General features: G+C 45.8%; 17 protein-coding genes (1 of these 17 only partly in view). All 17 read left to right on the top strand.

The features are described 5' to 3' along the window. The first annotated feature begins 210 nt into the window (after nucleotides 1-210). Complete coding sequence (locus tag BBG47_RS05040) at nucleotides 211-1,464, top strand: CapA family protein (RefSeq protein ID WP_065290809.1); 1,254 nt, start codon at nucleotides 211-213, stop codon at nucleotides 1,462-1,464. Nucleotides 1,465-1,531: 67 nt separating this feature from the next. Beyond that, nucleotides 1,532-2,215: a fumarylacetoacetate hydrolase family protein gene (locus tag BBG47_RS05035; RefSeq protein ID WP_065290808.1), complete on the top strand. Its 684-nt coding sequence runs from the start codon at nucleotides 1,532-1,534 to the stop codon at nucleotides 2,213-2,215. A 443-nt stretch (nucleotides 2,216-2,658) separates the two neighbouring features. Further along, nucleotides 2,659-3,198, top strand: a complete 540-nt coding sequence (gene loaP / locus BBG47_RS05030) for an antiterminator LoaP (protein WP_065290807.1) — start codon at nucleotides 2,659-2,661, stop codon at nucleotides 3,196-3,198. A 350-nt stretch (nucleotides 3,199-3,548) separates the two neighbouring features. Beyond that, nucleotides 3,549-4,331 (top strand): 4'-phosphopantetheinyl transferase family protein, encoded by a 783-nt coding sequence (locus BBG47_RS05025; protein WP_065290806.1) that lies wholly within the window; start codon nucleotides 3,549-3,551, stop codon nucleotides 4,329-4,331. After that, nucleotides 4,331-5,008, top strand: a complete 678-nt coding sequence (locus BBG47_RS05020) for an MBL fold metallo-hydrolase (RefSeq protein WP_065290805.1) — start codon at nucleotides 4,331-4,333, stop codon at nucleotides 5,006-5,008. Before BBG47_RS05025 ends, BBG47_RS05020 begins: the two co-directional genes overlap by 1 nt. A 79-nt stretch (nucleotides 5,009-5,087) precedes the next feature. Next, entirely contained in the window at nucleotides 5,088-6,032 is a 945-nt protein-coding gene (locus BBG47_RS30600; RefSeq protein WP_065290810.1) for an acyltransferase domain-containing protein, read from the top strand. Between the two features lie 21 nt (nucleotides 6,033-6,053). Continuing rightward, nucleotides 6,054-8,366 (top strand): ACP S-malonyltransferase, encoded by a 2,313-nt coding sequence (fabD, locus tag BBG47_RS05010; RefSeq protein WP_065290804.1) that lies wholly within the window; start codon nucleotides 6,054-6,056, stop codon nucleotides 8,364-8,366. A gap of 24 nt (nucleotides 8,367-8,390) precedes the next feature. Continuing rightward, entirely contained in the window at nucleotides 8,391-8,630 is a 240-nt protein-coding gene (locus BBG47_RS05005; RefSeq protein WP_065290803.1) for an acyl carrier protein, read from the top strand. A 5-nt stretch (nucleotides 8,631-8,635) separates the two neighbouring features. Next, entirely contained in the window at nucleotides 8,636-9,904 is a 1,269-nt protein-coding gene (locus BBG47_RS05000) for a beta-ketoacyl synthase N-terminal-like domain-containing protein (RefSeq protein WP_065290802.1), read from the top strand. Further along, the gene (locus tag BBG47_RS04995) at nucleotides 9,901-11,133 is read left to right on the top strand and encodes a hydroxymethylglutaryl-CoA synthase family protein (RefSeq protein WP_065290801.1); all 1,233 of its coding nucleotides are present in this window, start codon (nucleotides 9,901-9,903) and stop codon (nucleotides 11,131-11,133) included. Before BBG47_RS05000 ends, BBG47_RS04995 begins: the two co-directional genes overlap by 4 nt. Before the next feature lie 2 nt (nucleotides 11,134-11,135). Further along, nucleotides 11,136-11,930 carry an enoyl-CoA hydratase-related protein gene (locus BBG47_RS04990; protein ID WP_175400485.1) on the top strand — a complete coding sequence of 265 codons (795 nt, stop codon included), beginning with the start codon at nucleotides 11,136-11,138 and terminating at the stop codon, nucleotides 11,928-11,930. A 16-nt stretch (nucleotides 11,931-11,946) separates the two neighbouring features. Next, a complete protein-coding gene (locus BBG47_RS04985; protein ID WP_175400484.1) occupies nucleotides 11,947-16,575 on the top strand; it encodes a beta-ketoacyl synthase N-terminal-like domain-containing protein in 4,629 nt (1,542 codons plus the stop codon). Between the two features lie 2 nt (nucleotides 16,576-16,577). After that, nucleotides 16,578-18,020, top strand: a complete 1,443-nt coding sequence (locus tag BBG47_RS04980) for a type I polyketide synthase (RefSeq protein WP_065290798.1) — start codon at nucleotides 16,578-16,580, stop codon at nucleotides 18,018-18,020. A gap of 46 nt (nucleotides 18,021-18,066) precedes the next feature. Further along, the gene (locus tag BBG47_RS04975; RefSeq protein WP_065290797.1) at nucleotides 18,067-23,352 is read left to right on the top strand and encodes an SDR family NAD(P)-dependent oxidoreductase; all 5,286 of its coding nucleotides are present in this window, start codon (nucleotides 18,067-18,069) and stop codon (nucleotides 23,350-23,352) included. A gap of 89 nt (nucleotides 23,353-23,441) precedes the next feature. Then, a complete protein-coding gene (locus BBG47_RS04970; protein WP_175400483.1) occupies nucleotides 23,442-31,046 on the top strand; it encodes a type I polyketide synthase in 7,605 nt (2,534 codons plus the stop codon). A gap of 26 nt (nucleotides 31,047-31,072) precedes the next feature. After that, nucleotides 31,073-36,649, top strand: coding sequence for an SDR family NAD(P)-dependent oxidoreductase (locus BBG47_RS04965; RefSeq protein ID WP_065290795.1), 5,577 nt, complete (start codon nucleotides 31,073-31,075; stop codon nucleotides 36,647-36,649). Continuing rightward, nucleotides 36,633-41,111, top strand: partial view of an SDR family NAD(P)-dependent oxidoreductase gene (locus tag BBG47_RS04960; RefSeq protein WP_065290794.1) — the 5' portion only. The gene runs 3,714 nt beyond the window's last position; the window shows 4,479 of its 8,193 coding nt (coding positions 1-4,479); its start codon is at nucleotides 36,633-36,635; its stop codon lies beyond the right edge, outside the window. The genes BBG47_RS04965 and BBG47_RS04960 overlap by 17 nt, the downstream gene beginning before the upstream one ends.

Below are 41,111 nucleotides of genomic sequence, written 5' to 3'. Positions count from 1 at the left end.
AGAACTAGAACTAGAACTAGAACTAGAACTGGAACTGGAACTGGAACTGGTTGGACTTAGAATGTAGTTCATTCGTTCCTCGTTTGGGTATAGGCAGAGTAGAGGGAGTTGAAAATGCTTCTTTGCCGAGGCTATCGTACCCTTGTTATAATAGAATTAGCATGTATTGGATCTAACCATACAAAAAAATGAACATACGAAGGAGGGCTTATGGAGCTATCAAGAACGGAACGACACAAGCAGCAGCGAGAGCAGCGTCAGAACAGGAAACGGAAAGCTGTATGGGGATACAGTGTTCTAGGTATTATCATCATTGCAGCGGCGCTGTTTGCATGGCAGGGGAAGTTGTTCGATTTGGGTGGAACGGAAGCGCAGGATGGAATAACAGCTTCTGTCGGAGATAAGTCAGGGACAGGCGGACAAGATCAGACCGCAGAAGGTGCGGATGACTCGAAGGATTCTAAGGACGCCAATGCGGATGATGCAACAGCAGTACCGGATGATAAGAAGGAGCCGACAGTTCGTCTAGCCTTCGTAGGTGACATGATGATGTCAGGTCGCGTTGAGGATGTTGTGAAGGATAAAGGGTATGACTTCCCTTATTATTATGCGAAGTCACTGCTGCAGGATGCGGATCTTGCGATTGGAAATTTGGAGACGCCGCTCACGACTGGTGGTTCTCCAGCAGACAACAAACTGTTCGTATACAAATCGTCTCCGAAGATGGCACAGGCAATGGCTGAGGCGGGAATCGATATTGTCAATTTGGCCAATAATCATTCGATGGATCAAGGTGAAGAAGGGCTGCTTGATACATTTAAAACATTAAAATCTGCTAACATTGCTTACATAGGTGCTGGAAGCAATTCCAAAGAAGCCTATACGCCGCATATTGTAGAGCGCAATGGCATTAAATTGGCATTCTTGGGACTTAGTCGAGTCATTCCGGACGACACCTGGTATGCGTGGAAGAACAAGCCTGGAGTAGCGACAACCTATGAAGGGACGAAGGAGCGGGCGGCAGAAGCAATCAAGTCCGCCAAGAAGGAAGCGGATATTGTTGTCGTGATTGCGCATTGGGGAGAAGAACGGACGGACAAGCCGAATGCGAAGCAGAAGGAGCTGGCGAAGCTGTTCGTGGATTCCGGAGCAGACCTCATCGTTGGCGGCCATCCCCATGTCGTGCAGGGCTTCGAGCAGCAAAAAAACAGCTGGATTGCATACTCAATGGGCAACTTTATTTTTACGCAAGCAGAAAACCCAAAAACCTGGGAAACGATGGCGCTTCAAGCGGAATGCAAGAAGGATGGGAAGTGCGAGCTTAAGATGACCCCGTTCTTTACAAACGTAGGGCAAGCTATTCCACTCGAAGGTGAACGAGGGCAGAAGCTAATGAAGCGGGTGCAGGAAATATCCCCGGGCGTCCAGATCGATCAGGGCGGGAACATACGAAAAAAGCAATAATTCATAATTATTCAAATTTAAATTAATACTGACAGGAAAACGCCGAACATTTATGGGGGAGAAAAGCATGAATCCGAATTTAAGTACGCAAAGCTTGGACAAAAGTAATCATTCCTACATTCGAAATGTATATTGCATAGGCCGCAATTACCGCCTTCACGCTGCCGAGCTTGGCAATGAGGTTCCTCAGGAGCCTATGGTATTTATGAAGCCCTCTCACGCGGTTACGGATATTTCAGAGATGACCGATCTGCCGCTGCCCCTACATCTTGGAGCCGTTCATCATGAAATAGAGCTTGTACTTCGAATCGGGAAGCCTGTAGAGAAGGGAATGACTGCCGACGAGGTTGTTGATGCCTACGCACTTGGAATCGATTTTACGCTGCGCGATGTTCAGGATGCGCTCAAGCGCAAGGGGCATCCATGGATGGCGGCAAAAGGAGTCTTGAACTCCGCGCCGATTACGTCTTTCCGTCCTTTTCCGGGAACAGAGGCATTGTTGCATTCCCCATTTAGCCTGCTTAACAATGGTACGGAAGTGCAATCAGGTTCGGTGGGTGATATGATCTTCTCGTTTGATGCCCTTATTACCTATATTGCCGATCATTATGGCCTTGGGGTAGGAGATCTGGTGTTTACTGGAACGCCTGCAGGTGTGGGATCAGTACAGGCTAATGACGAGCTGTCGCTCATAATGGATGGTGAAATGCTTGGCAGATGCCGCATATGCGCTATGGATCAGGCCATTTAAACGATTTGGATGATAACTCGATTTATTGAAAATAGCATGGATAAAAACCATAAATAGTTTCACTTTTTTAAAGCCCGTTTTCGGGCTTTTTATTATGTTTAGGAGAACAGAATGATATTTTTATACAATCAGAAGCAGGAATTGACAATATCTTGGATAATATGTATTTGAACTTAAGAAAAATAGGGAAAGGAGGAGATTGCATGAATGTTTTTAAGATTGAAGAGCATTGACTACATAAAGATGTAGTTACATTTACTACGTCTCGAGTAATTTTCAGCACCGACTCCGCAGAATGATATCAACAAACTTCAAATGAGCTCTCCTACAAACTAGACATCATGCGTGTTGAGTTACCGATTTCGCAGTAGAACGTTTTATTCTGTGTCCTTCATTTTGATACAAATACTGTCATGATTCATATTGTTGTGAGGGGACTAAAAATGAAATGGTATGCATTAAGTGTTGAAACGGGTTGTGAAGAGCTTGTTCGAGCAATTATATGTCGTGATTTTGATCCGTCCATATTACATGCGATTGTTCCTAAGAGAAGATTATGTGAAAAAAAACAAGGCCATATTCATTATGTTGTCAAAACGATGTTTCCCGGTTATCTTCTCATACGAACTACGATGAATACAAAAACCTACTATAAGCTTCAAGAGATACCGAAGGTCTACAGTATTCTAAATAACTTTCAAACACAACATAAGATATATAATAGTGATGATATTGTTTCCATTTCCAACATTCCTGAAGAAGAGGTCTCTATTTTATTTCAATTGCTTGATCGAAATCATATTATCAATTTATCGGGCGCAATCGTCATAAATTCACGAGTTCAAGTAAAATGTGGTCCGCTAAAGGGAATGGAAGGAATTATTCGGAAATTGGACAAACGGAAAAATCGAGCTAAAATCTCATTAAGCTTTCTTGGAAGTGAAAGGCTTATCGATGTAGGACTAGAAATACTTCATCAATAGGCAGAGTTTTAAGCTAAGGGCATGTCGCTTCTGTTCTTCTAGAAAAAAATGATATGGTTAATATCGTAAATTTATAGACATCGTCGAAATTTGCAAAATGTCATTCCTCTTTTAATTGGGGAATGACATTTTATAGTGTTGAAGAACAGTAAGGCAATGGTAGATTTTACATAAGAAAAATGTTCCATTTTCAAAAAAGCTGTGATATACTGTTGTATAAGATGGTATTTTGTATATATTTGTCAATGAGTGTAAAAAATTTGCTGAAAATCAACCGTTGTTTCGGCACGTTGATAGGTAGGCAAATAATATAAGGAACCTCAAAATCTTGTTTAATGGTGGCTGATGCTATGAGCTATGCATCATTTGGACAACGGATTGATTTACGTAGAGACATGGTTAAGTTAAATGCTGCGTTAAGTGTTGTCCACATTGGAAACAGTGAGGGTGAGATTGAACTTGCAGAACGTGTTCTTCATCCAAATGAAAGCGCTTACTTATGGGGGATGCGCTTTGAACGCCGTAAGAAAAGCTACATTTTGGGGAGATATAGCGCAAAGCGGGCCGTAACAGAACTGATGCCTACCTTAAAATATCAAAGTATTTTTGTCGAATCGGGTGTATTTGGGCAGCCTTTTCTAGTGTTGGAGCAAGCATCTAATTTGCAAGTAAGCATCACGCATAGCGGATGCGTTGGAGCGGCAATTGCTTTTCCAGAGTCTCACCCAATGGGGATCGATCTAGAGATTATCAATGACGACGACAAGCTCGGAATCATGGAAAGGCATATGACGGCACTAGAGAGAGGATTCGTTGACAGGGTAAACTGCTCATATCCATTACTGGTTACTCTGCTTTGGACGTCGAAGGAAGCATTGTCCAAAGTGTTGAGGACTGGCCTGACTGTGTCTATGGAACTGTTAGAGATACAAGAGGTCATGGAATGTAACGGCATTATTCGCTGTACATATTCCCAATTTCCACAATATGCTTCAAATTCCTATGTGTTAGGGCATTATGTGTGTACGATTGTGTCGCCGAGAAATACAAAATTTGATGTAAATCTGGCTTCGTTGCAGGGAATTGACTCTATTTTATCCTGCTCCTGCCATACAAAGGGAATGAATACTTAGTGGGGAATCGATATCAGGTTTATCAGTTTAAGGTTCGCAGGTATCCGTTCATCAATTATTGCTATTTGGTGGTTGATGTGGCAACGAAGCAATGCTTGCTAATTGATCCTGCTTGGGAGCCTGCAACGATAGAACGGGCTATTGCAAATTTGGGTGTCGATTTGGTCTATGTTCTACTCACTCATTCCCATAAGGATCATGTTGATTTGGCTGAGTGGTTTGCGGTTGGCCATCAAGCGGAAGTGTGCATGCTTCATGAAGAGATTTGCTATTATCGGTTTTCTTGCACGAACTTAAAATCATTGCTAGACGAAGAGCGATTGTGGTTGGGCGAGACGGAAATTAGAACACTCCATACCCCTGGTCACACAATAGGAAGTGCATGCTATCTGCTAGAAGATTGCCTATTTACTGGTGATACGATTTTTATTGAAGGCTGCGGTACTTGTGATACGGATGGAGGAGATGCATCCGCTATGTACGACAGCATACAACGCATCAAACGCGAAGTCCCGCCACGGGCGCGCATTTATCCAGGGCATTCCTATGGGAAGGAACCCGGTTATCCTATCAGTTATTTATTGCAGAACAATATCTATTTTCAAATTTCAAACAAAGAGCAGCTCGTGAAATTCAGGATGAGAAGAAATCAAGATCATTTGTTACATTTCAAATAAGCTCTATATATCTAAAAGTCTGAAATGTCGAAAACCGATTTGAGGGTGATATCCGGTGGCTTCAAAAAAAGTAGTGTTTATGTTTTCAGGGCAGGGGTCCCAATATTACCAGATGGGGAAGCAACTGTATCATGAATACGGGGTGTTCCGAAGATGGCTCGACCATTTTAATGAATTTGCAATCAAATTTAGCGGAATTTCAATTTTGGCTGAGTGGTTTGCAAATGACAAAAAGATAAGCGATTCATTTGACCGGACGATTTATACGCATCCGGCCATTTTTATGTTTCAGCTTGCTTTATCAAAATTGCTGCAATCTTTCACAATCCATCCAGATGAAGTTATTGGAAGCAGCCTGGGAGAGTTCGTAGCTGCAGCCGCCACGGGGACGTGCGACGAGGATATGGCATTCGAAATGGTGCTTAGACAAGCTCATTGCCTGGAATCCAAATGTGCACAAGGTGGAATGATGGCGGTGATCTCAAATGAACAGGATGCTTTTGATCCTGTTATTCGGTACAATTCCGAGCTTGTTTCCTTGAATGGAAATCATTTTGTTATCTCCGGCGATAGAAGGGGGCTAGCGGAAATTGAACGGAAGTTGAAACAGCGAAATATTTCATGTCAGATGCTTCCGGTTAGCTATGGCTTTCACTCGAAGCATATAGATGAAGCGGCATCCGATTATCTAGCCTATCTGAGGACATTGGACTTTACCTTCCCAAGAGTTGATTTTATTTCTGGTTGTGAAGGAGTAAGAAAAAAGCGATACGAACGTGATTACTTTTGGAGGGTAGTCCGTGATCCTATTTTATTTCCAGATGCCATTCGTAACTTGGAACAAGAAGGAGAGCATCTTTATTTAGATCTAAGTCCCTCGGGAACGCTCGTTAATGTCGTGAAGCAGTGCCTATCAAGTTTATCCCGTTCGGAATGTATAGCAGTGTGGACGCCTTATCATCGAATCGAATCGTTTCCAGAACAATTGGATTCGCTCTCTTTCAAGCTGTCTCAATTTAAATGATTATTGAAAAGGTGGGGTATAATGGCGGTTTATTTATTTCCAGGTCAAGGTTCTCAACATATAGGGATGGGTAAAGATCTTTTTGACCAGTTTCCTGACATTACTTCCTGCACAGACGATATATTGGGTTATTCCATTCGAACGTTATGTTTAGAGGATCCTGACCGGCAATTAGGACAAACACAATTTACGCAGCCAGCTTTATATACAGTAAACGCATTAAGCTATCTCTGTCGGTTGCAAGAGTCGGAACAAGAACCTCGTTATTTGGCAGGACATAGTTTAGGGGAATACAACGCACTCTTTGCTTCTGGGGCCATTGATTTTGCTACAGGTCTTCGTCTAGTTAAGAAAAGAGGCGAGCTTATGAGCCAGGTTTCCGGTGGAGGCATGCTTGCCGTAATCGGGCTCAATGCTGATCAAGTCGAAGCGGTAATCAAGGAGAACCGTCTGTATTCCATTGAAATATCGAATTATAATGCTGATTCCCAAATCGTCGTAGGAGGACCGCAGGACGAGATAGAGCGTGCGCTCCCGCTATTTGAAGCGCGTGCCAAAATGTGCATTCGGTTAAAGGTTAGTGGAGCATTCCACACCAGCTATATGAATGGAGCAAAAGAGCAATTCAAGCGCTATATGGAATCTTTCGAGTTTGGTCAGATACGAATTCCCGTCATATCCAATCTGACTGCAAAACCGTATGGACAGGGTGAAATCAAAACGAATCTAGCCGAGCAAATTACGGCTTCGGTAAGATGGAATGACAGTATTCGATATCTTATGAGGCTTGGAGAAACTGAATTTACGGAAGTTGGACCGGGAAATGTGCTCACGAAGTTAATCGGAAAAATTCGTGAGGAAGAAAAGACTGCATATACAGCGGAGGAGATCGGGAAATCATTCTCAGCAGAAACTGTTACCGTTCAACCGAGCGAATGGGAGCGGGGATCCAAGCCTTCTTATGCTGCGTTGCCACAAACTCACCGAATAACGGCAGAAATGTTAGGGAGCAGCGAATTCAAGCAAGACTATAAATTGAAATATGCGTATTTGTCCGGAGCCATGTATAAAGGGATCGCTTCTCCTGAAATGGTCATAAAAATGGGCAAGTCCGGAATGATGGGTTTTCTCGGTACAGGCGGGATGACGCTAACGGAAATCGAGGCCGCAATCCGGCAAATCCAAAGCGAATTAACAGAAGGGCAATCATATGGGGTAAATTTGCTGCATAATCCGGCGAACCCGGATGCAGAAGAAGAGGTATGCAGACTATACATGAATTGCGGCGTAAAGACAATTGATGCATCAGCTTTTATGAGCATCACGCCGGCTTTGGTATTATTCAAAGCACGCGGATTTTATTATGCCCCCACGGGAGAACTGGTCAGCAGCAGCAAAATAATAGCCAAAATATCTAGGCCGGAGGTTGCCGAAGCGTTTCTTAGTCCGGCTCCTGAGCGAATCGTCAGAAAGCTGCTTCAGGAAGGTAAGATCAGTCCGGAGCAAGCAGAGAAAGTAAGCATGCTGCCGATGGCGGATGATATATGCGTGGAAGCGGATTCCGGTGGACATACCGATCAAGGAGTCGCCTATGCGCTGATGCCTGCAATTATCAAACTTAGAGATCGGATGATGGATAAGTTTCAATACCGAAAAAAAGTCAGGGTTGGTGCAGCAGGAGGAATCGGTACACCGGAAGCCGCAGCCGCAGCTTTTATCTTAGGAGCGGACTTTATCTTGACGGGTTCCATTAATCAATGCACGGTAGAAGCGAAGACTAGTTCCTCTGTTAAGGAACTGCTGAGCAGTATTAACGTTCAGGATACGGATTATGCTCCAGCCGGGGACATGTTCGAGATAGGCGCGAAGGTGCAAGTGCTGAAGCGGGGTGTGCTTTTTCCAGCCCGAGCGAATAAGTTGTACGACTTGTATCAAAAGTATTCATCTTTGGATGATATTGACGATAAAACAAGGAATCAAATTCAAGAAAAGTATTTCAAAAGGTCTTTCGATCAAGCTTATAACGATTGCAAGCAGTATTATCCTCCACAAGAGATTGAAAGGGCAGAGCGAAATCCTAAGTATAAAATGGCCATGGTTTTTAAGTGGTACTTTGCATATTCCACACGATTGGCACTGCAAGGGATAGAGGAGATGAAGGTTGATTACCAGGTACATTGCGGTCCTGCGCTAGGTTCCTTCAACCAATGGGTCAAGGGAACTTCGTTAGAGAATTGGCGGAATCGCCATGTCGATGAGATCGGCCATATGATGATGAAGGAGACAGCACAGTTGCTGCAGTCCCGATTCAATCAATTAACAAATGTTCTGTAACGATGGAATGAGGAGGGGTTATGGTTGACACGAGAGTCGATATTTCAAATTATTGTGGAGCATATCCGCGAAGTGTTACCTGAATTAGCCGGGGAACAAATTACTCTGGAAGACTCGCTGCGGGAACTAGGAGCGAATTCCGTGGACCGAATGGAAATCCTGGTGTCTGTCATGCAATCCTTGGGTGTTAAAATCCCTATGGTCAATTTCGGCAAAGCATCGAATATTGGAGATTTGGTGCGTATCTTCCAGGAAGGCAATTAAACTGAATGAAGCAGATCGTAATCACCGGGATGGGGGTTGTAAGCTCTATCGGTCATCAAGCGGACGACTTTAGAGCCGGGTTATTTGAAGGTAAATGCGGTATTGATTTTATGGATGAGATTATGGATTTTTCCAGTATCGGAGCAATGATTCGAAATTTCGATTTTCATGCTCATTTCGATAAATATGAATCTTGTTTGCCGCAAGATATGATTCAACGGGTCAAACTTGCCGTAAGAAGAACCCCGCTTGCCATGCAGACGGTCGTTCTCAGCTCTATAGAAGCATGGTATGGTGCGCAGCTTCATGCATCACAGAATGATCCTCTCCGTAGAGGACTGATTGTAGCGGGCAGTAATCTTACTCAGCAGATTCCTTATTCGTTGTATGACTTGTATCAAAGAGAACCCGATTATATATCACCGACGTATGCATTACGGTTCATGGATACGAATTATGTTGGTGTATTGAGTGAAATATTCCAAATCTACGGTGAGGGATTTTCATTAGGAGCGGCTTCCGCGAGCGGTAATGCTGCGATTATTAAAGGCTGCCAGCTCGTTAAATCGGGAGAAGTGGATGCATGCCTAATCGCGGCTCCGTTCGCGGATCTATCTCCTATGGAGATGAGAGCCTTTTTCAATATTGGAGCGTTAGGTGGAAGGACATTTCGAAGTACGCCGAATCTTGCTTGCCGGCCATTCGACTCCGAGCATGAGGGATTTATTTACGGCCAAGCTTCGGCGGCACTTATCGTGGAGAGCTTGGAGTCTGCTATATCACGCAATGCCCCTATCTATGGCTATATTCTAGGAGGGGCTTTTCATTTGGATGGCAATCGTCTGTCAAACCCTAGCGTCGAGGGGGAAGCACAGGTCATGGAACAGGCAATAAAGCGAGCAGGTGTTTCGCTGTACGACATTGATTACATTAATACGCACGGAACATCGTCTCCGCTTGGAGATGCAACGGAACTGTCGGCGATACGAACTACCTTTGGGGATCGTGTATCTGACATATGGCTTAATGCTACCAAGTCGCTAACAGGTCATTGTTTATTCAGTTCTGGTGTTGTGGAGGCAATCGCGACAGTAATTCAAATGAACGAAAACTTTGTTCATCCGACTTTGAACTTGAGCAGCCCAATCGAGTCCGGTTTTCGATTCTGCGTCGAAGCTTCTGCAACAGCGAAGCTGGATACCGTTATGAGTAATTCGTTTGGGTTTGGTGGAATTAACACGAGTATTATTTTTGGAAAGAGGCGGGAGCAATGAAAGTCGGAATCGAGGCAATCAACTTTTTTGGAGGGTCAGCCTGCATAGATGTCCGCTCTATTTTCGAAAAGAGGGGACTGGATTCGGGGCGTTACGACAATCTGATGTTAGATGTGAAGTCTGTTGCAATCCCCTGCGAAGATCCCGTTACAAATGCAGTGAATGCCGCCAAACCATTAGTGGATCGGCTGTCAGATAAAGAAAAGGAAAGCATCGATTTACTAATTACGACTACCGAATCCGGAATCGATTTTGGCAAATCCATAAGTACATATGTACACGACTATTTGTCGTTAAGCCGTAATTGTCGGGTATTCGAACTCAAGCAAGCCTGTTATGGCGGAACAGCCGCGCTGCAAATGGCGGCTAGCTATATTGTGGCTAGCTGTTTGCCAGGAAGAAAAGCGTTAGTCATTGCGACGGATATGGCGAAGATGTCGGAAGATATGGATTATTTTGAAGCATCGCAAGGTGTCGGAGCAGTAGCGATGCTCATTAGCGATCGGCCGGACATCATGGAGCTGGATTTAGGAGCTTCAGGATATTATAGCTTCGAAGTCATGGATACGTGCAGACCGCTGCCGGATATGGAAACCGGAGATTCGGATCTTTCGCTCCTGTCTTACTTGGACTGCTTTGAACAATGTTTTCGAGATTATGAAGCTAAAGTGGAGGAAGTTGATTTTCTGACTACCTTCGATAGCTTGGCGTTTCATTCGCCATTCGGAGGGATGGTTAAAGGAGCCCATCGGAAATTAATGAGAGAACTGTACCGCGCGACTTCTGAGGAAATCGAGTGTGATTTCCAAACGCGCGTTATGCCTTCCCTAACTTATTGCTCAAAGGTTGGCAATGTCTATTCAGCAAGCTTGTATTTGTCATTATGCAGCTTAATCGAATACACGGCAATCCATGAAGAGAAGCGGATAGGGTTGTTCTCTTACGGTTCGGGCTGCTCGTCCGAATTTTTCAGCGGGCTTGTAGGATCAGGTTCCAAGCAAAAGTTGATGGAGATGAATATCGAGCAGCTTTTATCGAAAAGGCATAAATTATCAATAGACGAGTATGAGCCTTTATTGCTTCTAAACAAGGAGATTCCATTTGGAACGAGAAACCATCGCGTTGCTTTTGATGATTTTAATACAATTTACAGTCATTTTTATAAGGGAAGCGGACTTTTGGTTCTTCACGAAATTAATGAGTACCACAGAGAGTATAGATGGAGCTGAGCATGGAAAAAGGAAAATCCTACACAACCATTTCTTTACGTTCATTAGCAGGTTGGCTTAAGGTAACTTTGGATCGACCCTTGCAAAACAATAGTCTGAATGCAACAGTACTCCATGAATTGCATTCAATGATGGATGATGCGGAGCAAGATCCAAGTTGTCGGATTATCCTCATCGAAGGACATGAAGGGGTTTTTTGTACCGGAATGGATTTGAAATCGATCGTGGACGAGTCGGGAGCGGGCACGGATGCGGGAAAAGAGTTCTGCGAGTTGTTCATGCATTTACTAAAACGGATTTCTGCCAGTCCCAAAATTGTGGTAGCGTTTATTGATGGTGTGGTTATGGCGGGCGGCGTCGGCGTTGCTGCGGCATGCGACTTCGTGCTGGCTACTTCTCGCGCCAAGTTTAATTTGTCGGAATTATTATGGGGACTTTTGCCATCCATGGTTATCCCTTATTTGATAAGGAGAATCGGCTACCAGCGCGCATACACAATGACTTTGTCAACGCTGCCAGTCAGTGCCGAACAAGCATACGGCTGGGGCTTGGTGGATGAAGTAACGGAACGGCCGGAGGAATACATCCATAAATTGTCCCAAAGAGTTGTAAAAATGGATGAAGGATCGATTAAGAACGCAAAAGAATACTTTAGGAAGATGTGGTTGATATCGGATTCAATGGAACGAACAGCCATTGCTGCTACTAGTGGCCTATTGCAGCAGGACAACGTTATGCAGGCACTTTACAATTATGTGCGGCATGATCGATTTCCGTGGGAAAAGCACGATCATTAATAAAAAGGGTGATGAGATGAAAACAGTATCCTCCGTTAAGCATGCGCAGCAAGCAAAACGGCAAATTGCTGTAATCGGAATGTCATGCAGGTTCCCTTCCGCTCGCAATAAGGATGAATATTGGAGCAATTTGGTTCGCGGTGTGAACAGTATACAAGAGGTTCCATCTGATCGCTGGAATATCAGCGATGTTTATTCAACTGATATCGATGTTCCCAACAAGACCGTGAGCAAATGGTGCGGTGTTGTCGACGATATATTTGACTTCGATAATTCGTTTTTTAACATCTCACCCCGTGAAGCCCGCAACATGGATCCACAGCAAAGGCTTCTGCTTGAAGAAGCATGGCGATGCATAGAAGACTCAGGGATTCCTCTTCATGAGCTTCAACAGAAGAAGACTGGCGTATATGTCGGGATAATGACGACCGATTATCGCCACGAAACCTTTCAACGATCTGAAGGGATTGAGCCATACGCTTGCTTAGGCAATTATGAAGCTATCGCGGCGAATCGATTATCGTACGCGTTTGACTTGAACGGCCCAAGCCACACGATAAATGTGGCATGTGCGTCTTCACTTGTCGCTATTCATGAAGCGAAGCGATCCTTGCTGTCGGGGGATTGCGATTATGCGATTGTCGGCGGCGTAAACGCAAATCTCCATCCAGCAAAATATATTGCTTTCTCTCAATCCAGAATGCTGAGTCCTAACGGGCAATGCAAGACATTCGACCTTGATGCCAACGGTTATGTTCCCGGGGACGGAGTGGGAGTCATCCTGCTTCAACGTTTTGATCGGGCCATACAATGCGGCAGTCATATATATGGTGTTATCAAGGGATCGAGCGTCAATCACGGAGGTACAGCTTTATCGATAACAGCGCCGCAAGTTCGGGCACAAAGAGAAGTTATAGAATCAGCTTTACGTGAAGCTAACGTAGATCCGTCAACTGTTACATACATGGAAGCGCATGGTACGGGTACGTCACTCGGCGATCCGATCGAAATGGAGGCATTGACACAGGCTTTCCGATCATGGACAGATAAGAAAGAATTTTGTGGGATAGCTTCGGTTAAAACCAATATAGGACACCTTGAAGCAGCTGCAGGAATTGCCGGTATTATCAAAATTTTAATGATGATGCAGCACCGACAAATTCCGCCCCATATCAATTTGAAAACAATAAATCCTTTAATTCGCATGAGCGGATCTCCCTTTTTCATTCCGGAGCGAACTATAGATTGGACAGCAGGCGGGGCGTCTCTACCGTTAAGAGCTGGAATTAGTTCATTTGGCTTTGGTGGAGTGAACTCTCATATTATTGTCGAAGCGTATGAAGAAAGAAAGAGAAAGTCAAATAGCAAGGAATGGTCAGGTCTGTTTACTCTTTCTGCAAAATCGAAACAAAGCTTAGAGGGCTTGATCGCAAAATGGAAGGCTTTTGTTCAGACAGATTCATTCAACCTTCTGCATGTGCGCGACATTTGCTTAACACTTCTTGGCGGGCGATCATCGCTCCCGTTCCGATGCGGAGTCCAGGTTAGATCATGCAGTGACATAGAGGCCTACTTATCTTCACCTGTCATCGTCGAAGCATCAAGCCAGCATAATCCGATTGGACTATACGCGGGTACAGTAACTATTCAGGGATACAGTGAATTTGATCTTTTTGCGGAGTTGTGTCCGTCGGCAAAAGAAAAGGTAATGACGGTATTGGCGGAGGCGGAGGAGGTATTGGGACAGTCCAGAATAAAAACGGGATTTCTCCAAAAAAAGTGGCCGGTGAAGCACCTGAAATTATACCAATTTGCCGTAGGATATGTATTGGCATCGACTCTTGACGAATTAGGCTGCACAATTAGTGTGTCTGCCGGCGAAAGAGAAGGGGTATGGGTAGCACTTGCGCTGTCGGGGATTGTGTCGTTAACCGATGTTGTAAGCATGTTGTACGGCATAAAAGCGGTCGGTGGCATTCAACTGAAACGTCCCAAACTCCCATTCTATGACCATGAAGCGAAAAAATTAAGGAAACCGTTTACGATAGATGAAGAATACATGAAGTTGCTGATGAATCTGGAATATCCTGATTCTGCAACATTGCAATATTATGCGCAGCAGGCAGCAATGCTGCTTGATAAACAGTTTACTTTTAAAAAAGTGTGGCGCGAGTGGGGCCAGGTAATCGAGGATGCTGTCGGATTAGACATTACGGCGATTCTTCATGACTATATTAGAACCGGCGCAGAGGAACGTGACACGACAAACGACAGCCTTTTATTTGTAGTTTTGCTGGATTGCTTCCGCCATCTTAACCGTAAATGGGATTTGACGGAACGGGAATCGATTCGTCAATCTTCGTATAGTGAGATTACGGAGCTGCTTGCGGATGGCATTTTTGACAAGCAACAGGTCGTTTATCTAATCTGTGCCCCGGAATCCAAAGAGAAAGAATTGCTTAACGCATTGCTGCGGGCAAAGGTTGAAACCCTAACAACAGGAAACTTCAATCTACTGAAGAACTGTGGAAATCCATTCTTGGACATTGCCAACTCTCATGAGTGGTTAACCAAGCTGACAGGGGTGCAGCAATCGTTTGATTTAGAAGGACACGATATGATCTTGCTGGGGAGCTCGGAATTTTTGCCTTCTGGCTCATTCCGTCATACATTGCAGACTGTGGACTTGCAGCAGGATTTCACTGATCTGCTGCTTACTTTATGGCTGGAGGGCAAGTCCATTGATTGGCGAATGATTGCCGAGGAAGGGCAGTACGATAAACTGCCGCTGCCAACCACTGTTTATGAGCGTACCAGATTCAGGATTGATGAAAGTGCTGCGGGAAGTCGGAGTCAAATATCCAACGGGTCGGAGTCTATGAACGCATTGAATACAGACAAGAGCTTTCGTCAGGTTCGAAATTCGAATGATGAGGAGTATAACATGGGAATGTCTGACAAGACTGTTTCGTTGCAGAAAGTTGATACCCATATTGCGCTGATTGTGATGCAGGACAAACTACATAGAAATATGTTCTCCGAAGAGCTTTTAACGGGTTTAGCCGAAGCTTTTGACGCCGTTCGGGAAGATAAAGGAATCAAGGTTGTGATTTTGACCGGTTATGAAAATGTATTTTCGATGGGGGGCACACAGGGGCAACTGACTGATATTGCTAATCGTGTGAATGAATTCACAAAATTATCAGTCGTATACAAAAGCGCGTTGTCTTGTCCAGTGCCTGTTATTTCAGCTATTCAGGGACACGCGATCGGTGGTGGACTAACGCTTGGCCTCTACGGAGATTTGATTATTATGGCTAATGAAGGAGTCTACACGGCGAACTATGTGAACTATGGTTTTACACCAGGTCTTGGTTCTACCTATATTCTTCGGGAGAAGCTTGGTACAGTGTTGGCGACCGAGATGATGCTAACTGCCGGTGAGTATCGCGGCGAAGAGTTGAAGCAGCGCGGCTGCCCCATAATTTTCAAGGATCAACGAGAAGTGCTCCCGGAAGCTGTTAGGCTGGCACGAACGATAGCTTCAAAACCTATGCAAGCAGTTCGGACCCTGAAAGAAGAATTGGCGGGACGCTCATTAACCGAGTTGTTGCCGATTATCGATCGCGAAGTGAAGATGCATGGAGTTGTATTTAGTCATCCAGAAGTCCAAGATGTTAAAGATCGCATTCAATATTATTTCAGCAAATCGGATAATCATCGTGCAGAATCTCTGCCGAATCATTCTGCTTCGTCAGACTCGAGTAAACCGATAGGCATTCCTCAAGAGTTACTGCGGGAGGAACGGGAACATGTTGCGCGCACCGTTATCAGCACGATATGCAGAACACTTCATTTACCTGCAGATGAGGTTACTCCAGAGGATACGCTTAAAGAATTGGGCGTGGATTCTATTGCAAGCGTCGAAATCATCAGGGATATCAATAAAGCGTTCAACATTCGATTAGAGGCAGTCACCATTTATGATCATCCACTGGTCGGATCGTTAATCAATTACGTAGAGCGCGAATGCCACAAGGAACTGGCATCCATCCAGCCACATAATAGGCTTGAATCCGAGAGAAGAGGGAATGCAGGGAAGGAAGAGTTGCTCGAAGAAGGAGTTCGTCCAAAGATTCAATTGCGCAGTCCGTCAAAAAACAATGCGGCTAGCTGCTCGCCGATTCTCAATTCTACTCAGAAAGGGTGCATCGGCACGGATGAAAATTCCGACGGGCTTAATGAGATAAAGAATAACCTAGTACATTTATTGAGCCGCATTTTGATGATGCCTTCTTCCAATATTCGGATGGATCAGGATTTACGTTCAATGGGGGTCGATTCGATCGGTGGCGTTGAATTTATTCGGGACATTAATATACATTATGAATTGAATCTTGAAACAGTTTCCATATATGATTTTACGACAATTAACGAATTGGCGGCATTGATAGTGTCGCAGCTTCGAATCGGCGTTAATAACGGCAAAAAGCAATTTTTACGGGAACAAGAACCTGCCCGTGTCGCTTCACCGACACAGTTCGAATCTTCGCCAGTGAAACCTGAAGAGGCTATGTATTTGCTGCGGCAATTAAGTAAAGGACATATAGATGTGGATGAAATATTGAAGCTGACGGGGGATTGAATATGGACGCTCGGCACAATAAAAAGGTTATTCTGGAGAAGATCCGGATGGGACAAATCACACCTGAGGAAGGATACCAGCTTCTGTACTCCTCTTTCGAAGCTGCTGCTGTCGAAAATGCAAAAGGAAAAAAACGTCAGCTTTCAGAAATCCGTTCGACCGATATAGCGGTAATCGGTATAAGTGGGCGATTTGCCGGGGCAGAGAATATCGTTCAATTATGGGATAACCTTGCAGCAGGCACAGACAGCATAACGGAAATTCCAAATTACCGATGGAATATGGAAAAGTATTATCATCCGTCTTCCGCTCCGAATAAGTCATATTCTAAATGGGCCGGATTATTATCAGATATCGAGCACTTTGATCCTTTATTTTTCAAGATCGCTCCGAAGGAAGCTGAATGGATGGATCCACAGCATAAATTGTTTCTCGAAGAGTCCTGGAGGGCTCTGGAAGATGCGGGTTATCCTCCTTCTACGCTATCAAGTAAGCGATTTGGCGTATTTGTGGGAGTATTGCCGAACGGATATGAACTCAATTTAAAGGCTAGCGGTAAGGAACTTGATTCTAATATGCTGACAGGCATGGGATGTGCCTATTTGCCGGGAAGAGTTTCTTATTGCTTCAATTTGACCGGTCCGTGCATGGCTATTGATACGGCCTGCTCCTCCTCGCTAGTTGCCGTGCATCAAGCTTGCCAAAGCCTTCGCAGTGGGGAGAGCGAAATGGCTTTGGCAGGAGGAGTTAACATTCTCGCATCTCCTGAAATTCATATTATGACTAGTCAAGGTGGTATGCTGGCCAAAGACGGGAAGTGCAAAACGTTCGATGATTCTGCAGATGGGTTTGTTCCAGGAGAGGCAGTATGCGCCGTCGTCCTGAAGCCAATGGAAAAGGCTGTGCATGATGGTGATTATATATACGGCGTTATTAAAGGTTCCGGCATTAATCAGGATGGCAAAACGAATGGGTTAACTGCGCCAAGCAGGCAGGCTCAATGTAATTTGGAAACGTACGTATATGATATGTACGGCATCGATCCGGCTGTCATTACCTATGTAGAGGCTCACGGCACAGGGACAAAACTGGGAGATCCAATCGAGGTATCGGCTTTAACAGAAGCATTTAGAAAATATACGGTTAAGCGTCAATATTGTGCCATAGGCTCAGTAAAAACGAATATTGGGCACACGCTGGCAGCAGCAGGAATTGCCGGATTGATTAAAGTATTGCTGTGTATGAAGTACAAGACGCTCGTACCATCATTGCATTTTAATCGAGAGAATGAACATCTGAATCTTAAAGAAAGCCCTTTCTTCGTAAATACAGAGAAAAGGCAATGGAACACTGCGGGAGAAGAACGGAGAACTGCCGCCTTGAGCTCCTTCGGTTTAAGCGGAACAAATTGTCATATGGTGATACAGGAGTGGTGCAACGAATAAACAGCAGGTAGGAGATTTTGCGAAATTATGTAGGGAGGCATCAGTCATGGCGCAGGAGAAGGAATTATATCTTATTCCTCTTTCGGCACGAACGAAAGACGCGTTAAACCGGAGACTTTCAGATTTGCTAGATTGGCTGGGCAGAAATGAAGAACAGGCGAGCATCGGGGATATCGCCTATACGTTGGCGGTTGGAAGAGAGCATTTTGCTGAGCGCTGTATATTGGCTGCAAGCGATACCGAGGATTTGAAGACCAAGCTTCAACAAATGGTCAGCACAGGACGGGCGCCGGGACACATCGTTCCATGGACGAAAGAAGGTGCAGGCGAGTTGCCCCTTATGAAGCTTGGGCGACTGTATATCGAAGGCCGTGATCTGGATTGGCCGCGCTTGTATGCGAACGCCGGATTCCGCAAAATTCCACTCCCGGTTTATGCTTTTGCCAGAGAAAAAGTTCCTGTCGCAACTCCGGTACAGGTTCCGCTTGGCCTGCATGAATCGGAGGAATCGGCTAATTCGACAGCAGCTTTATTTTATGTTCCGAATTGGGTTCCAGCGGATTTGAAATCATGTGAAGGGCAGAAGCCGACCGAAGGAAATACCGCGATTGTTTTCCATGTCGGCACTCCTTTGGCAACAGAGTTGGCGAATTTGCTGGGCACCGGGAATAGATGCATTCTTGTCAAGGCTGGCGACGGCTTTCAATGTGTAGGGGATGAAGAATATAAGCTGGTTCCCGGCAATTTCGATCATTGCAGTCAACTGCTGCTTATGCTTAATGATAAAGGCATCTTCCCTAATCAGGCGGTCTTTATGGAATCGTCGCATGATGATATGGAGGATGGTAAGCCACGAATAGCGTGGGGAGGCAGTTCCGTTTTTGCGTTCAGCAAGGCATTGATGCAGCACGGACAGAGACACGGTATTCGTTTGTTGTATGTATATATGAATAACAAAAACAACGCTCCCCTGCACGCGGCAGTGGGAGCTTTTTGTAGGACAATACATCAAGAGAACCCTCATTATCGTTATAGTTCGGTTGGAATTGATCCGACATCCACGGCAGCAGAGGCTTCTAGACTAATTCGCAATGAGTTGGTAGGGGATTACGCTGAGTTGGAGATTAAGTTCGCCTTACAGCAGAGATTGGTGAAGCGTTATCGAGAAATAGATGCGTCCAATTCTGGGCTTCCATACAGAGAACATGGGGTCTATTTGATCAGCGGTGGTCTTGGTGGCCTAGGCATTATTATATCGCGTTTTTTGGCGGAGAAGTTTCGGGCGAAGCTCATTCTTATCGGGCGCTCAGAGCTGGATGACAAGCGGATGAATATCATTCGGGCACTTGAAGAAGCGGGTTCGGAAGTTTTCTACCTCCGTGCGGATATGTCCGATTATAAACAGGTTAATGAGGGAGTAACAAATGCTAAACGCCGTTTCGGTCGAATAGACGGTGTTTTTCATGCGGCTGGAATTTACCGAAACGGATTTATTTTACACAAATCGGAAGAGGATTTCTTGGATGTGCTGTCACCTAAATTAAATGGCGCGATTCACTTGGATCGCGTGCTTATTGACGAGCCTTTGCAATTTTTTGCACTGTTTTCCTCTACCGCATCCGTATTCGGAAAGGTAGGACAATCCGATTATGCTTATGCCAACAGTTTCCTGGATCATTTTGCTGTTTGGCGGCAAGAAATGGTACAAGAAGGAAAACGCTTCGGCAATACCGTTTCGGTAAACTGGCCGTTATGGGAAGATGGCGGCATGCAGATATCTGCTCTGGAAAGGACGAGTCTTATCGAGCAAGGGGGCATTTATCCTTTGCCAAGTGATAAAGGAATTGAGGCACTGTCCGCTGGTCTGCTGCAAAATAAGGGGCAACTGATGGTGCTGTACGGTACCAAGACCCAGACGAATACTTATGTGCAAAGGAAAATAATCCCCGACGCTAGGGGTGGTGAGTATTCCAGCACAAATAGTGATGTCAATTGCGGGATACAGGAGCCACCTAAACCGGTAAAGGAAACCTGCATGGAATCTCGGGAAGATTTGCTGAATAAGGTGGAGCAATGGTTGGCTGCCATTATTGCTGAAGAGATTGGACTTGCCCCTGAAAGGGTCGAAGCTCAGATTACCTTCGAAGATTACGGCATAGATTCAATCATCATCAATCGCTTTAATGCAGTAATGGAGGAGGAATTTGTTGCGCTGCCCAAAACGCTTCTCTTCGAATATCGCAATATTCGTGAGGTAGCCAATTATTTGTTAGCCTCTTATCGTCAACGATTGCTGGAAGTATTGAATATGGCTGACATGGATCAAGCTCGGCAGCACCGGCAAGGGGAATACTCTCAAGGAATGAAAATGCCAAGCATACCTCGGGATGTCGACATCCCGCAGACTGTCTCCATGAATCCTTCCGATTCTGAAGACCAGATTGCCATTATCGGGGTTGTTGGCCGTTATCCTCAAGCCAAAAACTTGGATGAATTCTGGAGGAACCTGAAGGAAGGTAGGGACTGCATTACAGAAATACCTCCCGAGCGGTGGGATTGTTCTGGTATATACGATCCGAATCCTGAAATGGCGAGATTAGGGAAAATATATTGCAAATGGGGAGGATTTATCGATGACATTGATCGATTCGATCCTCTATTTTTTAATATTTCGCCGAAGGAAGCTGAAACCATGGATCCTCAGGAACGAATGTTTCTGGAGACCGTGTGGGCATTGTTTGAAGATGCCGGTTATACAAAAGAGCGGCTAATGGAATATATTCGTCATGAGAGTAGTCCGGATATTGGCGTTTTTGTAGGTACGACTACAAGCTCTTACAATATGCTGGGTCAAGCAGTGAATGAGGATGGAGAAGTGGTCATCCCGAATGCAATGCCATGGTCGATAGCCAATCGCGTCTCCTATGTATTCAACTTCTGCGGGCCTAGCATGCCAGTGGATACAGCTTGTTCTTCATCGCTGACGGCAGTTCATTTAGCCTGTGAAAGCTTAAAGAAAAGGGAATGCCGAATGGCTGTAGCAGGTGGAGTCAATATCTATTTGCATCCCTCTAAATATGCAACCATGTGTCAGCTTCGCATGTTGAGCACAGACGGAAAATGCCGCAGCTTTGGACTCGGAGGGAGTGGGTTTGTTCCCGGCGAAGGGGTAGGGGCGATTCTGCTGAAACCGTTAAGCCAAGCGATTAGGGACGGCGATCATATTTATGCGGTTATTAAATCCAGCTCGATAAATCATGGCGGTCGAACGAACGGGTATACAGTACCGAATCCGAACGCTCAAGCTGCTTTAGTCACAGATGCGATCAGGAAGGCCGGCATTGATCCTAGAACGCTCGGCTACATTGAGGCACACGGAACAGGGACGGCGTTAGGCGATCCGATTGAAATTTCTGGATTAACAAAGGCGTTTCGATCATTTACTGATGAAAGGCAATTCTGTTCCATTGGCTCTGTTAAATCGAACATTGGCCATTTGGAATCTGCGGCGGGCATTGCCGGAATAACAAAGGTATTGCTGCAAATGAAGCATCGGTATCTAGTTCCTTCGCTGCATGCACAGCAAGGAAATCCGAATATTGAATTTGAAGACACGCCATTTTATGTTCAAAAAGAAGCAGCAGAGTGGAAATCGAGTATTTTTGGAAATGAAGGAGAGAATTATCCCGAACCTAGAAGAGCGGCCGTCAGCTCGTTTGGAGCAGGGGGCGTCAATGTACATATCATTTTAGAGGAGTATGCGGCGAGCGTCGCTATGCCAACGGACGTTGCGAATGACAGGGAGCAGTTGGCCGTTTTTTCTGCACGAAATCAGGATCGGTTGCAGCAATATGCTGGCACATGGCTGCGTTACTTAGATTCTGTCATAGAGGAATCCAATTCGAAGACAGCAATGGACGGTTCAGAACAGTCGCAATGGTTGAGATCCGTATTCAACAAAATCAAGGACGATCCATCTGGCGCACGTGGCCTTTCTGCCACAGCAATGAAGCATTTCGTGGAAGGACGGGCTGAGCTTATCGCCGAAGTTAGGCTTCATTTACTGAGCCAACTTCAACTGAAGGGCCTGTTTACAGTGGAAGGTGAACAGGCGCACGCAGATCGAGTTTATAACGTACTGGGTGCTTTGCCCGGGTACCGCAAGTTGATTGTCGGTATGCTTGAACTTTTGACGCAAGGAGGATTCCTGCAGAAGGAAGAGCAGTTATTTACGGCTACTCATGCAGTTACAGATTGGAACGTTCATTCATTTCGGGAAAATGGACACTATTCCTACTTGCCAAGCTTTTGCAGCCGGTATCCGGAGCTTGAGTCATGGGCTCGTTTGGCACATGATTGCATAGGTGCTTTTCCTCAGGTTATTTCGGGAAAGGAGAAGTATACGGATATTCTATTTCCGAATAGCTCTATGGAGAAGGTTGAACCTGTTTATCGAGGAAACGCGATTACGGATTATTACAATAGGCTGGTAGCCATATGTGTGCTCCAATATGTGGAGGAAATGCTTCGCAAATGCCCGGATACCAAAATCCGGATATTGGAAATCGGTGCCGGCACTGGGGGAACCAGCAGGCATGTAATGGAATCGCTTGCTCGGGTTAAGGAGCATGTCCATTATTTTTACACGGATGTTTCAGCGGGTTTTACCCAATATGGAAAGAGAACCTATCATTCCTTGGGGCTCCCTTATGTAGAGTATCAAGTATTAAACATTGAGAAATCGCCTGAATATCAAGGTTTCGACTTGAACAGTATGGACATTGTTTTTGCAACCAATGCGCTTCATGCAACAAGAAATATGGGGAGGACGCTTAAGCATGCTAAGTCATTGCTGAAGCCGAGCGGCTTGTTCATTGTAAATGAAGTGACCAGAAGATTGGATTATGCCACATTATCTTTCGGCCTTACAGACGGTTGGTGGCTGTACGAAGAAGAGGAGGGTAGAATTGATCATTCTCCTTTGCTAACTGTCGCACGGTGGAAGGATTTATTGATGGATGTTGGGTTTGGCGCGGCTTATGCCTTCGGCTTGCCAGAACCTTATTTGCACGAGTCTGATCAGCATGTGATTGTGTCTGGAGCTGTTCTTCGTACACAGAATGATGATGCTCATGCGGTTCCTTGTATACGGGATATTGCATTTACACTGCAGACTGGTCGGGAGGCAATGGAGGAACGACTAGCCGTAGTTGTTTCTGACATAAGACATTTGCGGGACAAGCTGCAGGCATTTATTCGGGGAAGCGCGAAGAAGAAGACATTTATGCGGGAAATGCAAGGCGGTCACGAGAACTGGCAGACCCTTTTTTAAAAGGAAAAGAGGGAGAGGGATTTATTCACACTGCTATCCAAGACAAGCGGTTGGACACATTAGCGCGCCTATGGGTGATGGGAGCGGAAGTGGATTGGGCTCTATTGTGGAACGGAGAGGCAAAACGCATTTCACTGCCTACCTATCCTTTCGAACGCGGGCGATATTGGATTCCCCAATCAAATCCGGGTACGATTCCATCCGAAGTAGTGCGCGAAGACAGTTGCATTTCCCAAAAGTCGCCTATGCATTCCGCAAATCAATCGGGAAAGAACGAGACCTTGTTCTATTACTGGGATTGGATCAAAGACGGGGAATCTCCAGAGAATACAGTTGCAGGGCTGCAAGGAGATTTGCTTGTTTTTTGCAATCAACTGGAGGATGGTTTGATAGTCCGCCATATGGTTGATGCAGGATCCGGGAATGCAAGGGTGTTTATCGTGATTCGGCATAACGATTTTAATCGGATTGACGACAAACATTATGAAATGAATATCGAACGGGAGCATGATTTTACACGATTGTTCGAACAATTGAGTCTTAGCGGTTTCCGTCCTGGGAATGTGCTGCATTTATTATCTTTTGGTAGCAGCATACGTTGTAGTGATGGATACCAAGCAGACTTGGAAACCGGATTTTATTCAGTGTTTTCCCTTTGCCGACAATGGTACACATCATTTCCTGAGCATAGCTTGAACATGGCCTACGCTTATCCGGGGGATTTGATGACGTCTCACCCTGAATTTTCAGCTATTGCCGGATTTGCAAGAAGCCTAACTATGGAACAACATCGATTTTCCTGTGTGATAGCTGGGTTTACGTCTCAAAATGTTGATCTTGCTGCTCGTTGTCTATTAAGTGAACTTGGACGAAGCTTACCAGATGTGAGGGAACTTTTGTATGCGCAAGGAGTGCGCTATACAAGAAAAAGACTTGAATATGCGCTTCTAGATGTAGAGACCTCTACAACATGCTCTATAAAATCAGACGGGATATATTTAATCACCGGAGGCGCGGGTGGTTTAGGGCTTATGATGGCACGTTACTTTGCCCAGCAAGGGGTACGCCAGCTCCTATTGACGGGGCGTTCGAAGTTGCAGCAGGAGCAGCGGGAGCAGATTCAAGAGATTGCCAAGTTGGGGTGCAGAGTAGAATATTGGATGGCAGATGTTGGATGCAGGTCAGAAGTCGAACGCCTAATTACGAACATGAAGGAACGCTTCGGAGCTATCAATGGAATCATTCATGCAGCCGGTGTTGTACGGGATTGCGCGTTGATCAACAAAGACAGAAAGCAGGCGGAGCAAGTCATCCATCCAAAAGTCTATGGAACGATTTTTCTTGATGAGGTGACAAGAAACGAGACGCTGGATTTCTTCGTCATGTTTTCATCTTTAGCCTCCGTTCTCGGGAATTCCGGTCAGACAGATTACGCTTTCGCTAATTCGTTCATGGATTTTTATGCGGAATACCGTCATACAATGGAACGGAAGGGAGAACGAAGTGGCAAAACTTTAGCCATACAATGGCCGTACTGGCAGCATGGAGGCATGAGGATGAATCCCGAGGCAGAGCAATGGTTTACAAATGCGATGGGATTTCGTCCCATGCCGTCCGAGTGCGGGTGGCAGTCGTTTCTGCTCGGATTGCAGGCACCTAGCTCACAATTGGCGGTCATGCACGGGGATGCGCAAGCGATAAGACAAAGAATCGAGCTGCCCCAACAAACGGCATCGTTCATAACGGGAAGCGTCGACGTGAATGGCATGTCAGAATATGTGCATCAAACCATTACCGATATGGCAGGGAAAATTGTGAAAATTCGTTCAGATTCTCTCGATCCTGATGCGGAGTTCGGGCATTACGGCTTTGATTCCAATTCACTCATGCGGCTAATCAATTCGTTGAATGCTGAGTTCAAACTGCAATTAATGCCATCTTTCTTGTACGAGTACACAACGATTCGTCTTGTCTCCGATTACGTTGTTGCCCACTATGGGGAAAATGTTCAGCAGTCGATGAACAAATCAACGGATTATCAGCAGATTCTCATGCCATTTCCGCATATTCAGAAAGACTGCGAGTCTGAATCAGCGGAAAAAACTAGTGACCCGAACGATACGAACGATGCTAGTAAGAATGAAAAATCAAAGCCGATTGCCATCATCGGAGTAAGTGGCGTATTTCCTCATGCGGAAAATACGGAAGTTTTTTGGAACAACTTGATCAAAGGAATTGATTGCATCGAAGAAGTGCCGAACCGTAGATGGGATTGGGAAGCTTATTATGGCGATCCTTTAACGGAATCCAATAAAACGAATATCAAATGGGGCGGATTTATCGAGGATGAGGATAAATTCGATTCTTTATTTTTTCGCATTTCACCGCGCGAAGCGGCATGGATGGATCCACAGCAGCGTCTCTTTTTAGAAACGGTGTGGAAGACCATTGAGGATGCTGGTTATCGGGCTGATCGATTATCCGGCTCGCGAACCGGGCTGTTTGTTGGCGTTTCCGGAAGCGACTATCATGATTTGATCAAAAAATCGGGAATCGAGACAGTTTCCCATTCTGCTACTGGGACGGCACATTCGATTTTGGCGAATCGCATATCCTATCTCCTGGATTGGCGAGGACCCAGCGAACCGATTGATACGGCCTGCTCCAGTTCGCTGGTGGCGATAAAGCGGGCAGTCGATGCGATCCGCCACGATGAGTGCGACATGGCGATCGCTGGCGGGGTAAATTTGCTGCTTGATCCGGAATTATATGTTTCTTTGAGCAAAGCGGGGATGCTCTCTGGAACGGGGAGATGCAGAACCTTCGACGAAGGAGCAAACGGATATGCACGCAGTGAGGGTGCAGCGGCGATTCTCTTGAAACCATTGGATCGGGCGGTGGCGGACGGAGATCAGATCTATGCTGTTATTAGAGGAATTGACGTCAATCATGGGGGAAGTGCCCATTCCTTGACAGCGCCCAATCCTGCAGCGCAAGCGGAGGTCATTGAGAGAGCTTGGATACAATCGGGCATTGATCCAAGCACAGTGTCCTATATCGAAACTCATGGCACGGGAACCAAGCTCGGAGATCCTGTTGAGATTGAAGGATTGAAACTGGCGTTCAAGCATCTTTATGAACGTTGGCGGAAAGTCTACCCAGGGAACACCGCATGTGGATTGGGTTCAGTAAAAACAAGCATTGGACATTTGGAACCGGCGGCCGGAATTGCCAGTGTTGTAAAGGTAATGATGGCGATGAAGCACGGCAAGCTTCCAGGAAATATTCATTTTCAAAAATTGAACCCTTATATTGAGCTTGGTGGTTCTCCGTTCTATATCGTAGCGAAGAACAAGGATTGGATATCCGCAACAGACCAGGATGGAAACCATGTGCCACGCCGAGCAGGCATCAGTTCTTTCGGATTTGGCGGCGTTAATGCTCATTTAGTATTGGAGGAGCATGTTAAATCTTCGATCGTTCCTATGCAATCGGTTGCTCAAGAGCAGATTGTCGTGCTGTCAGCAAAAGATGAAGAGCGGCTCAAGGACTATGCAGAGCAATTGCAAATACATCTTAACGGCTTATTCAGTCCGTTATCAGACAAATGCATAGTGATGGACCGCATTCAGGAGGAACTGTTGACGATGTGCGCCACCACGCTTGACATGGACAGAGCTTACATCGGGGCAGACGAGGGAATTGATCATCTGGGAGCTGAGCCTATTCATTTGTTACGACTTATGGAAAAAATTAATGAGAAGTATCAATTGAATTTGAATCATATGCAGTTGGATGGATACCCTTCTGTTGCCCAATTGTCTAAGCGAATAGTTGAGCAGAATACATCCAATGGTTCCCTTTCTCGTGAAATCTCCCCACAGGAGCGGGAAAAAGAGAAAAATGCGATTCCATCCCTTGCTTCTCTTGCGTACACACTGCAGGTTGGCAGGGTTCCAATGGAGGAGAGGGTCGCGTTCGTTGTTTCCTCCGTAGAGGATCTGTGTCATAAATTGCAGCAATTCATAATTGGAGGAGCGGTAACGGGCATATACAGAGGGAAGCAAAGCAAGGCAGGGCATGCTTCAGCAGCTTCAGCAACCCGGAATCACTTCTCCCAACTTGAAACTGAGGATCCTCGCCTTTTGGCAGAACAATGGGCAGCGGGGGCAGAGATAGATTGGAAGAATTTTTATGGTGAGATCAGCCCAGCCAAAGTATCGTTGCCAACGTATCCTTTTATGCGCCAGTCCCATTGGATTTTACCCCGGAAATCATCTGAGAAAGCGCAGAGTTCCGATACAGAGAAGAGGGATCGGCTCTTATTAAGCAAAGTGTGGAAACGATGCCGGGTAGAGAGTATCGAAGAAAGTCCTCTGCTGTCACCAATTCTGATTATAGCCAACAAAGATACCGAAAAACTAGCAGAATGGATAGCGAAAAGGACAGAAGTTGTTCTGGTGTCGGATGGAAATATATACAGTGAGATTGGCAATGATCGGTTCTCAGCTAATCTGCAGGAAGAAAGTCATGCCTTACAAATTATGGAGAAATTAGAGTCTGCAGGACATGTCTTTTCTTCATTTGTAGATATGTCTGATCTTTACCGAACTAAGCGTCACGTTCCAGCGATTAACTGGGGAAAAATCTCCTTGTTGCAATGGTTTGTTAAACGATCAATGAGTGCAGGAGCCCAGGTTCTGCAATTTACGCAAAATTTGCAGGCATTTGCTTCGACTCGACATACGTTAGCCGGAGCTAACTTTGCTGGAATCGTTAAGATGTTAAGCTCGGAATATCGAAAATTAACAAGTAAAACGATCGACCTCGATCGTTATCCGATCAATGGGAATGCAATGCTGGAACTTATTCGGCGTGAGTTGAAAGTGGAGGACAACGTAAGTGAGATTTGCTATCGAGACGGAGAACGATATTACCCAGAAATGATGGAAGTGGGTAAAGCGGACACAGGAGAAAAGTTGGAATTCTCTTCCGATCAGGTTTATGTCATTACGGGTGGAACTAGAGGCATCGGAGCTGAGTTGGCACGACATTTTGTCAAATTAGGCGTAACTAAGCTCGTTATCATGGGAAAGAGTTATCTTCCAGATCGAAGCGAGTGGGAAATGCTAATGCAGCAATCCGATAATGTCGGAATCCGAGAACGTGAGTCCATCAGACTGATCTTAGAGTTGGAGGGTAAGGGGGCCTCGATCCGTTACTATTGCGGATCGCTTACAGACAAAACCGGATTGCGCTCGTTTTTTGATGGGATTCGGAGCAGCTTCGGGGAGATTGCCGGCGTGGTTCATTGTGCCGGAGCACGCGATGATACGAATGTAGCTTTCGTTCATAAACAGGCGGGCGACATGCAGAAGGTGTTCGAACCGAAAATTGACGGCTTGCAGCTTCTTCATGAAATTTTGAGCTCATGTCCCTTGCAATTTTTCGTATTATTCTCCTCGGTTGCCGGGACGGTTCCTACCTTAGCAGCGGCATCCAGCGATTATGCCAATGCGAATGCCTTTATGGACTATTTTGCTGAATACCAGCATAAGCGGGGAAATACCTATTATCTTTCGCTGGCATGGCCTAGTTGGAAGGAAACGGGGATGGGGGAAGTACGTACACCTGCTTATACACAGATGGGGTTCAATTCCCTTTCTACTGCAGAAGGTCTTCGCCTGTTTGAATGGGCGCTGAGAAATAGAGAAGCTTATTCCCTGCTCTTGCCGTGTACGGTACAGCGACAATTCGATCAAGCGTCCTTGTTACGGATTTCTACGTCTTTGACAAATACGACGGCTAGCAATGCTGTACATGATAGCTCAACGCAAGAGAAACGAAAAGAGCGGAGCGATTGCATTGTTAGGAGCGAGCCGGAATCGGACATAAAAGGGAAACTTAAACGACTGTTCGCAGCAGAATTGAATTTGGAAGAAGAGCAGATCGATGATGATGTTCATTTTAGCGAATATGGAGTAGATTCAATTTTGTTGTCCGAATTGGTTAAGAAAGCGGAGATGCTCGTCGGCGGAAAGCTTGAACCATCGTTAATATTGGAATATCCAACGATTGCAGCGCTAAGCGAGCAGCTTGCCGTACAGAATGCGAGGAACGGTTTTGCCAGAAGAAACGAGTTGGTACAAGAGGGAAAAGCACCACTTAAGCTGTCAATGGAAAAGAGCAATGAAAGTCAAAAGGAAGACAGCACTGGACACAAAATTGCAGTGATTGGCATGGCGTGTCAGTTTCCCCAATCACCTGACCTGGAAACATTTTGGCAGCGACTAATTGAGGGTGCCGACTGTATAACCGAGGTTCCGAAGGAACGATGGGATACGGCAAAATTGTACTCCAAGGATGTGCGTAGCGGTAAGAGTATCAGCAAATGGGGAGGATTTTTGCAGGATATTGAGAGCTTCGATCCTCGCTATTTTAAAATTCGCGAGGAGCTTGCAGCCCAAATCGATCCTGGAATCAGGAAGTTTTTAGAGGTTTGCGATCAAGCGCTCAGAGATGCAGGCTATCTGCAGCAAGAACTATCCGGCCGCAACGTCGGTGTATATGCAGGAGCCAGAATGAGTTCATATTGCGGAAGGATTAAGGAGCCGCTGGCCGATACAGTTACAGGAAGCGGTCAAAACTTCATTGCTGGTCATGTGTCTCACTTTTTTAATTTCAAGGGTCCGAACGTTGTTGTGGATTCGGCCTGTTCCTCTTCACTAGTTAGTCTTCATTTGGCATGTCAAAGTCTGTTGGCCGGGGAATCGGAGATGGCTTTGGCCGGGGGAGTCGATATATTGTTGGACGAGCAACCTTATCTCATGTTGAGTCAAGGCAGGGCGCTGTCTCCGGATGGAAGATGCCGCACTTTTGATGAGGGAGCGAACGGATTTGTGCCTGGGGAGGGCTGCGGCGCAGTTTTGTTGAAGCCACTCCGGCAAGCCGTATCAGACGGCGACAGAATCTATGCCGTTATTGAAGCTACGGCAGTTAATAATGACGGACATACAATGGGAATAACGACACCTAATCCGGAAGCGCAAATGGAAGTTATCGAAAAGGCTCTTGATGTGGCTGGAGTATCACCGGAATCCATTACTTATATAGAAACACACGGCACAGGAACGATGATTGGCGATCCAATTGAGCTGCGTGCTTTAACCAATACCTTTCGTAAATATACGAATGCCTTGCAATATTGCGGTGTTGGCAGCGTCAAAACCAATATGGGTCATTTATTAAGCGCTGCGGGAATTGCCAGCTTCATCAAAACGGCTTTGGCGATCCACAACGGGCATCTTCCGCCAACGCTTCATTGTTCTACGCCGAATCCAAGGTTCCAGTTTAGTAGTTCTCCATTCTATCCCGTTACCGAAGCGAAGGAGTGGATGCCACCGCATGGTGTCCGAATGGCTGGAATTAGTTCCTTTGGATTCGGGGGTACTAATGCCCATGTCATACTAAGTTCATGGAATAACGAGGGCATTTGCGTACGCTCCCCGCTTCCGAAAGCGAGTTTCAATAAGGGACGCTACTGGATCGAGGCTGAAATACAGACAGACGGGCATTTCAGATCGGTCGAAGCGAAAGAGAATACATGCGAGCTGCCTTTATTTTTGCAAATCATCGACGAGTCTGGTGAAAACTCCGATACAGAACGGCTGGAAGAAAAAAGTGTTGTCATCTAGCCGGCAGTTAGAAAGGAGCGGCGAAATTGAACGTTTATAAATGCAGCCTGTTCGTCAGAAACGACGATTTCATAGTCAAGGATCATCGGGTTCATCAAATTCCCATCATGCCAGGCGTCACGTTTTTGGACATACTGTACCGTTTTCTCATATCCAAAGGCTATAATCCCGAGCAGTTGGAAGTTCGCAACATTTTGTTTATGGAGCCGATTGCGACGAGTGATCATTTCGATAAAAAGATAGAAATAACGTTGGAACCGCAGGGAGAGTATTGGAAAGTGGTTGCTAAGAGCAAAAAGGTGGTCGGTGACAAGGTTATTGATTCGGAGGTATCTGATAACTTGCAGTGCGAAATTCATCTGCGGACTGACCCAGTTGAAGCGCAAGGAGCGGCATCGGTTGACATAGATGCTCTGAAGCATCGAGCCGAGTCGGTGAGAGACTTGGAAAGCGTCTATGAAGTGATTCGGAATTCGGATATTCACCATGATGACTTTATGAAGCTGCGCGGACAAGTATATGAATCGAAGGCTTATATTTTGGCTGAAGTGGAATTGGGGGATACGGCTCGACCGTATCTCCATTTTTTTCATTTTCATCCTGCTTATTTGGATGGAGCTACATGTATGCTTGGCGTTCTTATGTCCTCTTACATGAATGAAACTCCAGACGGCGCAAAGCCGTTTATTCCTTTGCATATGGCATCATTTAAGACGCAAGGCCAAATGGGAGAGAAGGGATACTTTCTTGTCCGCAAGGACTCATTTACGATTTCAGCCACTGGTGATATTACATACGTTGATATCGAAGTGCTTAATAAGGAAGGCTTGCCAATAGCTTTCTATAACAGGCTGGGTACAAAAAGGGTCCGTTCCGATAACTTGCTGCAGAGCTTGCTTCGGACGACAGATGCCAAGCCGGAAGAATTGTCATGGAATTCATCAAAGGACTCTTTTCTACAGAACGCTCAAAATGAACTGGCTACTGCCGCCGGAGAAAAGCAAACTACGCCTACTGAACAGAGGCTTCGGACAATCGTGGCCCAGTTCCTGCAGCAGCCGGAATCATCACTCGACCTGAACCGGGGCTTCTATGATCAAGGACTAAACTCAAGAGATCTCTTGGATATTGTAGCTCTGCTTGAGCAGAGGTTTGATTGTTCTCTTTACCCTACGCTTTTGTTTGAATATGCGAATATAAAAGATTTGGCACAGTACATGGATCATAACCACGGCGATTTGATGGAACGGGTGGAGTGCAGCGAATTGGGAAGTGGAATGATGGAAATCGAGGATAGTGGGGAACTTTCTGAATCCGAAACAGTTTTTTATAGACCGATATGGAAGGCAGAAGAAGCCCCTGCAAACAGAGGACGAAACATTCGTCGAATATTGGTATTCGATATTGATAATGTCCATGCAGATGCGCTCATAAGGGAACATTACGATGTTGTCTTGGTTAAACAAGGAGATGTGTTCGAACAAACGTGCAGCGATAGGTTTGCGATTTCTCCTAGGAATGCTGCTGATTATTTCGCTTTGATTGAGAATTTGAAACATGCAGGCTGGTATCCCGAAGCAGTTCTTCATTTCTGGTCTCGGATAGGGATCGACAAACAAGTTAAGGGAAATCCTTCTGAAATAGAACTTTTCGCTTATTCCGTGTTGCAGCTCACTTTAGCTTTGTCATACTTGAGACTCGAACAGCCAATTTCTTTTATTTGCGGGTTGAACGCGGTGACGGATTGGACAGAGCCGCAACAGCTGGCAGTAAGCGGCATGACTCGAGTGCTGCAGAAGGAACATCCGAAGCTGCGGTTCACCATAGCGCATATTTCTGAATCAGCCAAGACTGGATCTTGGATTAGACTTCTATCTAAAGAATGGACGGCAATCAAGGAGAGGCATGAAGAAGTACTTTTTATGGATAATCGAAGGCATCTAAAAGTCTTGCAAAGAGTCGATATGTCCAAAAGGGAATCAACGGATCCGTTTGTAAAGAACGGAGTTTATTTAATTACTGGAGGAATGGGTGGTCTCGGCTATTTATTTGCTCGAAAATTAGCGGCGAAATATCAGGCGAAACTTATTTTAACGGGCAGAAGCGCTTTATCTGAGGAAAGAATGGAGCAACTGCAGCAATTAGAGGAGATGGGAGCGGAAGCTTGCTACATCCAGAGCGATGTTTCTGTGCGGAGTGCTGTGGCTCAACTGGTACGCACGGCTAAGGCGCGTTTTGGTCATATTGACGGCGTTCTTCATGCGGCCGGGGTGCTCAGGGATGGGATTTCCGCGGATAAGCGTATCGATGAATTCGAGGAGGTATGTGCTCCAAAAATCCTTGGCAGCGTGTATTTGGATGAAGAACTGCAGGAAGAGCATTTGCATTTTTTTGCTGTATTTTCTTCAGTCACATCGCTGATCGGCAATATTGGACAGGTTGATTATGCGTATGCCAATCATTTCATGGATCATTATGTCGGAATACGTGAACGCTTGCGGCTACAAAAGAAAAGGCATGGCAGAAGTTTAGCTGTTAGTTGGCCGCTATGGGAGCAGGGCAGCATGCAAACGACTTTGCGCAACAAGAAGGTGATGGCCGACAAGGGGATGGCGGCTCTTGGCATTGATGCTGGGTTTTCCGCTTTTCAGAAGGCTCTACAAATGTCGGAGACTCATATATTGGCGCTTGAGGGTGATAAGCACCGATTCGAACAGCATCTCGATTATTGGATCGCGCCCGAAAAAGAGGAAGGTATTCAATTGGATACCAGTCCAATTACGATTGGCTTTGAAGGGGAGACAGATCAGGATATAGCAATTATCGGTCTCGCGGGAAGATATCCAATGGCGGATGACATTTCGGAATTTTGGGCTCATTTGGCTAATGGACAGGATTGCATCACAGAAATTCCTGAGGAACGCTGGAACTACACGAAACATTACCACCCAGATCGAAACCAAGCGGGAACGAGTTATGGCAAATGGGGCGGATTTATAAGCGATGTTGATAAATTTGACGCTCTCTTTTTTAATATTAGCCCCAAAGAAGCCGAACTTATGGATCCCCAAGAACGAATTTTTATGGAGACGGCCTGGCATGCCCTGGAAGATGCGGGGTACACGAGAAAGCGGATCGATGGAAAGCGGGTGGGCGTATTCGTCGGAGCAATGTGGGGACAGTACCAGCATTACGAGGGGATGGATCGTGGCGCTGCTACGTATCCGACGTCGGTGTTTGCTTCGATTGCGAACCGGGTATCGTATTTTTTAAATCTTACCGGACCTAGCATGGCAGTTGACACAATGTGTTCTTCATCGCTCACGGCAATTCACTTAGCCTGTGTTAGTTTGCTGCATGGAGAGAGCGAGCTGGCTATTGCGGGGGGAGTAAATCTCACTTTACACCCGAGAAAATACAAGGTACTTAGCCAAGGGCAGTTTTTGTCAAGCGATGGACGATGCCGGAGCTTTGGAGAAGGCGGAGATGGATATGTTCCCGGCGAGGGAGTAGGTGCGATTCTGCTAAAGCCTTTGAACAAGGCAATTGCCGATAACGATCTTATTTACGGGATTATTAAGGGTACTTCGCTAAATCATACAGGAAAAAGCAGTGGTTATCATGTGCCTAGTCCCCAATCCCAATGCAGCGTAATTTCTGACGCAATTCGAATGGCACAAATTCACCCGGAAACGATTAGCTATATTGAAGCACATGGTACGGGGACGTCACTAGGGGATCCGATTGAGCTTGCAGGGTTGGTTAAGGCATTTCGGCAATATACGGATAAGCGTCAATTTTGTGCAATAGGGTCGGTAAAGTCCAATATTGGACATTTGGAATCGGCCGCGGGAATTGCCGGTATAACGAAAATATTGCTCCAGCTAAAGCATAATAAGTTGGCTCCCTCCCTCCTTCATTCAGATAAAGAAAATGCAAAAATTAATTTTGTGGACTCTCCTTTTTATGTACAAAAGGAACTTACTGATTGGCATTTATCCAAGGTGTCTGAGGGAACGAATGTGCGAAGAGCCGGTATCAGCTCATTTGGTGCCGGAGGAGCGAACGCACATGTCCTTATCGAACAGTTTACCGCCGGAGCTCTGCCACGGAAAAACAAAAGTCCTAGAACATTTTTGTTCGTGCTGTCAGCCAAAAATAGAGACCGGTTAATAGCCTATGCGAAAAAAGTAAGGAAATTTTTATTAGAAGAGCCGCTAACCGATGAGCAAATTTCGGATATTGCTTATACGTTCCAAACGGGCCGGGAGGAAATGCCGGAACGACTGGCTATCGTAGCATCGGACAAAGAAGGAATCCTCAAAGGACTGCTGGATTACGAACAGGGTCACAGCGAAGGAGAAAATCTCTTTAGCGGCAATATCATGAATAGTTCCGACTTGAGTGAAGATGAAGCTTTAATGATGGACGACCCTTGCCGAAAAAGCGAGCAGCTATTGGAATGGGCGAAAGTGTGGGTTCGAGGCTATGAGCTGCCTTGGGAAAAATTATACACCTACGATATCCCTCAACGTGTGTCGGTACCCGGTTATCCGTTTGCAAGAGAGCGTTATTGGGTGGAGGCAAAAGGAAATGAAGGCAATGACCCTGAGTTGGTTATTCATCCTTTTGTTCACTACAATGTGTCCACATTGAAGGAACATAAATACCGTTCAATCTTTAATGGCTCCGAATTTTATTTTGATCATCACCGGGTAGGGGGCAAAAAGATTCTACCAGGCACGGCATTTATTGAAATGGCACGCGCAGCTGGAGAAGCTGCTTCGGAGCAGACTATCATTACGATGAAAAACATCATCTGGGAAAATAAGCTCGAGATCGCAAATTGTCCAAAACGGGTCGAAACGGTTATCTATCCGAAAGCGGACGGCATCCGATTTGAAATCCGTGCCGAGCGAGACGGAAGTGATGAAGAAGATTGTATCTTTGCTTCTGGGGAAATGCATACGGAAAAGGGCTCGCGAGCGCCTGCAAGAAAATTCGACATAGGAAACATCATGGAGCGCTGTCCATTCACATTTACACGGACTGAAATTTATCCGTATTTCACGGAAATCGGCATCGACTATGGCGAGAAGTTTACCGCGATTGACAGTATGCACATTGGTGACGGTGAAGTCGTTTCGCGTTTAATCATCGAATCAGATGGTCGAGACAAATATATGCTGCATCCATCCTTGCTTGACGGAGCGATGCAGTCTGTAGCGGGACTTATCGGAATTAAGGACGGAAAAAAAGGACGACCATTGCTGCCATACGGGGTGGGATTGATAGAGATTTATAAGCCTTTACCCTCTCTTTGCTATACGTTGGTTCAGCAGCGGGGGGATTATGATCAGCAGGCGTCCGGTCTAATGAAATGCGATATCACAGTGCTTAATAAGGACGGAGAAACGCTAATCGCCCTGAAGGACGTATCCTTCAGAAATGATCTTCGGTATCTCACGCAACTTGAAGATCCATCTAGTTCTGATTTCAAGGACGAAGCGTTGCGAGAGTTGCTTATAAAACTCGAAAATAAAGAATATACGCCAGATGAAGTTGATCGATTAATGGAGGAGTTGTATGGATCGCCTAAATAGAAGAGAGATTCTCTCGTTGTTGGCATCAGGGCGCATCAATTCGGAGGAAGCGTATCAGCGGCTGCGGACGACGGAGCTTTCTGCGCCGCAAGAGATGAAATCTTTACCCGCAACTGATGAGGATCATTCAGTCTCCCTGCTACAGCATATCGAGCGTTTTCTAATTCGCATATTTGCCGAGGAAATCAAGCTTGATGACAAGCGAATCGATGTAAGGGTACCGTTTGAACAATACGGAATCGATTCTCTAATGGTGACACGGCTAAATAAAATGCTGGAAAATCAGTTTGGCGAACTTCCCAAAACTTTATTTTTTGAATATTCGAATATAAGCAGGTTAGCGGAATACCTCGTCAACAATCATGGGGCTGCCTGCGCTCAATGGTTTTATTCTTGCGAAGAATGCATACCAAACACTTCCTCGAATCTTTCTGTTTCCGATTCTGCGCAGTCTCTTGAGGATATGCAGACGGAAAGGGAAACGGCCCATCATGTTTCTGCAAAATTGGTAGAACGATCGGGTGAGATTGCGATTGTCGGGGTGGACGGAAGATACCCTATGGCAGACAATCTGCTTGAATTTTGGGATAACCTTAGTAACGGGAGAAATTGCGTGGAAGAGGTTCCGCCAGAACGGTGGGAAATCGAAAGATACTTTGATCCAAATAAAGAAACCAAAGGTAAGAGCTATATTAGGCATGGCGGCTTTATTCGTGAACCTGAAAGCTTCGATTCCATATTTTTTAATATTTCTTCGAGAGAAGCAGATCTCATGGATCCTCAGGAACGGATTTTTTTGGAGACTGCTTGGAATACGCTAGAGGATGCAGGCTATACGAAGCAGAGTCTACAGAAGGATATAGTTGGAGTCTTTGTTGGAGTTATGTATGGGCAATATCAGCTGTATGGCATGGAACAGGCCGAATGCGGATTCCAGCTCCCGAATTCCGTATTTGCATCAATTGCTAATCGCGTTTCCTATTTTTTTGATTTTCACGGTCCCAGCATGGCAATAGATACGATGTGTTCTTCTTCTTTGACTGCTCTCCATTTAGCCTGTGACAGCATACGAAAAGGGGAATGCACGGTAGCACTTGCAGGGGGCGTCAACTTGACGCTTCACCCGAATAAATACATTCTATTGAGCCAAGGCAGGTTCGCTTCCTCAGAGGGGAAATGCCGCAGTTTTGGTGAGCAGGGAGACGGATTCGTTCCAGGCGAGGGTGTTGGTGCAGTTCTTTTGAAGCCGCTGGAGCAAGCGGTAGCAGATGGAGATCAAATTTATGCTGTAATCAAGGCAACAGCGATCAACCATGGTGGTAGGACGAACGGATATTCTGTTCCAAGTCTCAACGCTCAAGCGGAATTAATCAAACACGCCATACAAAAAGCAGACATACCGGTGGATAGCATTAGTTACATCGAGGCTCACGGTACAGGAACGTCCTTGGGTGACCCTATCGAAATCGCAGCTCTGCGCAAGGCTTTTCAAGAAACCGGAGGCAGTACAGCGTGCCGTATAGGCTCGGTAAAATCAAACATCGGGCATACGGAATCGGCGGCAGGTATTGCGGGAGTTACCAAAGTGCTGCTGCAAATGAAATATAAAAAAATGATTCCCTCCCTTCATGCGGAAGTAGTGAATCCGAATATCGATTTTCATGGATCCGGCTTGCAGGTGCAGACCAAGTTTGAAAATTGGAACCGGGGCGACTATCCGCGCCGGGCTGGAATCAGTGCTTTTGGGGCGGGCGGTTCAAATGCACATGTCATCTTGGAAGAGTATTCTCCACCGCATAGCCCGGAGCAGCACACGAACGAAGGAGAAGCGCAGCTCTTTGTGATCTCAGCCAAGAGCGAGAACGCTTTGCGCGCCTACATTAAAATATTTATTTCGTTTTTACAACGCCAAGACTGTCCGTCATTGCGTCGCCTTGCTTATGTGCAGCAAACCGGAAGGCAGGCAATGGAGCACCGTGCCGCCTTTATTGCATCGAAGAAAGACATGTTAGTTGCACAAATGCAATCATTTTTGACTGGCGAGCAAGTTAAAGACGTATATGCAGGCAGCGTAATGACTTATGCTGCTGATTCTCGGGAAGCGGATACGAAGGCTATGATGGCTCAACAACGAATCATGCAGGCTATCGAGCAAAGAAATTACAGTCTTATCGCTTCTGCTTGGATAGAAGGCAAGGAAATTCCGTGGGGAAAATTGTACGAGGACAGTGGGCGAATTGTAAAAGTTTCATTGCCCACCTATCCTTTTGAGAGAAAGAGACACTGGATAAAACGGGGGAAAGGAACTGAGCAGCTCATTGAAAAGGCTTCCGAAGCTGAGTCTGTGCCTGCGTTAGCGCCAATCTATTGCGTTCCCAAATGGGAGCCCTTCTATCTGAATGAAGCGTTCGGCAGAGAAGCTAGAGGGAGCACAATTCTTTGTATATTCCCTTCCGGACAGGAAAATTGGGCAGAGGCAATAGATCAGCAATACCTCCGGCACAATGAAGTTTTGCGAATTCGTCTCGGGGTGCTGGATGCTCGAGTAAGCCAAAGGGAGTGGGAAATTTCACTTGCATCTACAGACTCCTTTAAGGAAGTGCTGAAATCGATAAAGCGTCCCGATATTGTATTTCATTTCGGTGGAGTGAGCGGAGAAGACGACGCTGTGCTGGACAATGTCCGTCTTGCAGAGGCTCAACAGCTAGGGCTTTTGTCCGTTTTCCGATTCGTTCAGTCAGCCAGCGAGCTTCGATGGAGCAATGCTCCGCTTCAGTTGTGCATCGTCACGGCAGGAGCCCAGTCGCTGCGCCCAGAAGACCCGATATATCCCGTACATGCAGGGCTGCTCGGATTTTCGAGATCATTAGCTAAAGAATTCGGGCAATGGACCATAAGGGCTGTGGATCTTCCATTTCAGGCTGTGTCTGATAGCGAGCTTGCCAAGGTGAGTCATTGGATTGAGCTAGTCGCGGGGGTGTCTAATCATCCCGACTGCGGGGAAATCGCGGTTCGCGGCGGCAGGTGTTACGTAAAGATGTTAACACCCGCAGCAGACCAGGTGATCGATCAGCAACACGCGCCGATGTTCCGACAAAACGGGGTGTACCTCATAGTTGGCGGGGCAGGGGGCATTGGATTTGAATTAAGCAAGCATTTAGCCAGAGAATATCGAGCCAATATCGCTTGGATTGGGCGGAGTCCGCTGGATGCACGGATAACGCGGCAAATTGAAGCTATCAGGGATCAGGGGGGACAAGCTCTGTATTTCCAAGCCGATATTTCCAACTATGCCGAAATGAACAGAGCTCTGCACGCAATTAAGGAGCGGTTTGGTCGTATCAATGGTGCGATTCATTCAGCAATTGTGCTGAAGGATCGGCTGATTGAGTTTATGGATGAAACCGAAATGCAGGCGGTTTTGGCGCCTAAAATGTCTGGAGCAGTTACGTTGTATCATGTGCTTCGAAACGAAGATCTGGATCTAGTGCTGTTTTTTTCGTCGGCGCAGTCATTTTCGGGGAATGCTGGCCAAAGCAACTATGCCGCTGCCTGCACGTTTAAAGACGCCTTTGCCCATTATTGGCGCCAACGCGGATCTACTCCAGTAAAAATTATCAATTGGGGTTATTGGGGAAGCGTGGGGATTGTAGCGACTCCAGATTACAATAGGAAGCTAGCAGAAGCTGGACTATATTCGCTTTCTCCTAGAGAAGGGATGGAAGCGATCACCTATATTTGCGGCATCAACAGGGCGGATCAGATGATGGTAATCAAAGCAGAGTCGAGTTTGCTGCAAGAAATGGGTATTCGCATTGATGACAAACTGCCTTCCTTAGATCTGGATTATACGCGCCATATTCGCAATGGGACTGATCGGCTTAATCAGTTGAGCGCATTCGTACTTGCTGAAGCGTTTCAAACTATGGGCATTTTTTCTGGCGGCAAAGGCCGGTATACGAAAAAGCAGCTAAAAGACAAGCTCTGTATCGTTCCCGGCTATGATCGATTGTTCGACGAACTAATCGACATTTTGTTGGAGCATGATATCATCCACGGCAATGGTTATATGTACGATTGGAATGAGTCTGCATTCGTCAGTAATGAATTAAGAAATCTGGATCGATCGATCCTTCAATTTATTGAAAATTATCCGGAGCTTGAAGATTATATCCGACTAGTGTCTGTATGCGCGAAGCACTATGCCGGCATACTCTCCGGGAAAACGCCAGCAACGGATATTTTGTTTCCAGGCGGGTCACTCGATCGAATCAAAGGCATCTATCGCGGGAATCAGGCAGCCGATTATTTCAATGATTTGGTATTGAATAGAGTGATTGCTTGGATTGAAGCCAGAAAAGACAGTTTGCCCCCTGGTAAACAGTTGAAAATCTTGGAGATCGGAGCTGGTACGGGGGGCACGAGCGCATCTATTCTCAAAGGATTGTCTTTATATAAAGAG

Source organism: Paenibacillus sp. KS1 (genome assembly GCF_001680695.1).
GTDB lineage: Bacteria > Bacillota > Bacilli > Paenibacillales > Paenibacillaceae > Paenibacillus_B > Paenibacillus_B suaedae.
Note: the sequence above shows the minus strand (reverse complement) of the source record. Positions and strands in the feature narration are given on the sequence as shown.

Excerpts from the sequence above, each read along its gene's own strand:
- BBG47_RS05040 (WP_065290809.1), top strand. The coding sequence starts at position 211 with ATGGAGCTATCAAGAACGGAACGACACAAGCAGCAGCGAGAGCAGCGT.
- BBG47_RS05035 (WP_065290808.1), top strand. The coding sequence starts at position 1,532 with ATGAATCCGAATTTAAGTACGCAAAGCTTGGACAAAAGTAATCATTCC.
- loaP (WP_065290807.1), top strand. The coding sequence starts at position 2,659 with ATGAAATGGTATGCATTAAGTGTTGAAACGGGTTGTGAAGAGCTTGTT.
- BBG47_RS05025 (WP_065290806.1), top strand. The coding sequence starts at position 3,549 with ATGAGCTATGCATCATTTGGACAACGGATTGATTTACGTAGAGACATG.
- BBG47_RS30600 (WP_065290810.1), top strand. The coding sequence starts at position 5,088 with ATGTTTTCAGGGCAGGGGTCCCAATATTACCAGATGGGGAAGCAACTG.
- fabD (WP_065290804.1), top strand. The coding sequence starts at position 6,054 with ATGGCGGTTTATTTATTTCCAGGTCAAGGTTCTCAACATATAGGGATG.
- BBG47_RS05000 (WP_065290802.1), top strand. The coding sequence starts at position 8,636 with ATGAAGCAGATCGTAATCACCGGGATGGGGGTTGTAAGCTCTATCGGT.
- BBG47_RS04995 (WP_065290801.1), top strand. The coding sequence starts at position 9,901 with ATGAAAGTCGGAATCGAGGCAATCAACTTTTTTGGAGGGTCAGCCTGC.
- BBG47_RS04990 (WP_175400485.1), top strand. The coding sequence starts at position 11,136 with ATGGAAAAAGGAAAATCCTACACAACCATTTCTTTACGTTCATTAGCA.
- BBG47_RS04985 (WP_175400484.1), top strand. The coding sequence starts at position 11,947 with ATGAAAACAGTATCCTCCGTTAAGCATGCGCAGCAAGCAAAACGGCAA.
- BBG47_RS04980 (WP_065290798.1), top strand. The coding sequence starts at position 16,578 with ATGGACGCTCGGCACAATAAAAAGGTTATTCTGGAGAAGATCCGGATG.
- BBG47_RS04975 (WP_065290797.1), top strand. The coding sequence starts at position 18,067 with ATGGCGCAGGAGAAGGAATTATATCTTATTCCTCTTTCGGCACGAACG.